General features: G+C 30.9%; 57 protein-coding genes and 1 tRNA gene (2 of these 58 cut by a window edge). 33 read left to right on the forward strand and 25 right to left on the reverse strand.

The genetic code is table 11. The annotated features are described in order from the left end of the window. From ftsH to FMM56_RS00320, 5 genes are all read left to right on the forward strand, one after another. Positions 1 to 844 carry the final stretch of an ATP-dependent zinc metalloprotease FtsH gene (ftsH, locus tag FMM56_RS00300; RefSeq protein WP_150139310.1) on the forward strand. Its footprint begins 1,106 nt before the window's first position, so the window shows 844 of its 1,950 coding nt (coding positions 1,107-1,950); the start codon falls outside the window, past its left edge; it ends in the stop codon at positions 842 to 844. After that, positions 844 to 1,458, forward strand: a complete 615-nt coding sequence (locus tag FMM56_RS00305; protein WP_150139312.1) for a phosphatidylserine decarboxylase — start codon at positions 844 to 846, stop codon at positions 1,456 to 1,458. The genes ftsH and FMM56_RS00305 overlap by 1 nt, the downstream gene beginning before the upstream one ends. 9 nt (positions 1,459 to 1,467) lie before the next feature. Beyond that, on the forward strand, positions 1,468 to 2,184 hold the full coding sequence (pssA, locus tag FMM56_RS00310; RefSeq protein WP_150139314.1) for a CDP-diacylglycerol--serine O-phosphatidyltransferase: 717 nt from the start codon (positions 1,468 to 1,470) through the stop codon (positions 2,182 to 2,184). A 79-nt stretch (positions 2,185 to 2,263) separates the two neighbouring features. Beyond that, complete coding sequence (locus FMM56_RS00315; protein WP_150207389.1) at positions 2,264 to 3,214, forward strand: DNA cytosine methyltransferase; 951 nt, start codon at positions 2,264 to 2,266, stop codon at positions 3,212 to 3,214. Then, positions 3,192 to 4,100: a group I intron-associated PD-(D/E)XK endonuclease gene (locus FMM56_RS00320; protein ID WP_150207391.1), complete on the forward strand. Its 909-nt coding sequence runs from the start codon at positions 3,192 to 3,194 to the stop codon at positions 4,098 to 4,100. The genes FMM56_RS00315 and FMM56_RS00320 overlap by 23 nt, the downstream gene beginning before the upstream one ends. Positions 4,101 to 4,129: 29 nt before the next feature. On the opposite strand, the gene FMM56_RS00325 is transcribed toward FMM56_RS00320, so the two are convergent. From FMM56_RS00325 to FMM56_RS00335, 3 genes are all read right to left on the reverse strand, one after another. Continuing rightward, complete coding sequence (locus tag FMM56_RS00325; protein WP_150207393.1) at positions 4,130 to 5,377, reverse strand: ArsS family sensor histidine kinase; 1,248 nt, start codon at positions 5,375 to 5,377, stop codon at positions 4,130 to 4,132. Next, entirely contained in the window at positions 5,374 to 6,048 is a 675-nt protein-coding gene (locus FMM56_RS00330; protein WP_150139320.1) for a response regulator transcription factor, read from the reverse strand. Before FMM56_RS00330 ends, FMM56_RS00325 begins: the two co-directional genes overlap by 4 nt. Positions 6,049 to 6,114: 66 nt before the next feature. Further along, positions 6,115 to 7,518: a DegQ family serine endoprotease gene (locus FMM56_RS00335; protein WP_150139322.1), complete on the reverse strand. Its 1,404-nt coding sequence runs from the start codon at positions 7,516 to 7,518 to the stop codon at positions 6,115 to 6,117. Between the two features lie 160 nt (positions 7,519 to 7,678). Here FMM56_RS00335 and FMM56_RS00340 point away from each other — a divergent pair, with 160 nt between their 5' ends. The 8 genes from FMM56_RS00340 to FMM56_RS00375 are packed head-to-tail and all read left to right on the forward strand — an operon-like array spanning position 7,679 to position 15,294. Then, positions 7,679 to 8,569 (forward strand): DnaJ C-terminal domain-containing protein, encoded by an 891-nt coding sequence (locus tag FMM56_RS00340; RefSeq protein ID WP_150139324.1) that lies wholly within the window; start codon positions 7,679 to 7,681, stop codon positions 8,567 to 8,569. Positions 8,570 to 8,571: 2 nt separating this feature from the next. Continuing rightward, positions 8,572 to 8,943: a heat shock protein transcriptional repressor HspR gene (locus FMM56_RS00345; RefSeq protein WP_150139326.1), complete on the forward strand. Its 372-nt coding sequence runs from the start codon at positions 8,572 to 8,574 to the stop codon at positions 8,941 to 8,943. After that, on the forward strand, positions 8,943 to 10,565 hold the full coding sequence (locus FMM56_RS00350) for a cation:proton antiporter (RefSeq protein WP_150207395.1): 1,623 nt from the start codon (positions 8,943 to 8,945) through the stop codon (positions 10,563 to 10,565). The genes FMM56_RS00345 and FMM56_RS00350 overlap by 1 nt, the downstream gene beginning before the upstream one ends. Beyond that, the gene (locus FMM56_RS00355; protein ID WP_150139329.1) at positions 10,541 to 10,885 is read left to right on the forward strand and encodes a hypothetical protein; all 345 of its coding nucleotides are present in this window, start codon (positions 10,541 to 10,543) and stop codon (positions 10,883 to 10,885) included. Before FMM56_RS00350 ends, FMM56_RS00355 begins: the two co-directional genes overlap by 25 nt. Next, positions 10,885 to 11,505, forward strand: a complete 621-nt coding sequence (locus FMM56_RS00360; RefSeq protein WP_150207397.1) for an HAD family hydrolase — start codon at positions 10,885 to 10,887, stop codon at positions 11,503 to 11,505. The genes FMM56_RS00355 and FMM56_RS00360 overlap by 1 nt, the downstream gene beginning before the upstream one ends. 50 nt (positions 11,506 to 11,555) lie before the next feature. After that, the gene (gene glyS / locus FMM56_RS00365) at positions 11,556 to 13,547 is read left to right on the forward strand and encodes a glycine--tRNA ligase subunit beta (RefSeq protein ID WP_150139333.1); all 1,992 of its coding nucleotides are present in this window, start codon (positions 11,556 to 11,558) and stop codon (positions 13,545 to 13,547) included. Beyond that, positions 13,544 to 14,365 carry a M23 family metallopeptidase gene (locus FMM56_RS00370; protein WP_150207399.1) on the forward strand — a complete coding sequence of 274 codons (822 nt, stop codon included), beginning with the start codon at positions 13,544 to 13,546 and terminating at the stop codon, positions 14,363 to 14,365. The genes glyS and FMM56_RS00370 overlap by 4 nt, the downstream gene beginning before the upstream one ends. After that, positions 14,362 to 15,294: an SAM-dependent methyltransferase gene (locus FMM56_RS00375; RefSeq protein ID WP_150207401.1), complete on the forward strand. Its 933-nt coding sequence runs from the start codon at positions 14,362 to 14,364 to the stop codon at positions 15,292 to 15,294. The genes FMM56_RS00370 and FMM56_RS00375 overlap by 4 nt, the downstream gene beginning before the upstream one ends. Here FMM56_RS00375 and FMM56_RS00380 read toward each other — a convergent pair. Genes FMM56_RS00380 through leuA form a run of 5 tightly spaced genes read right to left on the reverse strand, consistent with a single transcriptional unit; the run spans position 15,291 to position 20,271 of the window. Continuing rightward, the gene (locus FMM56_RS00380; protein WP_150207403.1) at positions 15,291 to 15,575 is read right to left on the reverse strand and encodes a hypothetical protein; all 285 of its coding nucleotides are present in this window, start codon (positions 15,573 to 15,575) and stop codon (positions 15,291 to 15,293) included. The genes FMM56_RS00375 and FMM56_RS00380 overlap by 4 nt on opposite strands. Before the next feature lie 57 nt (positions 15,576 to 15,632). Beyond that, positions 15,633 to 16,235, reverse strand: a complete 603-nt coding sequence (gene leuD, locus FMM56_RS00385) for a 3-isopropylmalate dehydratase small subunit (protein WP_150139339.1) — start codon at positions 16,233 to 16,235, stop codon at positions 15,633 to 15,635. A gap of 8 nt (positions 16,236 to 16,243) precedes the next feature. After that, a complete protein-coding gene (leuC, locus tag FMM56_RS00390; RefSeq protein ID WP_150139341.1) occupies positions 16,244 to 17,644 on the reverse strand; it encodes a 3-isopropylmalate dehydratase large subunit in 1,401 nt (466 codons plus the stop codon). Positions 17,645 to 17,647: 3 nt separating this feature from the next. Next, positions 17,648 to 18,718 carry a 3-isopropylmalate dehydrogenase gene (gene leuB, locus FMM56_RS00395; protein ID WP_150207405.1) on the reverse strand — a complete coding sequence of 357 codons (1,071 nt, stop codon included), beginning with the start codon at positions 18,716 to 18,718 and terminating at the stop codon, positions 17,648 to 17,650. Continuing rightward, positions 18,715 to 20,271 carry a 2-isopropylmalate synthase gene (gene leuA, locus FMM56_RS00400; protein ID WP_150207407.1) on the reverse strand — a complete coding sequence of 519 codons (1,557 nt, stop codon included), beginning with the start codon at positions 20,269 to 20,271 and terminating at the stop codon, positions 18,715 to 18,717. Before leuA ends, leuB begins: the two co-directional genes overlap by 4 nt. Before the next feature lie 119 nt (positions 20,272 to 20,390). Here leuA and FMM56_RS00405 point away from each other — a divergent pair, with 119 nt between their 5' ends. From FMM56_RS00405 to motB, 5 genes are read left to right on the forward strand one after another with little or no spacing between them, the layout of a single operon-like run. Continuing rightward, positions 20,391 to 21,347 carry a hypothetical protein gene (locus FMM56_RS00405; RefSeq protein ID WP_150207409.1) on the forward strand — a complete coding sequence of 319 codons (957 nt, stop codon included), beginning with the start codon at positions 20,391 to 20,393 and terminating at the stop codon, positions 21,345 to 21,347. Further along, positions 21,344 to 21,799: a YqaA family protein gene (locus tag FMM56_RS00410; protein ID WP_150139349.1), complete on the forward strand. Its 456-nt coding sequence runs from the start codon at positions 21,344 to 21,346 to the stop codon at positions 21,797 to 21,799. Before FMM56_RS00405 ends, FMM56_RS00410 begins: the two co-directional genes overlap by 4 nt. 46 nt (positions 21,800 to 21,845) lie before the next feature. Further along, positions 21,846 to 24,485 (forward strand): DNA polymerase I, encoded by a 2,640-nt coding sequence (polA, locus tag FMM56_RS00415; RefSeq protein ID WP_150207411.1) that lies wholly within the window; start codon positions 21,846 to 21,848, stop codon positions 24,483 to 24,485. Positions 24,486 to 24,498: 13 nt separating this feature from the next. Beyond that, positions 24,499 to 25,275, forward strand: a complete 777-nt coding sequence (gene motA / locus FMM56_RS00420) for a flagellar motor stator protein MotA (protein WP_150207413.1) — start codon at positions 24,499 to 24,501, stop codon at positions 25,273 to 25,275. 2 nt (positions 25,276 to 25,277) lie between these two features. Then, positions 25,278 to 26,012, forward strand: coding sequence for a flagellar motor protein MotB (gene motB / locus FMM56_RS00425; protein WP_150207415.1), 735 nt, complete (start codon positions 25,278 to 25,280; stop codon positions 26,010 to 26,012). A gap of 3 nt (positions 26,013 to 26,015) precedes the next feature. Here the strand turns inward: motB and murD are convergent, their stop codons facing one another. Beyond that, complete coding sequence (gene murD / locus FMM56_RS00430; RefSeq protein ID WP_150207417.1) at positions 26,016 to 27,224, reverse strand: UDP-N-acetylmuramoyl-L-alanine--D-glutamate ligase; 1,209 nt, start codon at positions 27,222 to 27,224, stop codon at positions 26,016 to 26,018. An 8-nt stretch (positions 27,225 to 27,232) separates the two neighbouring features. Continuing rightward, complete coding sequence (gene mraY, locus FMM56_RS00435; RefSeq protein ID WP_411675273.1) at positions 27,233 to 28,294, reverse strand: phospho-N-acetylmuramoyl-pentapeptide-transferase; 1,062 nt, start codon at positions 28,292 to 28,294, stop codon at positions 27,233 to 27,235. Positions 28,295 to 28,369: 75 nt separating this feature from the next. Here mraY and gpmI point away from each other — a divergent pair, with 75 nt between their 5' ends. The 3 genes from gpmI to FMM56_RS00450 are packed head-to-tail and all read left to right on the forward strand — an operon-like array spanning position 28,370 to position 31,095. Next, on the forward strand, positions 28,370 to 29,848 hold the full coding sequence (gene gpmI / locus FMM56_RS00440) for a 2,3-bisphosphoglycerate-independent phosphoglycerate mutase (protein ID WP_150139361.1): 1,479 nt from the start codon (positions 28,370 to 28,372) through the stop codon (positions 29,846 to 29,848). Positions 29,849 to 29,856: 8 nt separating this feature from the next. Further along, entirely contained in the window at positions 29,857 to 30,792 is a 936-nt protein-coding gene (locus FMM56_RS00445) for an AEC family transporter (protein WP_150207419.1), read from the forward strand. 12 nt (positions 30,793 to 30,804) lie between these two features. Further along, positions 30,805 to 31,095: a metal-sensing transcriptional repressor gene (locus FMM56_RS00450; RefSeq protein WP_150139365.1), complete on the forward strand. Its 291-nt coding sequence runs from the start codon at positions 30,805 to 30,807 to the stop codon at positions 31,093 to 31,095. A gap of 111 nt (positions 31,096 to 31,206) precedes the next feature. Here the strand turns inward: FMM56_RS00450 and FMM56_RS00455 are convergent, their stop codons facing one another. From FMM56_RS00455 to FMM56_RS00505, 11 genes are all read right to left on the reverse strand, one after another. Next, complete coding sequence (locus FMM56_RS00455) at positions 31,207 to 32,073, reverse strand: arginase family protein (RefSeq protein ID WP_150207421.1); 867 nt, start codon at positions 32,071 to 32,073, stop codon at positions 31,207 to 31,209. A gap of 77 nt (positions 32,074 to 32,150) precedes the next feature. Then, positions 32,151 to 34,727: an ATP-dependent Clp protease ATP-binding subunit gene (locus tag FMM56_RS00460; RefSeq protein WP_150207423.1), complete on the reverse strand. Its 2,577-nt coding sequence runs from the start codon at positions 34,725 to 34,727 to the stop codon at positions 32,151 to 32,153. Positions 34,728 to 34,841: 114 nt separating this feature from the next. Next, a complete protein-coding gene (locus tag FMM56_RS00465; RefSeq protein WP_150139370.1) occupies positions 34,842 to 35,399 on the reverse strand; it encodes a 2-oxoacid:acceptor oxidoreductase family protein in 558 nt (185 codons plus the stop codon). Further along, positions 35,396 to 36,241, reverse strand: coding sequence for a 2-oxoglutarate ferredoxin oxidoreductase subunit beta (locus FMM56_RS00470; protein WP_150139372.1), 846 nt, complete (start codon positions 36,239 to 36,241; stop codon positions 35,396 to 35,398). Before FMM56_RS00470 ends, FMM56_RS00465 begins: the two co-directional genes overlap by 4 nt. Beyond that, entirely contained in the window at positions 36,241 to 37,365 is a 1,125-nt protein-coding gene (locus tag FMM56_RS00475; RefSeq protein ID WP_150207425.1) for a 2-oxoglutarate synthase subunit alpha, read from the reverse strand. The genes FMM56_RS00470 and FMM56_RS00475 overlap by 1 nt, the downstream gene beginning before the upstream one ends. Positions 37,366 to 37,374: 9 nt before the next feature. Next, a complete protein-coding gene (locus FMM56_RS00480) occupies positions 37,375 to 37,689 on the reverse strand; it encodes a 4Fe-4S dicluster domain-containing protein (protein WP_150139376.1) in 315 nt (104 codons plus the stop codon). Between the two features lie 12 nt (positions 37,690 to 37,701). Then, complete coding sequence (gene sucD, locus FMM56_RS00485; RefSeq protein ID WP_150139378.1) at positions 37,702 to 38,571, reverse strand: succinate--CoA ligase subunit alpha; 870 nt, start codon at positions 38,569 to 38,571, stop codon at positions 37,702 to 37,704. Between the two features lie 9 nt (positions 38,572 to 38,580). After that, a complete protein-coding gene (gene sucC, locus FMM56_RS00490) occupies positions 38,581 to 39,741 on the reverse strand; it encodes an ADP-forming succinate--CoA ligase subunit beta (protein WP_150139380.1) in 1,161 nt (386 codons plus the stop codon). Then, on the reverse strand, positions 39,742 to 40,644 hold the full coding sequence (locus tag FMM56_RS00495) for a lactate/malate family dehydrogenase (protein WP_150139382.1): 903 nt from the start codon (positions 40,642 to 40,644) through the stop codon (positions 39,742 to 39,744). Beyond that, positions 40,644 to 42,845, reverse strand: a complete 2,202-nt coding sequence (locus tag FMM56_RS00500) for an NADP-dependent isocitrate dehydrogenase (RefSeq protein ID WP_150151403.1) — start codon at positions 42,843 to 42,845, stop codon at positions 40,644 to 40,646. Before FMM56_RS00500 ends, FMM56_RS00495 begins: the two co-directional genes overlap by 1 nt. 106 nt (positions 42,846 to 42,951) lie before the next feature. Further along, complete coding sequence (locus FMM56_RS00505) at positions 42,952 to 45,513, reverse strand: AsmA-like C-terminal domain-containing protein (RefSeq protein WP_150151406.1); 2,562 nt, start codon at positions 45,511 to 45,513, stop codon at positions 42,952 to 42,954. Between FMM56_RS00505 and mltG the strand changes: the two genes are divergently transcribed. The 5 genes from mltG to FMM56_RS00530 are packed head-to-tail and all read left to right on the forward strand — an operon-like array spanning position 45,428 to position 49,549. Next, positions 45,428 to 46,426 (forward strand): endolytic transglycosylase MltG, encoded by a 999-nt coding sequence (gene mltG, locus FMM56_RS00510; RefSeq protein ID WP_150139387.1) that lies wholly within the window; start codon positions 45,428 to 45,430, stop codon positions 46,424 to 46,426. The genes FMM56_RS00505 and mltG overlap by 86 nt on opposite strands. Positions 46,427 to 46,480: 54 nt before the next feature. Further along, positions 46,481 to 46,909, forward strand: a complete 429-nt coding sequence (flgB, locus tag FMM56_RS00515) for a flagellar basal body rod protein FlgB (protein WP_150139389.1) — start codon at positions 46,481 to 46,483, stop codon at positions 46,907 to 46,909. A gap of 19 nt (positions 46,910 to 46,928) precedes the next feature. Next, positions 46,929 to 47,426: a flagellar basal body rod protein FlgC gene (flgC, locus tag FMM56_RS00520; RefSeq protein ID WP_150139391.1), complete on the forward strand. Its 498-nt coding sequence runs from the start codon at positions 46,929 to 46,931 to the stop codon at positions 47,424 to 47,426. Positions 47,427 to 47,429: 3 nt separating this feature from the next. Beyond that, positions 47,430 to 47,729, forward strand: coding sequence for a flagellar hook-basal body complex protein FliE (gene fliE / locus FMM56_RS00525; protein WP_150139393.1), 300 nt, complete (start codon positions 47,430 to 47,432; stop codon positions 47,727 to 47,729). Positions 47,730 to 47,734: 5 nt separating this feature from the next. Beyond that, positions 47,735 to 49,549: a peptidoglycan D,D-transpeptidase FtsI family protein gene (locus FMM56_RS00530; protein ID WP_150139395.1), complete on the forward strand. Its 1,815-nt coding sequence runs from the start codon at positions 47,735 to 47,737 to the stop codon at positions 49,547 to 49,549. Here FMM56_RS00530 and fabG read toward each other — a convergent pair whose 3' ends face one another. Then, positions 49,550 to 50,293, reverse strand: a complete 744-nt coding sequence (gene fabG / locus FMM56_RS00535) for a 3-oxoacyl-ACP reductase FabG (RefSeq protein WP_150207426.1) — start codon at positions 50,291 to 50,293, stop codon at positions 49,550 to 49,552. 142 nt (positions 50,294 to 50,435) lie between these two features. On the opposite strand from fabG, the gene FMM56_RS00540 reads away from it, so the two are divergent. The 6 genes from FMM56_RS00540 to FMM56_RS00565 are packed head-to-tail and all read left to right on the forward strand — an operon-like array spanning position 50,436 to position 55,206. Further along, positions 50,436 to 51,752 (forward strand): S41 family peptidase, encoded by a 1,317-nt coding sequence (locus FMM56_RS00540; RefSeq protein ID WP_150207428.1) that lies wholly within the window; start codon positions 50,436 to 50,438, stop codon positions 51,750 to 51,752. Next, positions 51,749 to 52,459 (forward strand): phosphoribosylaminoimidazolesuccinocarboxamide synthase, encoded by a 711-nt coding sequence (gene purC, locus FMM56_RS00545; protein WP_150139400.1) that lies wholly within the window; start codon positions 51,749 to 51,751, stop codon positions 52,457 to 52,459. The genes FMM56_RS00540 and purC overlap by 4 nt, the downstream gene beginning before the upstream one ends. 9 nt (positions 52,460 to 52,468) lie before the next feature. Continuing rightward, a complete protein-coding gene (gene purS / locus FMM56_RS00550) occupies positions 52,469 to 52,705 on the forward strand; it encodes a phosphoribosylformylglycinamidine synthase subunit PurS (protein ID WP_150139402.1) in 237 nt (78 codons plus the stop codon). Continuing rightward, complete coding sequence (gene purQ / locus FMM56_RS00555) at positions 52,702 to 53,346, forward strand: phosphoribosylformylglycinamidine synthase I (protein WP_150139404.1); 645 nt, start codon at positions 52,702 to 52,704, stop codon at positions 53,344 to 53,346. The genes purS and purQ overlap by 4 nt, the downstream gene beginning before the upstream one ends. Beyond that, the gene (locus FMM56_RS00560; protein ID WP_223810427.1) at positions 53,343 to 54,530 is read left to right on the forward strand and encodes a hypothetical protein; all 1,188 of its coding nucleotides are present in this window, start codon (positions 53,343 to 53,345) and stop codon (positions 54,528 to 54,530) included. Before purQ ends, FMM56_RS00560 begins: the two co-directional genes overlap by 4 nt. Then, complete coding sequence (locus FMM56_RS00565; RefSeq protein WP_150207430.1) at positions 54,511 to 55,206, forward strand: lysophospholipid acyltransferase family protein; 696 nt, start codon at positions 54,511 to 54,513, stop codon at positions 55,204 to 55,206. The genes FMM56_RS00560 and FMM56_RS00565 overlap by 20 nt, the downstream gene beginning before the upstream one ends. A gap of 3 nt (positions 55,207 to 55,209) precedes the next feature. Here FMM56_RS00565 and FMM56_RS00570 read toward each other — a convergent pair. Next, positions 55,210 to 55,284 (reverse strand) — tRNA-Glu (locus FMM56_RS00570). 150 nt (positions 55,285 to 55,434) lie between these two features. On the opposite strand from FMM56_RS00570, the gene FMM56_RS00575 reads away from it, so the two are divergent. After that, positions 55,435 to 56,001, forward strand: a complete 567-nt coding sequence (locus FMM56_RS00575; protein WP_150139408.1) for a manganese efflux pump MntP family protein — start codon at positions 55,435 to 55,437, stop codon at positions 55,999 to 56,001. Here FMM56_RS00575 and FMM56_RS00580 read toward each other — a convergent pair. Beyond that, positions 55,998 to 57,275, reverse strand: a complete 1,278-nt coding sequence (locus FMM56_RS00580) for an NTP/NDP exchange transporter (RefSeq protein WP_150207432.1) — start codon at positions 57,273 to 57,275, stop codon at positions 55,998 to 56,000. The genes FMM56_RS00575 and FMM56_RS00580 overlap by 4 nt on opposite strands. 75 nt (positions 57,276 to 57,350) lie before the next feature. Continuing rightward, positions 57,351 to 57,671, reverse strand: the 3' portion of a protein-coding gene (locus FMM56_RS09355; protein ID WP_411675401.1) for a CZB domain-containing protein. It continues 123 nt past the right edge of the window; 321 of the gene's 444 nt are visible here — the last part of the coding sequence; its start codon lies off the right edge, out of view; its stop codon occupies positions 57,351 to 57,353.

Consider the following 57,671-nt stretch of genomic DNA (forward strand, 5'->3'; position numbering starts at 1 on the left):
AATTTCATCAAAGGTTAAGGTTGAAGATGTAGCAAGACTTACTGCAGGTTTAGCAGGTGCTGATTTAGCAAATATTATAAACGAGGCAGCCCTTTTAGCAGGTAGAGATTCTAAAAAATATGTAGAGCAAAAAGACCTTGTAGAAGCGGTAGAAAGGGCGATTGCAGGACTTGAAAAAAAATCTCGTCGCATAAATGATAAGGAGAAAAAAATAGTTACCTATCATGAGTGTGGACATGCCTTGATTGCCGAAACTACAAAGGGAGCAAAAAGAGTTAGCAAGGTTTCAGTTATACCTAGAGGACTTGCAGCCTTAGGTTATACCTTAAATACCCCAGAAGAAAATAAATTTTTAATGCAAAAGCATGAATTAATAGCAGAAGTTGACGTACTTTTAGGGGGCAGGGCTGCAGAAGAAGTTTTTATAGGAGAAATTTCAACAGGGGCTAGTAATGACTTAGAAAGGGCGACAGATATCATTAAGGCCATGATTTCTATGTATGGAATGAGTGAGATTGCCGGTTTAATGGTCCTTGAAAAGCAAAGAAATACCTTTTTAACAGGTGGACAAACCATTAAGGATTATTCTGAAAAAATGTCTGAAAGCCTTGATGATTATGTTAAAAAAACTTTGGATGATAGATATAAGGATGTTAAAGATACTTTAAATTCTTATAAGGGTGCTATTGAAACTATGGTTGCTACACTTTATGAAGAAGAAACCATTGAAGGCGTGAAAGTTAGAGAGATTATTAAAGATTATGAAGAAGAAAATAATATGCCTACTCGCTTGCAAGAAGTAGAAAATAAAGATTTAAATTTACAAGAAGGCCAAGAAAGCTAATGAAAGCTTTTATCGCAAAAGAAGGCTATATAAGTTTAGCAGTAGTTTTAATCTTATTACTTTTATGCTGGATATTTTATAGCTTTTCTTTTTTGCTTGCCTTTTTGTTTATAGTGTTTTTAATCTTATTTAGAACACCAAGCATTAATCTAGCTTGTGTTGATAAAAAGGCTATTTTAGTACCCATTGATGGCAGAGTAGTTACCCTTAATACAAGTTTTTGCGATGACTTAGGAGAATGCATAGAACTTAGCATTAAAAATGCCTTGTATGATAGGGGTTCTCTTTACTCACCTTGCAATATGTACATTAAAAATATAAGCATAAAACATGGCTTAAATTTATGCTCTAATTTTAAACTAGCAGATAAATTAAACGAAAGAATTCATATCTTAGCTAAGTCAAATGATTATAAAATAGGCTTTTTGATAAGGGCAAATGCACTTGATAGAAGATTAAAACTTGATAATATAAGTGATACCTTACTTAGTGGACAAAGACTTTCTTTTTTATTAAATGCTAATGTGAGCTTGTTTTTACCATTAAATACGCGTTTGTATATTGGCCTGGGCGATGAGATTAAGGCAGGGTCTTTGCTTGGATATTTTGAATAGGGTTTAAAAATGAAAAAATTACAACTTATTTATATTTTACCAAATTTATTTACAGCAGCCTCTGCTTTTTTAGGCGTTATTTCAATCATATCTTCTTTGCAAGGTAATTACCAAAAGGCCCTGCTTTATATTATCTTATCTTTGATTTGTGATGGACTTGATGGTAGGATAGCAAGACTTACAAATTCTACTTCTAAATTTGGGGTTGAATTTGACTCCTTGGCTGATTTAGTAGCCTTTGGCGTAGCTCCTGCGATTTTTTTCTATGTTAGTATAGGCATTAATTTTGGTAGGTTTGGGGCATTAATTACTGCTTTTTTTGTAATCTTTGGGGCCATTCGCTTAGCAAGATTTAATGTTACAACAGGTACTTATGAACCTTCTATTTTTATAGGGCTACCAATCCCTACAGCTGCCATTGTAAGTGCTATTTATACCTATGCTTATGTGAGTTATGATTTTTTAAGAGATTATGATACCATCTTTTTAATCTTACAAGCCTTGCTTAGTTTTTTAATGGTAAGCAATATTCGCTATCCTAGCTTTAAAAAGATAGATTTTAGTCGTTCAAGTGTTTTAAAAGTCCTTGTTTGCTTAATAATTTCTTTTTCAATACTTTATCTTTATCCACTTGAAAGCGTTGTAATAGTAGTTAGTGTTTATGTACTTTATGGTCTACTTCGTGCTATTTATATGCTTTGTAATGCTAAATTTAAAAAGCAGTAGATTTTCTTAAAAGGCTTTTTAGTAAAATTTTGCAATAATATTTTTTGATTTCTTAAAAGTAGTAAAATAAGGAAATTTAGTGAATATAGGAAGTTTATTTGCAGGAATTGGTGGTATAGAAATTGGCTTTAAAAAGCGTGGTTTTGATACGGCTTGGGCGATAGAGATTGATTCAAAAGCTTGCGAAACTTACGCCTTAAATCATAAAAATAAAATTATCAATAATGATTTAAGCAAAGTTAATTTAAACGAGCTTGAAAATATTGACATCTTAACCGCTGGATTTCCTTGTCAAGCTTTCAGCATTGCTGGCTATCAAAAAGGATTCAAAGATGAGCGCGGAAATGTATTTTTTGAAATAATAAGATATTTGAAGCATTTTAAGCCACAAATTATTTTTTTAGAAAATGTTAAAAATTTAATTAATCACGATAAGAAAAACACTTTTAAAATCATTAAAAGCGAGCTTGAAAATTTAGGTTATCATTTAAAATATAAAGTCTTAAATACTGCTGAATATGGCAATATTCCACAAAATAGAGAACGAATTTATATAATTGGATTTTTAGATTTTGCAAAGTATGAAAAATTTTGTTTTCCACAAAAAGTGCCCTTAAAAAGAAAAATTACAGATTTTATAGATAAACGCGTAAATGATGAGTTTTATTATACTAAAAGTAAGTATTATCCAAAACTAAAAGCTGAGATGAAAAATCCTCATACGCTCTATCAATGGCGAAGGCATTATGTAAGGGAAAATAAATCTAATCTTTGTCCAACACTAACTGCAAATATGGGAACAGGCGGGCATAATGTGCCTTTGATAATTGATAGCGTAGATATTAGAAAATTAACTCCAAGAGAATGTGCGAGGTTTCAAGGTTTTAGTGAGAGTTTTCGCTTTCCGCCTCATTTAGCTAAATCAACGATTTATAAACAAATTGGTAATAGTGTTTCAATTAGCGTTATAGAAGCGATTGCAAGAGAAATTAAAAAAGTTGTAAAAGATGACATTAGAGCAGTTTGTTAGGGAAAATATTGTCAAAATAAACGATAAATTCAAAGATAGCTTAGTGCATAGTGATTTTAATGAAATTCAAGTGAAAGAATATTTAAAAAATTGCTTTATTGAAAAAATAAATTCAAAGGATTTTAAAAATACTCTTTTAGAAAAATTTGCTAATATGGAATATAAAAAAAGTAAAATCGTAGAAATTGCCAATGAAGAAATTCTTTATAAGGCAGATTTAGAAAATTTTTTAGAAATAAGTATTTTTTTAGAACTTTGGCATTTAATTGACTTTGAAAAATTAAAACAAGCAAATCTTGATTTTATTCAAAATGTCTTAGCAAAAGATAAATTTAAATTTATAGAAAATAAGCTTGAAAAAATTTTAGAAAAAGCTTTATATTTAGCTTCTATCGATGGCTTTTCTACAAATTTGTTGCATATAAATTCTGGAGTAATGACTGCTAATGCTGGTGATAGTGCCCAATTTCTTTTTTTGGCAAGGGCGATTTTGGCTGGGTTTAATGCCTCGAATGTAGATGTTAGAAGTAGCAGGTATGACGTGATAGTAGATTTTGAAAACACGCTTTTACGCATTCAAGTAAAGGGAATTTCAACAGGAAATATCATAAGTTTTAAGGATAGAGACAGAGGTGGTCAAGGCATAGATTATACTCACGAAAGAAATCGTGGAAAAAGGATTACACAAAAAGATTGTGATATTTATGTGGCTGTGGATAAACAAGTGGGATTTTGTTATATTATTCCAATGACTTACGCAGATAAATTAAGCGATGAAGAATGTAAGAAAGTTAAACTAAAAGATGTCCAAATGTATAAAGAAAATTGGGATATTATCAAGGAAGTAGCTAAAATTAAAGTCGATAAAAAAGGTATTTTTGCGTAAAGTTGTTTAGTATTATATGTTTTTATCTTTTAAATTTTTTCTTGTATCTTATTTAGGTTATTAAAATAAAATAAATTCATTTCATCCTTATACTCATAAGTAAGCTTCATGCCATGTGTTTCTAGTATGGTGCTTACTATGTAAAGACCAAGGCCAAAGCTATCTTTTTGTTTTGAACCTTGCGTAAAGGCTTGAGTGTAGTATTCAAGGGAGCTGTTTAGTTTATTGCCCTTGTTTTTAAAGCAAATAAAATCACTTTTTATATCAATTTGTAAGAATTTATCTTGAGAATATTTCATGGCATTGTCTATCATATTTTTAATAGCTGTTGTAAAGAGTTTAAAATCAACATTTACAAAAAAACTTTCACTCATAAAAATTTGGACATTGCTTTCATCAATCATAGCAATTTCTTTTGACTCATCTAAGATATCTAAGATATTGTATTTTTTACGATTGATAAAGGCAGCCCCTGAGGTGATTTGTTCAATGGCAGCAAATTCATTTATTAAAATTTCAAGTCTATTAAAAATATTTGCAAGCCTTTCTTTATATTTTGTATCTTCAAGCATTTCAAGGGTGATAAGCCCCTTAGTGATAGGCGTTTTAAGTTCGTGCATCATATTTCTTATAAAAAAATGCCTAGATTGATTTAGTTTTTCTATCTGTCTAGTAGCTTGATAAAAGGCATCGCCAACCTGTGAAATTTCATCAAAGCCCGTGCTTATGTTTTCTATCTCATTTAATTTGCCCTGTGCGAATTTGTCAATTTGTACCTTTAAGGTCCTTAAAGGCTTGATTTTTTTCAAAACAAAGGCATAAAGTAAGATAATTATACAAATAACAACCACTGAGATTATCTTAAAAACCACATATCTATAACCTTGATAATCCTCGTCCTTATAAAGATGTACTACGCCATTATATATGATATTCAAATAAACACTTTGCTTATAAGATATGATTTGAACTATGCCATTATCTACTTTATCGGTATATAAAACCTCTCCTAAACGAAAAACCTCTCTTATTTCTTTTGGTATGTTAATCTTTTTTAAAGAATCATAATTTTTAGTTCTTTCTTTTAATTGATTTTCATCAATCAAGCCTTTTAAGTGCCAAATTCTAACATTTGCAATTAAGCTATATTTGTTATTTAATTCATTTGTATAATTTTGCTGGTCGTATTTTATAAGCCATAAAAAGGCTAAAACAACACTCACCCCTGTTAAGATAAAAACAAAGGTGATTATATAAAAGATTGACGAGCGATTCATTGAGTAAGTTTGTAGCCTATACCACGTATAGAATGGATATATTTTGGTGTTTTTGGGTCATCTCCCATTTTTTGACGAATTCTACTTATTATAACATCTATGCTTTTATTTGAACTATCTTCTCCAATTGATGAACAATTATAAACTAATTCTTCCCTGCTTACAACTCCACCTTCTTTTTTGATTAAATAGCTTAAAATATCAAATTCAGCATTTGTTAATACCAATTCTTGCCCTTTCATAGTGATAATATGTTTATATTGGTCGTATATTAAGTCTTTTATACTTTTTTCAATGGCTGATTTTGTATTATAAATTCTTCTTAAATGACTTTTAATCCTAGCTTGTAATTCTTTTGGATTATAAGGCTTTGGTAGATAATCATCAGCACCAAGCTCAAGGGCATTTACCTTATCGCTTATATCATGCCTTGCACTTGATATAATAATAGGGGTATCGTATTTTTTACGAATTTCTTCACAAACTTCAAGTCCATCAAGTCCAGGCAAGGATAAATCTAATATTATTAATTGATATTCTTTTAAGGCAAGTTTAGAAAGGCCTATGTATGGTTCATGTGCTATATCAACTTTCATATCAAATTTTTCTAAGTACTCTGCTATAATCTCTGCTAATTCTAAATCATCTTCTATCATAAGGATATTTGTCATGTTAAAATTCCTTTAAAAAAATTTTATAAATTTTAAACTAAAATCTAAAATGAAAGGATAATCCTTTCATTTTAATATCAATAAATTTGCACTTCCATTCCTATAAACCCAAACTTTTAACAAGCCTTTTTTATGCTTTAATATTGTGTTTAAATCATTTAAATTTCTAATTTCTAATTGACCAACAGCAATGATTATATCATTTGCTTTAAAGCCTGTTTCTTGACCTAGTGATTTTTCTTTTACCTTTGTAACCAAAACCCCATTTATATCATTTGTGATTTTAAGCTTAGTTCTATCACTTGCATCTAAATTTTTCAAGGTTAAACCCTCGATTAAGCTTTCTTGAGTGCTAGTATTATTTACTTCATCGCTTTTTAACATAAAGCTAAGTTCTTTAAATTCCCCATCTCTTTCAAAATAAATAGTTATTTTTTGATCAGGTTCAAGTGTGCCTATGTAATTTTTTAAATCAGTTGGAGTTTTAATAACCTTATTATTTACCTTTGTTACCAAATCCCCTCTTTTAAGTCCGGCTAAATCAGCTGATGAACCCTTTTGAATTTCAGTTATTAATGCCCCTTCCTGGCTTTTATAAGCCTTTTTACTATCAGCTTGCAATGGGGCTATTGTAACGCCTAAAAAGCCTCTTTCAATCTTGCCTTTTTCTATAAGTTTTTTAGCAATATCCTTTACCATGTTTGAAGGAATGGCAAAACCTATGCCATTATTTCCTCCACTTCTTGAAAGAATGGCCGAGTTTATCCCAACAAGCACCCCTCTACTATCTACTAAGGCACCCCCTGAATTTCCAGGGTTAATAGATGCATCTGTTTGAATGAAATTTTCGTATTGATTTAAGCCTATGTTATCTTTATTAAGTGCTGATATAATCCCACTTGTAACGCTAAAACCAACGCCAAAAGGATTACCTAAGGCAAATACTACATCCCCTTCTAAAAGCTCGTCAGAATTTCCAAAACTAACAGCATTTAAATTTGAAGTTTCTATTTTAATCACGGCTAAATCCGTTTTAGAATCCTTTCCTATAAGCTTTGCTTGATACTCTGTATCACTACCTGGCAGAGTAACCGTGATTTTATCTACATTATCAACTACATGATTGTTTGTAACAATGTAGCCATCTTTTGAGATAATAACGCCTGAACCTAGCGAACTAACCACTTCTTGATTATTTCTTTGTTGAGGCATATTAAAGTCAAAAAAATGTTTAAAATAAGGGTCGTTAAAAAAATCATCAAAGGCACTTCTAGTGTTTCTAGTAACTGTTTTTGAAGTAGATATATTAACCACTGATTTTTTAACATTTTGAATAGAACTAGAATAAGAAAGAATTTCATCATTTTGTGTAGGATTAATGCGTTTTACATTACTTGGGGCTTCATTAATATTAATAGTTGCTGAAAACAAAGCACAGGCAAGGCTGGTGCATAAAAATATTTTTTTCATAATTTTTCCTTTCTTTAAGAAATTATTTTGCAAGTATAAGCTTAAAACTTTTCTCATTTGTAAATGAAAAAAAACTTGAGTTAAAAAATTAATTAAACTTGATTGACTAAGGCTAAAGTTTTATGTTATAATAGTTGCAAAATTCAAAGGATTTAAAAATATGAGTAATAGTTTATATGACACTCTTGGCATAGCTAAGGATGCAAGTAGCGATGAGATAAAAAAAGCTTATAGGAGGTTAGCTAGAAAATATCATCCTGATATTAATAAAGAAAAAGGTGCAGAGGATAAATTTAAAGAGATTAACGCAGCCTATGAAATTTTAAGCGATCCTAAAAAACGAGCCCAATATGATAAATATGGCGATTCTATGTTTGGTGGGCAAAGTTTTCACGATTTTACAAGAAATGCTGGTGGGGTTGATATGTCTGATATTATAAGAGATATATTTAATAGACATTTTGGTGAAAGTGAATTTAATAGAGGTGGCAATTTTTCAGGCTTTAAATCAAATGGCTTTTCTGGTTTTAAGTCGCGTTTTGAAGAAGAAAATTTAGATAAAAATACTAAGCTTAGTATACCTTTTGAGTTGGCTATTTTAGGCGGAGAATATAGCATAAATTTAAATGGCGAAAATGTTAAGATTAAAATTCCTTATGGTATGAAAAATGGAGAAAAGCTTAGAGTTCGTGGCAAGGGCAAAAAGAGTGGTTCAAATGTTGGGGATTTAATCATACAGCTTGAAGTAGAAAAAAGTAACATTTATGAAAGGGACGAGGATGATTTAAGCCGCAATTTTGATATTAGTTTGCATACTGCTTTTTTTGGTGCAAAATTAAATATCAAAACACCTAAAAGAGAAGTTAGCGTTAAGATTCCTGCAAATTCAAAAAATGGACAAAAAATTCGCCTTAAGGGCTTTGGCGTTCAAAATAGAAAAACGGGAATTTATGGAGATTTATATTTAATTTTAAATATTGTTTTACCTAAACTTGATAGTTTGGACGAAAAATTTGTTAAACTATTGGATGAGAATTTACCTAAGGATTAAAGATGGAGCATAATTACGATGAACCGGTTTATTTAATAAGTGTAGTTGCAAAGGTGCTAAGCATTCACCCTCAAACACTTAGACAATACGAAAGAGAGGGGCTTGTAGAACCAAGTAGAACAGATGGCAAAATAAGGCTTTATTCTCAAAGGGATATAGATAGAATCAAGCTTATTTTAAGGCTTACTCGTGATATGGGAGTAAATTTAGCAGGTGTTGATGTGATTTTAAAACTTAAAAGTCAATTACAAGAATTTGAAAATTTGGTAGAAGAATTGCGTTTAGAACTTAGCAAAAAAGAAAATGGAGATAAATCAAAGGCTGTTGTAAAAAGAAAAAATAGCTTTGATTTGATATTTTACGAGAAACTTTAATGGATATTGTTTTAAAAGCCTTTTTAATAGCATCTTTTAGTGCTATTGTTTTAAATGTTATATTTAAAAAATTTGAATTGCCAACTATAATTGGCTACATAATAGCAGGTATTATTATATCACAACTTTATCATTTTAGTGGGAGCGAGGAATTTTCTCATATTGCTGAATTTGGTATAGTTTTTTTAATGTTTAGCATAGGGCTTGAATTTTCTTTTCGTCATTTAATGGCAATGAAAAGAGAGGTTTTTTTAAATGGTAGTTTTCAAATGCTACTTTGTGGAATAACCTGTTTTTTTATAGCTGCTTATATATTAAATTTAAACGACAAAACAGCTTTAATTGTAGGTTTTGCCTTAGCCCTTTCATCAACTGCTGTAGTGCTTAAAATTTTAAATGATAATGGAGATATTAATAATACTTACGGCAGAAAGGCACTTGGAATTTTACTTTTTCAAGATATAGCAGTTATCCCTTTACTTTTATTAGTCGACGTTTTTTCATCAAACAACCAAGACATAGCAAAGCTTATTTTAACGACTTTATTTAGCGTTATAATCTTATTTTCTATGCTTTTTTTAATAGGAAAATATCTACTTGATAGAATGCTTCGCTTTGTAATTAGGGCTTCTAGCCAAGAAATTTTTATACTAACAATATTATTTATAGTAATAGGGGCTAGTTTTTTAGCACATGATTTTGGCTTTTCTTATTCTTTGGGAGCCTTTATAGCAGGGGTTTTAATAGCTGAAACAAGATATAAGCATAAAATTGAAGCAGATTTAATCCCCTTTAGAGACCTTTTGCTTGGCTTTTTTTTTATAACTATAGGCATGCAAATAAATTTTAATATAGTTTTTGAAAATTATATAATGATTTTGTTTTTATTTGTAGCTGTGCAAGTGGCTAAATTTGTAATTAGCTTTGGTTTTTTATGTTTATTTACTAAAAAAAGAAGTGCCTTGAAAACTTCCTTTTCTATTATGCAAATAGGGGAATTTGCCCTAGCTATATTTGCCCTTTTACAAGCAAAAAATATGATTAATGCTAATACAGCTCAAATTTTAATAGTAACAGCTATTTTAACAATGATTTTAACACCCTTTGTTTTAAAACATATAAGCAAGATAACTGATATTGTAGAAGATTTTACAAGCAATGAAAATATAAAGCAAAGATTGCCAGAAAATAAACCTAGCAATCATTTAGTAATTTTTGGTTATGGTCGCTTAGGACAAGAGGTTGTTCAAAGGATTAAAAATACAGGTGTTTCTTATTTGGTTTTAGAAAGTGATTTAAATTTGGTAGAACTTGGGGTAAGTCGTGGCGAAAATGTATATTTTGCAAATGCTACCCAAGAAGAAACATTAAAGATAGCAAATATAGAAGAGTGTGCTGTTGCCATTATTACTATAAATAACGAGGTTAAGCTTGAAATGATTTGTGAGTGTTTAACACATTTTAAAAAGCCTATTGATACGATTATTCAAGTAAATGGCTCATATAAAAAGCTACTTTTTTCAAGCATAGATGAAAATATTCATGTAGTAAGTTCTGAAAAAGTAGTAGCAAGAACCCTAATACAAGAGGCCCTAGAATGCAAGATTCGCAAAAATTTATAAAAAATAACGAAAAGGCTAAGCGAGTAAAATATATAAGAAGCTTAGAAAAATTTGCAAGCGTTGCTGTAAATACTTTAAAAAAAGATGATTTTGATAAGGATAAATTTAAAGAAAGGATGCTAAAAAATATGAAATTTTTTGAAAAAAATGAAGCAGTAATTTTAAATGCTAATTATGCAAAGAGTTTAGAAAATTTTGTTAATGCTTGTTTGGATTTTTCAAAGGAAAAAAGCGAGCTATTAAATCTTGCAAATGCCCTTGACAAGCTTAAAAACAAAAATAAAAAAGAAAAACACAAAAATTATTTAAAGGATTTTTAATGATAAATGTATTTTTTGATATGGATGGGACCTTAATTGATAGTTCAAATGCCATTGCTATGGCTGTTAATGAGATAAGGACTGATAATAAACTACCAGCACTTTCAAAGGCTGAAATTTATGGTATTATAAATACTCCTGGCATTGATTGGGCTAAGGAACTTTATGACGCAAATGACTTTACTCACAAAAGCTTTAAACAAGGCTTTGAAAGGTATTTTGTAAAGCATTATGAACAAAGCGTGGTGCTTTTTGAAGGCGTTATGGATGTGCTTAAATTTTTAAGAGGGAAAAATTGTTATTTAGCAATTGCTACAAATGCTCCTCAAAGTTCTTTAAAACGCATTTTAAATAAGTATAATATCTTACCTTTTTTTGATAAGGTTGTAGGGGTTAGTGAAAATATGGAACCTAAGCCTCATCCCATGATGCTAAATTTATTACACGAAGAAGCAATCTTTGAAAAAAGTATTTTTGTGGGCGATAGTTTAAAGGATAGAGAATGTGCTATGAATGCAAATATACCTTATTATTATGCAAAATGGTATCAAAATGAGTTAAAAGACAATGAATTTAATAACGCTCAAATGTTGATTGAATTTTTACAAACTCATTTATAAGGATTAATTAATTTTAGTTAAAATTTTTAAATTATAAAGAAAGAGTTAGAATGAGTGAATTATTAATTGAAGTTGGAGTAGAAGAATTACCTGCTATTCCATTATTAAAAACCCTAAATCAAATTCAAAATAATTGGGAAAATACTCTCAAAGAATATCGCTTGCAAAGTGAGTTTGAATTTTTTTATACTCCTAGAAGATTAGTTTTTTTTCATAAAAATTTTAAAGAAAAACAAGAAGAAAGTTTTGAAGAATTTATAGGAGCCCCAAAAGAAATAGCATTTAAAGACGGAGTTTTATCAAAGGCTGGACTTAGTTTTTTACAAAAGGCTAATATTAGTGAAAATGAGTTAGGCTTTAAAGAGATTAAAGGAAAAGAGGTTTTGTACTATCAAAAGCAAGTTAAAGGCAAAAACGCAAAAGAATGTTTAGGCTTAATGATAGAAGAGTTTTTAAAGGGTTTAAATTTTGGAAAAAGTATGCGTTGGGGGGCTTACGATTTTGAATTTATACGTGCAATTCGTTCTTTTGTTTGTATCTTAGGAGATGAGTTAGTAGAGTTTGAAAGCTATGGGGTAAAAAGTGCTAAAAAGACCTTTATTCATAGAAGCATAAGCTATGATTTACTTGAATTTGACACTATACAAGATTATTTTAAACTTTTAGAAAAAAATTTTATTATCTTAAATCAAGAAAAAAGAAGAGAAAAGATTATAAGCGAGTTTAATCACTTAGAAAATAATTTTAATATAAAAATAGCAAATGATGAAGAACTTTTGCAAGAAGTAGTTGCTATTACTGAATATCCAAAGGCGTTGCTGGGTACTTTTGATAAGGAATTTTTACAAATTCCAAGCGAGGTTATTATAACTTCTATGAGAGAAAATCAACGTTATTTTGCTGTTTTTAATGAAAATACTTTAAGTAATCATTTTGTAGCGATATGTAATGCTGTGTGTGATGATTATTCTTTGATAATTAAGGGCAATGAAAGGGTATTAAGGGCCAGATTAAGCGATGCTATGTTTTTTTATAAAAATGACTTACAAAGTGGTTTAGAGCCTAAAAAACTTGATAATGTAGCATATCTTGATGGGCTTGGTTCTATGAATGATAAGGTTGAAAGAGAAAAGAAGATAGCTAAAATTTTATGCAAAATTTATAATAATGAAAAAATTGATGAAATCAATAAGGCCTTAACTTACGCAAAGGCTGACTTGCTTACTCAAATGGTTTATGAGTTTACGAATTTACAAGGTGTTATGGGGGCTTATTATGCAAAAAATATGGGTTTTTCTTATGAAATTTGCAAGGCTATTAAAGAACAATATCTGCCAAATTCTGAAAACTCACCCCTGCCAAGTAGTGAGTTTTCAAGCATAGTAGCCTTAGCAAATAAGCTTGATACGCTTTTAAGCTTATTTAGCATAGGTAAAATTCCAAGTGGGACAAAGGACCCTTATGCGTTAAGAAGGGCTGCAAATGGGGTTATTAAGATAGTTTTAAATTTAAATTCAAATTTTGATTTAAATGAGTTTTTAAACCAAGCAAAAAGTGCATATAAGGCCTTTGATATAGATATTTTAAAAGAATTCATACTTGAAAGACTTTATACCTTTTATGAGGTTAATGCTTCTTTTGTGAGTGCTGTTTTAAGTTCTAAAAATAGTGATTTAATTTATATTAATGAATGCGTTAAGGCCTTGATAAATCTTAGTAAAAAAGATGAATTTGAAACGAATTTTAGCACCTTTAAAAGACTTGCAAATATCGTAGTTAAGATTGAAAATGATATTGATGAGGGCTTATTTGAAGAGGTTGAGATTAAGCTTTTTAAGGCCTTTAAAGAAGCCATTAAACAAACAAATATACAAATTAGACTTGAAAATTTATTTTTCCTAAAGCCTTTAATTGATGATTTTTTTGATAAGATAATGATAAATGTCGATGATACAAGGCTTAAAACGAATCGCCAAGCCTTAGTTTATAGTATTTACAAAGAATTTTTAAAAATTGCTGATATAAAGGAGTTAAGTTTATGAAACATATATTTTTAAGTTTAATAATCGCCATTTTCTGCCACGCTTATGATGATTTAAGCTTAATAAAGGGACAAGCCTTATTTTTAGAATTTGACAAAAAAGACTTAGTAAGCTTAAAGGCAGGGGATAAGAATTTACCATTTTTTGCACACCCTAGTAAGGAAGATAAGGTTGCGGCCTTATTTGGAATTTCTTATAAAAATCCTCCAACAAGCACAAAAATAACAGCTACTTACAAGGATAAAACTAGTAGCTTTAATATAAAAACCTTACAAGGTAATTATAAAAGTGAAAAATTGCAAGTTGAACCAAAAAAGATTAATCCTCCAAAAGAAGTACAAGAAAGAATAGCCAAGGAGTTAAAAGAGGCAAATGCTGTATATACAAGCTATACAAATAAGGCACTTTTTGATGGTAAATTTGAAAAACCCTTAAATAGTGTTATTACAAGTGATTTTGGCAAGGCAAGAGTCTATAATAACACGCTTTCAGGCTATCATGGTGGGACTGATTTTAGAGCTCAAACTCCAACTCCTATAAAGGCAGCAAATTCAGGTGTTGTACGCATTGCAAAGGATAGATATTATGCTGGAGGTTCGGTTATAATTGACCATGGCTATGGAATTTACTCACAATATTATCATCTCTCACAAATTGATGTTAAAGTGGGACAAGAAATAAAAAAAGGCGATATTATAGGACTTAGTGGGGCTACTGGTAGGGTTAGTGGGCCTCATTTGCATTTTGGAATTTTTGCAAATTCAAAGCAAGTTGACCCCCTTGATTTTATTGAAAAATTTAATTTGCTTTGGCAATGAAATTTAGCCAATTTTTCAATACTTGGTTACATGAACTTTATTATAAACAGGGCGTAAAAATCGGCAAGGATGGCGATTTTTACACAAGCGTAAGCGTAGGTTCTTTATTTGGGACACTTCTAGCAAAACATTTTTTAAGCTTAATTGATAATAAAATTTTAAAATTTCCTTGTGAAGTTATAGAAATAGGGGCAAATGAGGGCTTTTTAAGCAAGGATTTTTTAACTGCTTTATTAATGTTTAGACCCAGTATTTTTAAGGATATAAGCTTTTTTATAATAGAACCTCACGAAAATTTGCGTTTAATGCAAAGAAAAACCCTTGAAGGAGTTGAGTTTTTGCATAAAAACAGTCTTAAAAAATGTAGCTTTGATAATGCCTTTATTTTTTGCAACGAGTTATTTGACAGCTTTACACTAGAATTAATAGATAATGATAAAATGGGATTTATAGATGATTTTAAAATATATTTTGATGATATAGATAAAGAACTTTTAAAAGAATGCAAAAAAATAAATTTAAAAAAGGGCGAATTTAGCACTGCTTTGCTAGGTTTTTTTGAAGATTTAAATTTAGCCTTTAAAAAATTTATTTTTGCTAGTTTTGATTATGGTAAAAAAAATATTAATGATTTTTCTTTAAGAATTTTTAAAAAACATGAACTTATTAATCCCTTTGAATGCGATTTAAAAGAGTTTTTTGGAAAAAGTGATTTAACCTATAATGTAAATTTCAATCATATTTTTTATCTTTTAAAAAGATATAATTTTAAGCTTTTGGCCTTTGAAAAACAAAATGTAGCCCTTTTAAATTTTGGCTTTGAAGAACTTTTAAAAAGGTATTTTAAAGAAGAGTGGTTAAACCAAGCAAAATACCTTTTTTTTAATTTCGATGAAAAATTTCATTTCTTAGAATTTCAAAAAATTTAATCTATCATAGGAGGTGGCAAAAAGTCGTATTCTTCTCTTTTTAATAAAGGAAATCTTTTAAACATACGAGAACAATACAAATTTAGCTTATTCTCATCATAATCCTTAAATCTAGGGTCAAATTCTTGTATAGCTTGCAACATAACATTTCTAGGAATTCCTCTTTTCATGCAACATGCTAGATAGTTTCTATATTCAGCAATAGGGCTTTTATCGGGTCTGCTTTTCCTACCTATCTTGCCTACATAAATAACTTTATATTTTCTTTGTAATTTTTTCATATATTCTCCTTATAAAATTTAAGAGATATTATAACCTAAATTTTCTTAAAAAACAAATTATACTAAGTAAACTGATGAATTATTTTCATAAGCTTTTATTTTTTCTTTATATTGCAAGGTTAAATCAATGGTATCAAGCCCTTCTAAAAGGCATTTTTGATGAAATTCATCTATTTCAAAATTAAATTCCTTACCAAAGGCAAATACTTTTTTATCTATTAATGAAATTTCTATATTTTTATCATCGCTATTTTCTAGGCTTTCAATTAAAAAATCCACCTCTTTTTCTGTTAAAACAACGGCTAAAAGCCCGTTTCCTAGTGCGTTATTTTTAAAAATATCACCAAATCTTGGGGCAATTATAGCCCTGATTCCAAAGTCCATTAATGCCCAAGGTGCGTGTTCTCTTGATGAGCCATTGCCAAAATTATCCTTTGCAACTATGATAGAAGCACCCTTATAAGCTTCTTGATTTAGTTTAAATTCAGGGTTTAAAACGCTTTCTTTATCATCCAAATAACGCAAATCATGAAACAAATGCTTTCCAAAGCCTATTTTTGAAACAGAAAGCAAAAATTGCTTAGGGATAATCTGGTCAGTATCTATATTTGCGAAATTCAAAGGACAGGCTATTCCTTTATGAGTTATAAATTTTTGCATATTCTCTCCTATAAATAAGTTCTAACATCACAAATTGCACCCTCAATAGCACAAGCTGTAGCGCTTGCTGGTGACATTAAATGAGTTATCGAATCCTTGCCCTGTCTTCCTACGAAATTTCTATTTGAAGTAGAGGCTACTCTTTGTCCAGGAAGTGCCTTATCATCATTCATAGCAAGGCACATTGAACAGCCGGGCAATCTCCATTCAAAACCTGCTTGAATGAAAATTTTATCAAGCCCTTCTTCTTCTGCCTTATTCTTAACCCACATAGAACCAGGCACAGCTAAAGCCTTTACATTTGGACTAATTTTTCTTCCCTTTAAAACACTAGCAGCAGCCCTAAAATCTTCAATCCTACCATTTGTACAAGAACCTATAAAAACAACATCTATCTTTTCACCTAAAAGACTTTGATTTTCTTTAAGCTTAGTATATTTAAGGGCATCTGTTAGGCTTTTTTTATCTACTTCATTTGTAAAATCATTTACACAAGGTACTTTTTCATCTATGCCTATAACTTGTCCTGGATTTGTACCATAAGTAATTTGAGGGCTAATCTTTGAAGAATCAATTTCTACAATCTTATCAAATTTGGCGTCCTCATCGCTTTTTAAATTTTGCCAATTTTTTATACACTTATCAAAGTCAAGGTCTTTCGGGGCAAAAACACGGCCCTTAATGTATTCAAAGGTAATATTATCAGGTGCTATCATGGCAGCTTTAGCCCCAAGTTCTATAGCCATATTTGAAAGGGTCATTCTCCCTTCCATGCTTAAATTTTCAATACTTTCACCACAAAATTCCACACAATATCCAGTTCCTCCAGCAGTACCTAAAACGCCTATTATATAAAGTATTAAATCCTTTGCATAAACGCCCTTTGCTAAATGGTTAAAGCAGTGAATTTTCATAGTTTTAAGTCTTGCTTGTTTAAGCGTTTGTGTAGCCATTACATGTTCAACTTCTGATGTGCCTATCCCAAAGGCAAGTGCTCCAAATGCCCCGTGCGTAGCAGTGTGAGAATCCCCACACACAAGAGTAGTACCTGGCAAGGTAAAGCCAAGTTGAGGTCCTATGATATGAACTATGCCTTGATTTTTATCTCCCATTCCAAAGAGTTTAACGCCAAAATCCTTTGTATTTTGCATTAAAGTAGTGATTTGTTCTTTTGCCATAGGCGAACAGGCGTTTAAATCAGAACTTTGTGTTGATACATCATGGTCTATTGTAGCTATTGTTAAATCAGGCCTTGCCATTTGTCTTTTAGCTAGTTTTAGTCCTGAAAAGGCTTGTGGACTAGTTACTTCGTGTACTAAATGTCTATCTATGTATAGGGTTGGAATTTCATTTGGTGCTTGAAAGACAATATGGCTTTCATATACCTTTTCATAAAGTGTTTTACCCATTTTTTACTCCAAATTTTCTAAGATTGCATTGCCCATTTCATCGGTATTTAAGGCATTATTAGGATTTAAATCCCTTGTGTGTTTTCCTTGTTCTAAGGTTTTTGAAACAGCATTTTCAATATCATTAGCTGCATTAACTTCACCTAGTGAAAATTTTAGCATTAAGGCAGCACTTAGGATTTGTGCTATAGGATTTGCTATGTTTAAGTGTGCTATATCAGGGGCTGATCCACCTGCTGGTTCGAAAAGCCCAAAAGATTTTTCATTTATACTAGCTGATGGTAACATTCCCATAGAACCCGTAATCATAGCCATTTCATCAGATAATATATCACCAAAGATATTATTACAAAGCATAACATCAAATTGAGATGGATTTTTAACAAGTTGCATAGTAGCATTATCAACATACATATGTTCTAAACTTACATCTTTATACTCATTTGCTACTTCGCTAACTACCTTTCTCCATAAAATAGAACTTTGCAAGACATTTGCCTTATCAATAGAACAAACCTTTTTTCTTCTTAATCTAGCACTTTTAAAGGCAGTATGTGTAATTCTTTCAATCTCGGTCCTTGTGTAAATTTCAGTATCAAAGGCACAATCTCCATTATCTTTAACGCCTTGTGGCTTTCCAAAATAAATTCCACCAGTTAATTCTCTAATGCACAAAATATCCATTCCCTTATCTACAATCTCATTTTTTAAAGGAGATAGGCTTTGTAAACCCTTATAAATTTTAGCAGGGCGAAAATTTGCAAAAAGATTAAAATGCTTTCTTAATGGCAAAAGCGATGCCCTTTCTGGACGTTGTTCTATGGGTAAATTATCCCATTTTGGACCTCCAACTGAACCAAATAATATAGCATCTGAGTTTTCACAAAGTTTTAAGGTTTCATCGCTTAAAGCTATTTTATGAACGTCAATTGAAGCACCACCAATTAAAGCTTCATTAAATTTCAATTCAAAGTTATATTTTAAACTTATTTTATTTAAAATTTTCAAAGCCTCTTTCATTACCGATGGACCTATGCCATCCCCTGGTAAAACTGCTATTTTGTAAGAATTCATACTGCATTTTTCCTTTTTACAACTTCTATTTGCATAGCCTTTGCTATTGCGTTAAAGGTATTTATAAAAGCTTGAGTTGATGCTTCTATAACATCAGTTGAAAGTCCCATTCCATGAAATTTTCTACCTTGAAATTCCATTACAACATCAACTTGACCCTGTGCATCAACACCACTTCCCTTAGCCCCGATAACATAATTTAAAAGCTTGCAATCTATCTCAACTAATTTTATCAAGCAATTAAACACGGCCTCAACAGGACCATTGCCTATATCAGCCATTGTTTTAGAACACCCATCAATGTTTAATTGCACGCAAGCTGTAGGAATAACATTTTCCCCACCACTTATAACATTTAAATTTTCAAGCACAAATCTTGGTTTTTCTTGCAATTCTTGGCTTAAAAACATTAGAGCCTCTAAATCATAATCATACACTTGCCCCTTTTTATCGGCAAGTTTTAAAAAACTCTCATAAATATCATCTAAATCATAGGTATTTTCTGCATAGCCTAAGTTTTCAAGGCAAGTTTTTATCATATTTCTACCCGAACGGGCTGTTAAAAGCATACGATTTTCATTTAAGCCTATGCTTTCAGGCGTGATAATCTCATAAGTTTGGCGATTTTTAATAACTCCGTCTTGATGAATGCCTGAACTATGTGAAAAGGCATTTGAACCAACTATTGCCTTATGCGAAGGGACAGGTTCGTTACAAATGGCAGCTACTAATTTTGAAGTTTTAGCTATATTTTCGTGTATTATATTTGTATAAAGTCCATTAAATAATTTAGAACGCGTTTTTATAGCCATAACTACTTCTTCTAAGGCACAATTTCCAGCCCTTTCTCCTAAGCCATTCATAGCACATTCAATTTGCCTAGCCCCTTGCATTATAGCAGAAAGGCTATTACCAGTTGCCATTCCTAAATCATTATGGCAATGTACTGAAATAACTGCTTTATCTATATTTGGAACCCTATTAAAAAGCGTTTTTATAATATCTCCAAATTCATAAGGTAAGGTATAGCCGACAGTATCCGGTATATTAATCGTTTTTGCCCCTGCATTTATAGCCACTTCGACCATGCGACATAAATCATCAATAGGCGTCCTACCTGCATCCTCGCAAGAAAATTCCACGTCCTCAGTATAATTTCTAGCTCTCATCACAGCATTCTGAGCCATATTTACTACCTCATTAAAATCCTTTTTTAACTTATCTTTTACATGCAAGGTAGAAGTTGCTATAAAGGTATGAATTCTAAATCTTTTTGCTACTTTTAATGCCTCGTAACACGCATCAATATCCTTATTTACAGCACGGCTAAGTCCACATACTACGGAATTTTTAACATTTTTTGCTATGCTTTGTACAGACTCAAAATCACCGGGAGAAGATACCGGGAATCCTGCTTCGATTATATCTACTCCTAAATTTTCTAGAGCAAGGGCTATTTGTAATTTTTGATTAATATTTAAAGATTGACTTAGTGCTTGTTCACCATCTCTTAAAGTTGTGTCAAATATGATAACTTGCTTATTATCTTTCATTTTTTGCTCCTTGTTTTAAATTTAGAATGTTGATTATACTATTTTTTGGTTTAAACTTAGTTTTTTTGTAACATTTTAATTTTTAAAAATTTGTTTATAAAAAGGGGTTTAATATTTTTATGCTAAAATGGCATTTTTTGCATTTTGCAAAAAAAAAAAAAAAAACAAAAGAAATAGCAATGAGGGCTTATTTTATAGATGCAGAAAATATAAGTTTAAATCTTTTTTTAGAAAAGCATAATTTTGATGAAGAAGATAAAAATAGCAAATTTCATATCTTTGCTTGTTCAAGGACCTCTTTAAATTTTAAGAGTTTGTATATTTTAAACAAATATAAATTTAAGGTTTATACCTTTGATAACCACAATGAAAATTACGCTGATAAGCAAATTCTAACAACCCTAGGTTTCGTTGTTTCAAAGAAAAAATATAAAGAATTTATCATAGTTAGCGACGATAAGATTTTTAATAATTTAGAATATATGATTAAAAATTATGGAAAAAATATTAGTTATATTAGGAAAAAGGACTTAATAGAAAGGAATTTGCCGACCACTTCAACTTCTACAACTTCACAGACTCAGTCGGTTTCAAATTTGGTTAGTGGTAAGATAAATATTAGCGATGATAAACTTAGCATTGAAAAATTTTGTAAAAAATATAAAGATGAAATTTTAAACATTAGAAATAACTCAAATAATCTTAATAATCTTCATTTAAATTTAACAAAACATTTTGGACAAGATAAAGTAATAAAATTGTATAGATATATTAATCACAATCTAAAAGATGAGTTAAAACTTAGCAAATTAAAAAATAAAAAAGAAGTTAAACAAGCTGTAAAAAAGGATACTAAAAATTTTACAATAAAAGATGAAATGTTACAAAAACAAGATGAAATTCAAAAAATGTTTGAAAATTATAACAAACAAATTTTATTACTTGAATACAATACAAGTACTAGGTGTGATTTTCATAATGCTTTGCGTGAAACTTTTGGCAATGAAGAAGATTTAATTTATCAATACATAAAACACATTTTAAAATACAATGTTGGAAAGTTAAAAAACAAATAGTGAGTGAGCTTTTAAATACCCTTTCTTATCCTACTCTTTTTTTAGTGTGCCTTCTCTCAAGTACGCTTTTGCCCTTAGCTAGTGAGCTTTTTGTACTTAGTTTTTTAAATTTTGATTTTAATCCCTTTTTGGTGCTTTTCACATCCACACTAGCTAATAGCCTAGGTTCAATCACTACTTATTTACTAGCTTTTCTTGGCAAAAAAGAAATTTTAGAAAGGTATTTTAAAAATTCCTTAAAAAAGATTAGCAAGGTAGATAAAAATTTTAATCATTTTGGTGCTTTTTATGCCTTTTTTAGCTTTTTACCATTATTTGGAGATATTTTTGTACTAGGGCTTGGCTTTGCTAAATATTCATTGTTAAAAACTTGTATTTTTATAGGTCTTGGAAAATTTGTTCGTTATTTTTGTCTTTTTTTATTATATTTTTACGAAATCATAAAGTTTTAATCAAATTTTAGGCAAAATTGACATTAAATTTAATTGAAAGAGTGCCATGAAAACACTAACTTTAATTGACAGCTTTGGCTTTTTTTTTCGTTTATTTTATGCTCTTAAAGGACTTAGTACCTCAAAGGGCGAGCCAAGTTCGATGATAACAGGTTTTAGTAATTTTATTTATAGCCTAGAAAAAGAATATAAAAGCGATTTTTTAATCTTTGCACTTGATAGCAAGGGACCTACTTTAAGAAGTGAGTTATTTGATTGTTACAAGGGCAATAGAACCCCACCTCCACCAGAATTAAAGGCCCAGCTTCCAATTTGTATACAAATGATTGAAAGAATGGGTTTTGCAAGTTATTCAAGGGAAAAATACGAAGCTGATGATATAATCGCTTCTATTGTGAAATTTTGCGAGGATAAGGATATATTTGTTCGCATTGTAAGCACTGATAAGGACCTTTATCAACTTATAAAAGATGGCAAGGTAAGCATTTATAGCCCTATTTCAAAAAGAGAGTATAACGAGACAGCTTGTTATGAAAAATTTGGGGTTAAGCCTAGTCAGATTATTGATTTTTTAGCACTTTGTGGAGATAGTGCTGATAATATTCCAGGGGTTAAGGGTATAGGAGAAAAGGGGGCTAAAAAATTACTTGATGATTTTGATAATTTAGAAAATATTTATGAAAATTTGCCCTTAATCAAAAATGAAAAAACCAAACAAAAGCTTTTAGAAAGCAAAGAATCAGCCTTTTTAAGCAAAAAACTTGCAACACTTTATGATAATGTAAATTTAGAAAATATACTTGAAAATGCAAATTTTCCAGATACAGAACCACTCTTAAAGATACTTGACATACTAGAAAAATATGAACTTAATAATCTTATTAAAAAGCTAGATAACAAGGAAAAAACAAAGCAAAATTTAAGTTTTAGCCCTATTTTAATGAATGATGAGATCGAGTTAATAAAAATTTTACAAGATTTAAACGAAGATAGCATAATAGCCTTTGATACTGAAACTACAGGACTTGATGCAAGAAGTGCTAAAATAGTTGGTTTTAGTTTTTGTTTTAACGAAGAAAGGGCCTTTTATGTTCCTATAAATCACAGATACTTAGGCGTTAAAAAGCAAATTAGTTTTGAAGTAGCAAAACAAGCAATAGAACTTATCTTTAAGCATTTTGTAATAGGGCATAATCTTAAATTTGATTTTAAGATAATCAAGGAAAATTTTAATATAAACTATCCATTAAAATACGCTGATACGATGATTTTAGCCTGGCTTGAAAATTCAAGTTTGCGTTGTGGCATGGATGAGTTAGCAAAAAGGCTTTTTGATTATGAGACCTTAAAATTTGAAGATTTAGTAAAAAATGGTGAAACTTTTGCAAATGTAAGCCTTGAAAAAGCTTGTGAGTATGCAAGTGAGGATGCCTTTATAACCTTGAAATTTTATCTTTATTTTATGAAAAAACTTGACAAAAATTTATTAAAAATTGCACGAGATTATGAATTTGACTTTATAAAAGTACTGATTATGATGCAAGATAACGGAATAAAACTTGATATAAATGCACTTTCTTTATTAATGAGTAAATTTGAAACACAGATTAAAATTTTAAGTGAAGAAATTTATAATTTGTCAGGTGAAAGATTTAATATAAATTCTCCTAAGCAAATAGGTGAAATTTTATTTGAAAAATTAAATTTAAGCGATAGCAAGGCTAAAACAAAAACAGGTTATAAAACAGATGAAGCCGTGTTAAGTAGGCTTTTAGATAAGCATGAAATAGTTGGTAAAATTTTAGCTTATAGGGAGTTAGCAAAGCTAGTAGGAACTTATTGTGAGCCCTTGTTAAAACTTGCAAAAGAAAATGAAAAATCAAGAATTTATTCAAGCTTTTTACAAACAGGAACGGTTACTGGTCGCCTTGCATCAAAGGACCCAAATTTACAAAATATCCCAGCTCATGGTCAATATGCAAAGGATTATAAATCATGTTTTATAGCAGAGGATGGCTATAGTTTTATAAGCCTTGATTATTCTCAAATAGAATTAAGAATGTTGGCACATTTTAGTCAAGATGAAAAGCTTTTAAGAGCCTTTGAAAACGATGAGGATATCCATGCAAGAACGGCGATTATGATTTTTGGTTATAGCGATTTTCACACTAGAAGCGTGGCAAAAAGTATAAATTTTGGCTTAATTTATGGCATGGGCTACAAAAGACTTAGTGAAAGTTTAAAGATTGATGCAGGTCTTGCAAAAGAATATATAGAAAAATATTTTGCAAATTTTACTAGCATTAAGGGCTTTTTTGAAGAGATTAAGAAAAAAACAAAAAGCGAGGGCTATATTAGCACACTACTTGGACGCAGACGTTATTTTGATTTTTCAAATGCAAATTCAATGCAAGTTGCTATGTTTGAAAGAGAAAGTATAAACTCAATCTTGCAAGGCAGTGCAGCAGATATTATAAAACTTGCAATGCTTGAATTTTATAAGTATTTAGACAATGATACAAGGCTTATTTTGCAAATTCACGATGAATTAATTTTTGAAGTAAAAGATGAATTATGTGAAAATTTTGTAAAAAAAGCTAGAAATATTATGGAAAATATAGTAAAATTAAAGCTAAAATTAAAAACTTCCTCAAGTGTTGCTAAAAATTGGGGCATATTAAAGTAAGGAGTGTGGTCATATGGATATTTCAACTCTGCTAGGTGTTATTTTTTCTTTTACAAGTCTTTCTGTAGGAGACATATTAGAAGGTGGAAATCCTTTGCATCTTATACACATTTCATCGCTTATAATCGTGATTCCAACAGCTTGTTGTTGTGCGATAACTGCTACTCATAAAAAGATTGTAAAGGCGGCTTTTAAAGAATTAAAAATAGTTTTTAAGGGTTCAAATGTAAATATCCCAGAAAGAATAGCCCAGCTTATAGAATATGCCATTATTGCAAGAAGGGACGGCTTACTAGCCCTTGAATCAAGGACAAATGAAATAGATAATGAATTTATGAAAAATGCTATGATGATGCTAGTTGATGGTAAGAGTTATGAAGAAATAAGAGATAACATGGAAATACAAACAGAAGAACTTGAAGAACATTATAAAGAATGTGCTGAATTTTGGACTAGATTTGGTGAAACTTGCCCTACTATTGGGCTTGTTGGGGCTGTTATGGGTTTGACACTTGCCTTGCAACTTTTGGATAATCCTCAAGCTATGGCTGCTGGTATTGCAGGTGCGTTTACAGCTACGGTTACTGGCATATTTGGTGCTTATGCCTTGTTTGCTCCTTGGGGTTCAAAATTAAAGGCTAATGGCATGGATTATGTAAAAGAACAAATAGTTATAACAGAAGCTGTTAAAGGTATAGCAGAAGGTGCTAATCCTAGGGATTTAGAAGCAAAGCTTTTTAATTTTCTAGGACATGATGATAAGAGAATTTCACAATTTGATAAGGGTTAAAAATGGCTAAAAAAAGTAAATGTCCACCTTGTCCAGCTGGTGAAAAATGGGCCGTGCCTTATGCGGATTTTTTATCCTTGCTTTTGGCCCTATTTATTGCCTTGTGGGCTATTTCTGAAAATAATCCAACAAAAACAGAGGCCCTAAAAACTGAATTTGTTAAAATTTTTGATTATACTACCACTCAAACGATCCAACAAGAAAGTCAAAACACTGAAAAATATCCAGGGGCTACAAGGCAAAAAAGCGATGAGTTAGAAGCCTTAAAGCAAATGACACTTTCTCAACAAGAAACAATCAATAAATTAAAAGCTATGCTCGAACAATCAGAAAATCAAGTTGCTTTAAATTTACCTTCTCGCGTAGAATTTGCAAGAAATAGTGCTGAGATAGTTTCTGCTGATATACAAGATTTTTTAAGGAGAATGTCACAACTTGCCTTAAAACTTCCACCTCAGGTTAAGATTGAAATTCGTGGTTATACTGATAATAGCGATACTGCATTAAGAAGCTATGAACTAGGCTATGAAAGGGCTAAGGCGGTTTTAAAATACTTTTTAGATGGTGGGGTTAGTGTGAAGAATTTAAGCGTTAAAAGCTATGGTTTAAATAATCCACTTGATAATGACCCAAAGGCAGCTAAAAACAATCGTGCCGAAATTTATTTTCATTTTAGCCCTGATGATGATGGCTTACAAAAATCAGTTTTGGATTTGATAAATGATAGTAAAAGGTAGCTTTTAAATTTTATCAACGCATTCTTTAAACACTTCACCTCTATGAGCGTAAGAGGTAAACTGGTCTAAACTAGCACAAGCTGGGCTTAAAAGTGCTACTTCATTATCTTTTAAAAGCTTTGAAATTTCGTCAACTGCTTTTGGTAAAAGTTCGCATTTAATAGCATTTATTTTATAAGTACTTGCTAAGTTTATTAATTTATTGCTACTTATGCCTATTATATAAAGGTTAATATCAAGTTTTTGCATTATCTCAAATAAGGGATTTAAATCAACCCCCTTATCATCGCCCCCTATGATAAGATGAATTTTTTTATCACTATAACGTTTTAAGGCAGCCATTACAGCATCGATATTTGTAGCCTTTGTATCATTAATCCAAAGCCTATTTTTACTATCATAAATTTCTTCTAGCTTATTTTTTTCCATTACAAAGCTATTTAATTTTTCATAACTTAAAGAATCAAGTAAGATTTTTTCAATACTTAAAGACATTATGGCATCAAGTAAAAAAGGGCTTTTAAATTGAATTTTTTCTATATTTATACCCATTTTTAAGGCTAAATCTTTTTCATCTTCATAAGCTATGATATGTGCCTTTGTTGGAGTTTTTTCATAAATTTTTGGTAAGATTGCCACATCGCATTCATTCATTCTAGCTAAAACACTTAATTTATCATTTACATAATTTTCAAAACTTCCATGCCAAGAAAGATGATCGGCGCTAATAGGCAAAAGTGCGTAAATTTCAGGCTTAGCAATTTTTGTGTAATGCAAGCTAAAAGAAGAGGTTTCAAGTATCCAAAGTTTTGCGTTAGTATCTAACAAGGCTAATGGAATTCCTACATTTGCCCCTATTAGTGCCCCTATTTTTTCAAGTAAAAAACCTGCCATTTGAGTAGTGGTAGTTTTACCATTTGTACCACTTATCCAAACGCTTTTTGGCATAGCATCATAGAAAAAATCATACTCGCTTATTAAATTCTTAGCCTTTTTTATTAAGATATGGTCTTTTGGAAAACCAGGGCTTGGAAGTTCTAATTTACTAAATTCAGGCTTAAATTCATCTATGGTTAAAAATCTATTATTAAGTTTATCGTGTGAAATTTCTTTAAAACTATCATCATAAATATCAAAGCCACCAAATTTTAAGCCTAAATTTTCAACAATGGCCTTTGTAGTTTTTCCATAACCAAATAAAGATATTCTCATATTTTTTCCTAGCGAAGTTTTATAGAAGCAAGGGCTAATAAATTTGAAAGCAAGGCTATCATCCAAAAGCGAACGATTATTTTATTTTCAACCCAGCCTACCTTTTCAAAATGATGGTGAATGGGTGCCATTTTAAATACCCTTTTATTGAAAATTTTAAAGCTACCAACCTGTAAAATTACAGAAATTGTTTCAAGCACAAAAACAAAGCCTATTAATAAAAGTAAAAATTCATTTTTGCTAATAATGCCTAAAAAGCCAATAAATGCCCCCAGTGCTAAACTACCACTGTCTCCCATAAAAACTTGTGCAGGGTAGCAGTTATACCATAAAAAGCCCATTAAAGACCCAACCAAAGAAGCACAAATAATAACCACCTCGCCTAGTCCTTGAATTTTAGGCAAAAGCAAATACTCACTATAAATTAAATTTCCACTCAAATAAAGAAAAATTCCAAGCGTAACAATGGATATTATGCTAGGAACGGTCGCAAGACCATCTAGTCCATCCGTTAAATTTACGGCATTTGAACTAGCAATTAAAACAAGTATCCAAAAAACTATAGTAAAAATATGCATATTAAATAAGGCATGTTTATAAAAAGGTATGTAAAAATCGCCATTTAAATCGGTAAAAAAATACAACAGTAAGCCACAACAAAGACTTGCAAGGCATTGTAAAAAAAGCTTAGTTTTTGGGCTTAATCCTAAGTGGTTATCCTTTTTTAAGATTTTATTTAAATCATCAATCAAGCCTATTAAGCAAAATAAAATAAGGCATAAAAGACTGATAAGGGTTAAGACATTGAATTTAATGCAAAGTAAGGAGCTAAAGACTGCACAGCCAACAAAAATAAGTCCTCCCATTGTAGGCGTATTTGATTTTGTTTTGTGATTATCAGGGGCTAGTTCATAAATGGGTTGTTTAGCGTTTTTTGATCTAGCCCAATTGATAAATTTTGGCATGATAAATAAAGATAAACATAAAGCTATAAAAAATGCAAAACCAGCCCGAACGCTAATATAAGTAAAGAAAGCATAATCACTAAAATAAGAAATATAAAACAAAATTTTTGCCTTTTTTGGTTTTTAAAAGTTTAATTTTAGTAAAATCTTGCAAAAAAAAATCTTATAAAGAGTAAAAAAATGAGTCAAAAATGTATTTTAGTCATTACCGATGGCGTAGGTTTTAATCCTAGTGAAAAATTTAATGCTTTTTTTAGTGCAAAAAAGCCAAATTATGAAAGATTATTTAAAGAGGTGCCAAATTCTTTGTTAAAAACTAGTGGTTTGGCTGTGGGATTGCCAGAAGGTCAAATGGGAAATAGCGAAGTAGGGCATATGTGCATAGGTAGTGGCCGCATTATCTATCAAAATTTAGTTAAGATAAATAAGGCTATTGAGGATGGGTCTTTATCAAAGAATAAAAATTTAAATACCCTGCTTGAAAAATGTAAAAATATCCATGTGATAGGGCTTTATAGCGATGGAGGGGTCCATTCTTTAAATACGCATTTTAATACCTTGCTTAAACTTTGCAAGCAAAGGGGTAAAAATGTGTTTGCCCATGCAATTACTGATGGACGAGATGTTGGACCTAAAACAGGGCTTAAATTTATAAAAGAATTAGAAGAATCTTGTCAAAAAAATGATATTTGTTTTGCTACGCTTTGTGGTAGATTTTATGCTATGGATAGGGATAAACGTTGGGATAGGGTGGAAAAATATTATAAGTGCTTAATGGGTGAAGTTGATGAAGTATCAAATTTTAGTGCTTATATGCAAGAAAGCTATGAAAAGGGTATTACTGATGAGTTTATAGAAGGTGTTAAGAGTGCAAATTTTAAGGGCATTAATGAAGAAGATGGGCTTATCTTTGTAAATTTTAGAAACGATAGAATGAAAGAGTTAATTTACGTTTTAAATTCAAAGGATTTTAACGAGTTTAAAAGGGATAAAATTTTTAATAATCTACTTACAATGAGCGTTTATGATGATAAATTTAATTTGCCTGTTTTATTTGAAAAAGAAGTGCTAAATGATACCTTAGCTCAGGTTATTGCCAGGGCAAATTTAACACAACTTCATACAGCAGAAACTGAAAAATACGCCCATGTTACCTTCTTTTTTAATGGTGGGATAGAAGAAAGTGTTGAAAATGAAAGCAGGGTATTAATCCCTAGTCCAAAGGTTAAAACCTATGATGAAAGGCCTGAAATGAGTGCTTTTGAGGTGCTTGATGAGGTTAAAAAAGGGATTAATCAAGGTAAGGATTTTATAGTAGTAAATTTTGCAAATGGCGATATGGTAGGGCATACGGGTAGTTTTGAGGCCTCTGTTAAGGCTGTGGAGGCTGTTGATTTTTGTCTTGGAGAACTTGTTAAAGAGGCTCGTAAAAAGGATTATGCCTTTATTATTACAAGCGACCATGGAAACTGCGAGGCAATGCAAGATGAAAAGGGAAACATACTTACAAATCACACTACTTTCGATGTCTTTGTCTTTGTTGAGGCACAAGGAGTAAGTAAGATTAAGGAAAATATGGGACTTAGTAATATTGCTGCTTCTGTACTTAAAATTTTAGGTTTGCAAAAGCCAAGTGCTATGAACGAGGCTATGTTTTAAGGGTATAAATGGCTAGTTTTTTGGGACTTTTTTCAAGCATAGTCCCCCTTTATTTTTGTATATTTTTAGGCAGTTTTTCAAGTAAATTTTTAAAATGTGATAAAAAAACTATAGCAAATATCCTTTTTTACATACTTTCACCCCTTGTTATCTTTAATGCTACTATAAGTATCAATTTTAGTTTTGAAATTTTATTAATCCCTGTTTTGCCATACTTAGCAAGCGTTTTTATAGTCTTTACAAGCTTGATTATCTTGCAAAGAATTTATAAGGACAACAGGGCGAATTTATTAGCTTTTTCAACTGCTGTTGGAAATTCTGCATATCTTGGCATTCCCTTAGCCCTTATTTTTTTAGATGAAAATTTAGTAGAAATTTTTATTTTTGCAATCTTTGCTGTGATTTTATATCAAAATAGTGCTGGTTATTTTATAGTAGCAAGAAGTACCTATTCTTTTAAAGAAAGCCTTTTAAAGATTTTAAAATTGCCTTCAATCCATGCTTTTTTAATAGCCATTATTTTAAACATAAGTTCTTTTAAAATGCCTGATTCTATAAGTTCTATTTTTTTGTATGCAAAGGGAACACTTTCAATTTTAGGAATGATGATTATAGGCATGGGGCTTGAAAAAATAAGGCTTAGTAGCTTTGAGTTTAAATTTATAGGCATTGCCATTTTTATTAAATTTTTAATACACCCTTTTATAATGTGTTTTTTAATATATTTGGATAGTACCTTTTTTCACATTTATGAATTAAAATATTATATTATCTTTTTTATACTCTCCATAGTGCCAATTGCTAGTGATTCTATAATAGTTGCATCTGTATTAAATTTAAACACAGAAAAAATTTCTTTACTAGTATTTATAACAAGTTTAATTTCTTTATTTACTATTCCATTAATGATGATATTTTATGAGAATTTTAAAGGATTTTTATAAGAAAGGCAAAAAATGAAAGATTTAGTACACTCTCATCACCATTCAAACAAACATATAAAGGCAATTTCCAATCGCCTAAGTCGCACTATAGGGCATTTAGAATCTGTTAAAAGAATGGTTGAAATGGATAAGGATTGTAGTGAAATTTTAATTCAACTAGCTGCTATTAAAGGCGAGGTAAATAATACTGCAAAGGCTATTTTAAAAGAACATTTAGCACATTGTATGATACATTTTGTCTTAGAAAAAGACGAACAAGGCATTGAGGATTTAAATAAGGCTATTGATATGTTTATGAAGTGAAAAATTTAAGAATGTTTTTAATTTAAAAATCTTATTTGAAAGCCTATTATAACATTATTTTCAAGATTTTAAAAAGATAAAAGAACGCAAAAAGTTTCAAGCTTTTAAAATTTAAAAGCTAGGTAAATTCGCAAGTAAATTTTGAAGTTTTATTAAATCCCTTGGCAAACACTCAGCCACGCTTAATCCTACTAATCTTTTTTTTCTTGATGCTATTTTTAAAAGGCTAATGATTTGAGTAATTTTCATTTTACCAGTATTGCCAACTGCTATATAAAGTTCATCTTTATCAAGTACGTCTAAATCAAAATGTATTAAAAGCTTAGTGGCACTAATGCTATCTAGCCACGATATAACGGCTTTTTCATTGTATTCACTTGCATTAATGCTTTTAAGATTAAAATCATTTTGCCTTTGTTTATAATGCTTTTCTTCTTTTGAATTTAAGCCAACAAGCAGTAAATTTTCAGGTTTTATAAAGTCTTTTTTATTTTTAATCACACTTAAAAGTTCCTCGTCCCCATATCCTAAAAGCATACTAACAGCCATTGCATGATAACCTTGATAAAAATCATCATAAGGAAGGCCAATATCAGGGTGAGAATCAAGATAAATCACACACACATCATCACTACCATATTTTTTAGCTAAGTACAAAAAAGGTACTATACTAATAGAACATTCCCCACCAAGGCTAAGAATTTTATCAGCCTTGCTTTTTTTGACAAGCTTTGCTGCCTTTTTTGTTTGGTGTAAAATGATTTTTTTATCTATAATGCCATCCTTAATCTCTCTTTTAAATTTCGTTGAAATAGGTAAATATATGTTTTGTACATTTTTTCGTTTTTTCATTAAAAGGTCTAAAATTCTAGCACCTAAAATATAGCCTTGTGAGCTTTGTTTTTCATTAAGGTCTTCAAAGTAAGCACTAATTTCGCCTCCTTGCCATTGAGGGTAAATAAGACGAATGGATTTCATTTTTTATCCTTTAAAATCACTAGTGTTTTTATTTTAACATAGTTTGATAAATTATTCTGGCTTTTAAAGCCAGAAATTTATATTTTGTTAATGATTATTTTATCATCTTTTGCATCTATTAAAAGCTCGTCCTCTTCTTTTATCTCATCGCTTAAAAGCATATCGCTAAGTTTATCTTCAACTAAATCATAAAGTGCCCTTTTTAAAGGCCTAGCCCCAAAATCAGGGTCAAAGCCCTCGTTTGCTATAAGTAAAGTCGCATCCTCGCTTAAACTAGCTTTTATACCCTTACTAGTTAGAATTTTTTGCAAATCCACAAATAATAATTTTACTATCTCATAGGCCTCATCTTTTCCAAGTGGATTAAAGGTGATAATATCATCTAATCTATTTAAAAATTCAGGTCTAAAAAAGTTTTTAAGTGCTACGTTTATAGCATCTTCTTGTTCTTTACCTTTAAGCTTAAAAATGGCATCTGAGGCTATATTTGAGGTTAAGATTATAATAGTGTTTTTAAAATCAACTGTTACGCCCTTGCTATCAGTAGCTCTGCCATCATCCAAAATTCCTAAAAGTATGTTAAAAACATCTTGGTGTGCCTTTTCAACTTCATCAAATAAAAGCACAGAATAAGGCTTTCTACGCACAGCCTCTGTTAATTCTCCTCCTTCTTCATGCCCTATATATCCAGGAGGTGCCCCTAAAAGCCTTGAAACACTATGTTTTTCCATAAATTCACTCATATCAAAGCGAATCATTGCCTTTTCATCATCAAATAAAAATTTAGCCAAAGCCTTAGCAGATTGAGTTTTTCCAACCCCTGTTGGACCTAAGAATAAAAAGCTACCTATTGGCTTATTACCAGCATTTAATCCAGCTTTATTGCGTTTAATGGCCCTTGCTAAAGCATTTAAGGCCTTATCTTGCCCGATTACACTTTCTTTTAAATGTTCTTCAACTTGCAAAAATTTTTGCTTTTCACTAGTAAGCATTTTTTTAACGCTAATTCCAGTCCATTTACTTAAAATTCCAGCGACCATATCCTCATCCACCTCGTTTTTAAGTAGTACTCCTTCCTTGCTCATATTTTGCCATTTAAGTTCTAATTCTTGTACTTCCTTGCTAATGCTTGGAATTTTGCCATATTCAATCTCAGCAGCCTTTTGAAATTCACTATCTCTTTTAGCCATACTTGCTTCATAGCGCAATAAATCAATCTCTTTTTTCTTGACACTAATGGCCTCAAAAACTTGCTTTTCGTTTTCAAATTGTGCTTGTAAGTGATTTTGCCTTTCCTTTAAATTTGCTAGTTCTTTTACAATCTCACTAAGCCTTTTTTGATTGCTTTCTTTATTTTCCATTTTTAAGGCTTCATTTTCAACTTGCAAGGTTTCAATCTCTTTTCTAACCTTTCTTAGCGAACTAGGCTCTGATTCAATTTGCATTTTTAACTCAGCAGCCGCCTCATCTATTAAATCAATGGCCTTATCGGGCAAAAAGCGATCAGAAATATACCTTTTTGAAAGCTTTGCAGCAGCTACTAGGGCACTATCTGTTATGCTAACATTATGATGAATTTCAAGTCTTTCTTTAATGCCTCTAAGCATTGCTAAGGCCTCGTTAACGCTTGGTTCGTTTACATTTACAGGCTGAAACCTACGTTGTAAAGCAGCATCTTTTTCAAAATATTTTCTATATTCTTTAAGCGTGGTAGCCCCAATTGTATGAAGTTCTCCCCTTGCAAGTGCTGGTTTTAAGATATTTGCAGCATCCATACTACCCTCACTTGCACCAGCCCCTACAATAGTGTGAATTTCATCAATGAAAAGTATCACATTTTCAGACTTTATTACCTCGTTTATTACAGCTTTTAATCTATCTTCAAATTCACCCCTATATTTTGCCCCAGCTATTAAAGCACTCATATCAAGGGCTATTACCTTTTGATTTTGCAAAGAAGTAGGCACATCTTTTTTTACTATTCTTTGGGCTAAGGCCTCTACAATAGCTGTTTTACCAACGCCAGGTTCTCCAAGCAAGATAGGATTGTTTTTTGTTTTTCTAATTAAAATTTGCATTAATCTTTGAATTTCTTCTTCTCTTCCTATAATAGGGTCAAGCTCACCATTATTTGCCTTTTTTGTTAAATCTATACCAAATTTATTAAGGCTATCTAGGGTTTCATCAGCACTTTTACTATCTATATTACGACCTGCCCTTAGTGTTTGAAATTCCTTTTGTAATTCTTTTAAATCCATGAATTTTGTTAGAATTTCTTTAATAACCTTTGAATCCTTACTTTCACTTACAATCCAAGTATCAACGCTTAAAAAGCTATCACCATTTGCACTCATTAATCCCTTAGCCCTTTCAAGTGAATTCATAAATTCATTTGAAAATCTGATATTATCGCGATTTACATTTGAACTAGTAGGCAATTTTGCAACCTGGCTTTTAATCTCAAGTATTAAAGCCTCCTTTGAAACATTCATTTTATTTAAAATTTGATTAAAAATACTAGTACTATCAACGCTTAATGCCCATAAAAGATGCAAGGGCTCTACTTCGTTATTTTTAGTGTGTATAGCCAAAGATATAGCACTATCTACACTTGCTTGCATTGAGTCTGTTAAAAATTCTTGTATATTTGACATTTTTTCTCCTTAAACTTTATATTGGTAGTATTATATAACTTTAGTCTATTATTGTCAAGTTTAAGAGAAATTTTTTAAAATTATTTTATAATAAGTTAGAAAGGCATTGCCTTTCTAACTATGTGGAGCAGCTTCCTTTGCGTATTTAATACCTAAATCAAAGGCCTTAGCATTTGCATCCCTTGTTTTAGCAGGTACCATATGTAGCATGGTTTCTTTTAAAACGTCTAAGTCTATGCACTTACTCATATAAGCAGCTATGGCTAAGGCTACTACTGATTGAGTAGCTACATTTCCTACTTCATCCTTTGCTATGGTAATAATAGGAATTTCAAAGATTTTCCATTTTTTATAATCATCTTGTTCTGGGTGTACTAAATTTGGTTCTACAACTATAATGCCACCATCTTTAACCCCACTTTTAAAGCCCTTATAACCTTTATCAGCAGTTGAAAGCATAAAATCAACCTCGCCTTCTATAGCATAAGGGAATAAAATTTCATTCTCATCAATAATAATGTCAACCTTTGTAGGACCTCCACGAACTTGCGAGGTATAAGTTGAGGCCTTAAAAGCACTTCTACCTTCTTTAATAGCTGCTTCGGCTAAAATTTCACCAGCGGTAATAACGCCTTGACCGCCCTCACCGCCAAATCTTAATTGATATTTCATTTTAAAGCTCCTAAATCAACCATTCTTTTTTCTTTTGCTGCCCTACGAACTTCTTCATAAGCATGGCAGTATTCAGGCTGGCTTTCATCTTGGTATAAAATGCCTGTTGGGAATTTATCTTTTCTTTGTTCAAAGTCCATTTTATCAAATTCAGCTTTATCAACAATGCGAGATTTTATCCACTCAAGCACAGAAACAGCCTCGCCCATTTTATTTTTTCTACCTAAATTTATATGGCAGTTTGAAAAAACATCAACAAAGCTATAACCCTTATGTTCTAAGGCCTTAAAGATTAAATTTTCAAGCTTTTTTGCCTCGATTATATTGCCCCTTGCTACAAAGGAAGCTCCAGCAGCTTGAGTAAGTTTGCAAGCATCAAAATTTGGGTCAATGTTACCAAATTGTGCTGTAACTGTGTAAAAGCCCTTTGGAGTAGTAGGAGAGGTTTGAGAATTTGTAAGTCCGTAAATAAAATTGTTAATTACAATATGAGTTAAATCTATATTTCTACGACAGCCATGAATGGTATGGTTTCCTCCAATTGCTAGTGTATCGCCATCCCCACTAACTACTATTACATGTTTGCTAGGATTTGCTAATTTTATACCTGTAGCATAGGCAATCGCCCTACCATGTGTAGTATGAACTGTGTTGCAATTTACATAAGAACTCATTCTTCCACTACAACCTATACCAGAAACTAAGCACACATCATCCATATTCCAGCCGATTTTTTGAATAGCCCTAATAATAGCCTTTAAAACAACGCCATCACCACAACCCCAACACCATTGCGTAGGCAATTTATCTACGCGTAAATATTCATCATAATCAAAAGCCATTACAAATTCTCCTTTATTTTTGCGATAATTTCACTTGGTGTAATAGGTCGCCCATTTGCCCTATGTAAGCTTATAAAATCTCTTCTACTACTTACCCTTTCAATCTCTTCAAGGTATTGACCCATATTAAGCTCACTTACCATTACTTTTTTAAATTTATTAACTATTTGCGCGATTTTTTCTTCGGCTACTGGATAAAGGGTAATAGGTCTAAAAAGCCCTACCTTAATGCCTTCTTCTCTTAGTCTATTAATGGCTTCTTTTGCCGAACGACTAACGCTACCATAAGCAATTATAAGAAATTCAGCATCATCAAGCTTATATTCTTCCCATTTGCAAATTTCATTTTTGCGATTTTTAATTTTGCCTATAAGCCTTTCCATATTTTTCTTAACCAATTCGCCATCTTCTGTTGGAAAGCCTATTTCTCCATGGTGAAGTCCTGTTACATGGTAACGATAACCTGTGAAAAATGGATTTAAAGTAGCTGGTTGATTAGCCTCTGCCTTATAAGCCTTATATTCTTTTTTATCGCCAGTAAATTTAGCCCTATTAATAATCTCAATATCCTTTGCATCAGGTATCACAGCCTTACCATTCATATGTCCTACTGTTTCATCCATTAATAAAAATACAGGGGTCATAAATTTTTCTGCTAAATTAAAGGCCCTTACGGTTTCTAAATAGGCTTCTTCAAGCGAGGCAGGGGCTATTGCTATACTAGCAAAATCGCCATGAGTTGGGGCCTTTGCTTGGAATAAATCTCCTTGTGCAACGCGAGTTGGAAGACCAGTTGAAGGACCACCACGCATAACATTTACAATAACAAGTGGAATTTCAGCTATAAAAGCAAGACCTATTTGTTCAGCCTTTAATGAAATTCCAGGACCACTACTTGCTGTCATTGCCTTAGTACCACTCATAGAAGCACCTATTGTTACACTAATGCCTGAAATTTCATCCTCCATTTGTATAAAGGTACCATCATTTGCAGGTAGCATATGGCTTAATTCGTGTGCTATTTCTGAACTTGGAGTTATAGGATAACCCCCAAAAAATCTACATCCACAATCAATTGCAGCCTGTGCAATTAAAACATTTCCTGTTGCTATAACTTCTCTCATTTTTTTGTCCTAAGAATTTAATTTTTTATATTTATTATTTTTTACAGCCAAAGCTCTATCTTTTGATTCAGGCGTTAATTTAGCAAATTTAAATTCATCTCTTTTTGCTACCATGATAGCAAAATCAGGACAATGTACTTCGCATTCTGCACAACCTATACAGGAATCAGGATGTACTACTTCAATCATTTGTCCTAGTACGGCTTGTACATCATCGCGCATAGCTAAAACCCCAGCAGGGCAGTAGCTAACGCAGATATTACAAGCTTTGCACCTTTTTTCATCAACCCAAACGGGTGTGTCTTTTGGAGCATTTATACTCATAATATTTTCCTTTTAACCTAAAATCTTTTTAACTTCTTCACCTATTAAGGCTGGTGAATCAGCGACTTTAATCCCATAACTTCTAAGTGCTTCTTTTTTCGCAGCCGCACTTTCATCAGCACTTCCAACAATAGCACCAGCATGTCCCATTCTCTTACCTTTTGGAGCAGTAGCACCGGCTATAAAGGCAACAACAGGTTTAGTAATATTTTCTTTTATAAATTTAGCAGCCTCAATTTCAAGACTTCCACCTATCTCACCTATCATTATAATAGCCTTTGTTTCATCATCTTTTTGAAATTCGCTTAAAAGTTCTTTATAAGCTAGACCTATAATAGGGTCCCCACCTATACCAACAGCTGTTGAAATTCCATATCCAGCTTTTACAGCTTGATTAGCAGCCTCATAAGTTAGAGTACCTGATTTTGAAATTAAACCAACGCAACCTTTTTTAAAGATAAAACCAGGCATAATTCCAAGCTTACACTCATCAGAAGTAATAATACCAGGGCAATTTGGACCTATGATTTTCATGCCTTTTTTATTTGCATAATTTTTAGCAAACATCATATCCTTTACAGGTGTGTGTTCAGTGATAACAACTGCAAGTTTAATACCTGCATCAGCTGCTTCTATAACACTATCTCCAACAGCAAAAGCTGGTACAAAAATAAGGCTAACATCAGCCCTAGTTGCCTTTACTGCCTCTGCAACTGTATCAAAAACAGGCTTTCCAAGGTGAGTTTGTCCACCTTTGTGAGGAGTAACTCCACCTACTATATTTGTACCATATGCTATGCATTGTTCAGCATGAAAAGTTGCCTCTTTGCCTGTAAAACCTTGAACTATAACCTTTGTGTTTTTATTAACTAAAATACTCATTATTTTTCCTTATATTAAACTTTTTACAAGCTCTGCACCACTTTTTAAATCAGTAGCTGCTTTTACATTTGTAAGATTTGAATTTTCTAAGATTGCCTTTGCCTCTGCTGCATTTGTACCATCAAGGCGAACAACAACAGGAACATTTACTTCAACATTTTTAGTAGCTTCTAAAATTCCATTTGCAATTCTATCGCAACGAACGATTCCACCAAATATATTTATGAAAATAACCTTTACATTTTTATCTCTTAAAATAATCTCAAAGGCCTTAGCCACGGTTTCAGCACTAGCCCCACCACCAACATCTAAGAAATTTGCTGGTTTTGCCCCACTATAATTAATAATATCCATAGTAGCCATTGCTAAACCTGCACCATTAACCATGCAAGCAACATCTCCATCAAGTTTAACATAACTTAATCCAAATTCAGAGGCCTCTCTTTCAGCTGGATTTTCTTCGCTAATATCTCTAAGGGTTGCTATGTCTTGATTTCTATAAAGTCCACTATCATCAAAGCTACATTTTGCATCAAGTGCGTAAAAATCGCCTTCAGCAGTTTTGATTAAAGGATTAATCTCAAGCATATTCATATCTTTATCCATATATAGTTTATAAAGCTTATCTATCATAGAAATTAATTTTTTGCTTTCATCCTTGTTGAGTCCTAAAACCTTTGAAACTTCTAAGCCATGAAACATTTTAAAACCAATTTGAGGGTCTATGCTAACCTTAGCGATTTTATCAGGGCTTTCCTTTGCTACCTTTTCAATGTCCATACCACCTTCGCTTGATGCAATGATAGTGATTTTTTCAGCCATTCTATTAAAAAGTATAGCCAAATAATATTCTTTTACTATATTTGCACCACTTTCAATATATAGTTTTTGGACTAGTTTTCCTTCTGGTCCTGTTTGGTGAGTAACCAAATTCATACCTAGAATTTGACTTGCATAACTTTTTACTTCATCTAAATTTTTAGCAATTTTAACACCACCTCCAAGGCCACGACCTCCAGCGTGAATTTGAGCCTTTACGGCCCACACACTGCCTCCAAGTTCTTTAGCGTTTGCGACTGCTTCATCAACACTAAATGCTACCTTACCCTTTAAAGTAGGTATCTTATAACTTGCAAAAATTTCTTTTGCCTGATATTCGTGTATATTCATTTATTCTCCTTTGTAATGATATTTGATTAACGATTTTTCAAGTTTGTCTGTTTCGTCCTGACTTAAATCAAGCTTCATTATCTCAATAACACCTTCTAAGCCAAGCCTAGCCATTACGCCAAATGCTTTATTTTTGACGCCTAATTCCCCATTTAAAATTACACTTATAGGTAAAAACTCACCACTCCTAGTAGCTTCTAGCATTCTAACACAAGCTGCTGCTGGTGCTAGGTAGGCTGAGGATTTTAAATGTCTAATAATCTTTGCCCCACCCGTTTTCACTTCATTTTCAATATATTCAAAGCCTTCTTCGTTTAAAAACTCAGACAAGGGTTTATTATTAATCCTTGCGTATGATTTTAACAATACCATATCATCATTATGAAAGCCGATTAATCTAGTGTCAATATTTGACATTTTAACCCTTAATTTTTTAGATAATTCGTATTTAAAACGGGCATTATCTAAAATTCCAGCCATGGCAATGATTTTTTTGGTAGAAAAAATTTTATGTTCATAAAGCGTGTTAAGTAAAAAATCAACAGGATTTGTAAGTATGATAAATAGTGGGTCCTCAACATATTTTTTTATATTTTTTGCACAACTTAGCATAATTTCAGTATTTATTTGCAAAAGTTCTTGTCTACTTTGCCCTTCTTGCCTTGCTAAACCTGCACAAAATATAACTATATCGCTATTTTTTGTATAAGAATAATCTTGAGTACAGATTAAATTTATATCTAAATTAAAAGAAGCTATGCTTTGTTCAAGCTCTAATTCCCTTGCTATTAAAATTTCATCGCTTTTATCAATTAAGACAAGTTCATCTGCAAATTCTCTTAAAATTAAGGCGTAAGTAATGCTTACACCAACATGTCCAGCACCGATAATTGTAATTTTCATTATGCTTCTATCTTTGCAATAATGGCATTAAATGTAGCACTTGGTCTCATAATTTTATTTGTTTTATCATCATCAAATTTATAATAGCCTCCTAAATCCACCTTAATGCCTTGTGTATCGTTAAATTCGGCACGAATTTTTTCTTCATTTGAACTTAATTCTAAGGCTATATCTTTAAAGAAACTTTGCAATTCAAGGTCATTTGCTTGTCTTGCTAAATGATTTGCTAGGTAAAGGGCTAAATAAAAATGACTTGTACGATTATCATCTTCTTTTACCTTTCTAGAAGGGGCTTTATTGTTTTCAAGCCATTCTCCAATGGCTTCGTCTAAACAAGCTGCTAAAACCTTTGCTTTATTGTTGCTACATTTTTGAGCGTAAAATTCTAAACTTGCTTGTAAGGCTAGAAATTCACCCAAGCTATCCCAACGCAAGTGATTTTCTTCTACTAATTGTTCTACTTGTTTAGGGGCTGATCCACCAGCTCCTGTTTCAAACATAGCACCATTATTTAACATAGGCACCACCGAAAGCATTTTTGCACTAGTTCCAAGTTCTAATATAGGGAATAAATCGGTTAGGTAATCTCTTAAAACATTGCCTGTTATTGAGATAGCATCCTTTCCAGCACGGATTAATTCAAGGCTTTTTAAACAAGCTTCAAAGGGTTCTAAAATGTCAATTTGTACGTTTTTTTCATTTAATCTTTTTTTGACTAAATCTATCATTATTTTATTACTAGCCCTTTTTTCATCTAGCCAAAAAATCGCTTTAGCACCACTAAGTTGCATTCTTTCAATGCCTAAATCTATCCAGTTAATAACAGCATCAAATTTAGCTTGATTCGCCCTATAAATATCACCTTTTCTTACCTTATGTTCAAGCAAGGTTTTATTATTTGCTACTATTTTAAATATCCCATCTTCTTTTGCAATGAAAGTTTTATCGTGTGAGCCATATTCTTGTGCTTTTTTAGCCATTAAACCTACATTTGAAACGCTACCTAATTTACTAGGATTTAAAGTACCATTCTTGTGTAAGTCCTTAATCACGGCTTCATAAATTGTAGCATAGGTTTTATCAGGGATAACTGCGTTTGTATCTTTTTCTTTGCCATCCTTATCCCAAAGTCTAGCACCATTTTTTAACATAGCAGGCATGGACGCATCAACTATAACATCGCTTGGTACATGTAAATTTGTAATACCTTTATCTGAATTTACCATTGAAATTTTGGCACTTTTATCTAAAATTTCTTTGTATTTTTTTAAGATTTCATCTTTTTTAGGCGAATTTTCTATTTTGCTTAAAAGTTCAGAAAGTCCATTATTTGCATTAACGCCAAGTTTTTCTAACTCATCTTTAAACTCAGCAAATAATTCTTTAAAGAAAACCTTAACTGCATAACCAAAAAGAACAGGGTCGCTTACTTTCATCATAGTTGCTTTTAAGTGTAGAGAAAAAAGTATATCTTCTTTTTTGCAAAGTTCAATTTGTTCGCTATAAAATTCTTGTAATTTTTCCACATCCATAAAGGTAGCATCTAAAATTTCATTTTTTTCTAATTTTAGATTGTCTTTTAAAATTTCACTTTTGCCACTATTTGAAATAAATTCAATACTTGCAACACAATCTTCTTTTATTAAAACAGCCTTTTCATTATCAAAAAAATCGCCATCTTTCATATAAGAAACTATGGTTTTTGAATTTGGATTAAATTCAGTAACCCTGTAAGGATTATTCCTTGCATAGTCTTTAACTGCCTTTGTTGAACGGCGATCTGAGTTACCTTGACGAAGTACTGGATTAACGGCTGAGCCTAAAATTTTTTGATATTTTGCCTTGATTTGAATTTCTTCATCATTTTTTGGCTCGTCTGGGTAATTTGGTAACATATAACCTTTAGATTGAAGTTCCTTAATCGCTGTTTTGAGCTGAGGAATTGAAGCAGAGATATTTGGGGTTTTGATTAGATTTGCATCTGCTTGTTTTACGAGTTTGCCTAGGTTTTCTAGGGCATCTTCACATCTTTGTTCTTCTTTTAAATACTCGCCAAAATTAGCAATAATCCTACCAGATAGTGAAATATCCGAGGTTTTAACCACTATATTAGCTTTTTTTAAAAAGGCTCTAACTATTGGTAAAAACGAGTAGGTAGCAAGCGCTGGCGACTCATCTGTAAGAGTGTAAGTAATGTGCATTTTTTGTCCTTTAAAATATTATTTTTTTATTTCATTGCAAAGTATAGTAAAATTTAAAAAAAAAGCAAGAGGAAATTTAAACTTTTTTTTATTTTTTATTATAAAACTAATCATCGAAGTCAAATAAATTCACAGGTAGCATTATGATATTTCTTATTAAATTAAAAGGAGTTTTTAGGGTATCTAATAAAATTTGCGTGTGAAATTGAGGATTATCAATACTTCCGTCAACCTTTAAAATGGTTGAAATTTCTTTGTTTTTTCCTAAAAGAACGTAGTTTAAAATAGGCACACTGGCAATTGCTGTAGTGGCTGATTTTAAGGTTTTTAATTCTAGGTTAAAGTCCACTGAATTATCGCTTAAATTTGCATTGCCAAGCCCGTAAATATCAACGCTATCTCCATTTAAATTTATAGTTGTAAAATTTATTAAATCCTTTTTTTTCTCAAATGCTACCACTCCTTCTTCAAATTTTAAGCCACTATTATTAAAAGTAGGGCTTTTAAATAATAGTAGGCTAGGGATTGTGTCTATGAAGGATATTAGATTATTCGTTCCTTTTAAGTCTTTTACATAAGTATTGCTAAGTTCAAATCTTCCATTTAAAAATTTTAAATTATCCCCCCTTACATAAAGGCTTAAATTTCCTTCTTTAAAGGCTTGTTTGCCTAAAAAGGTGTTAATAAAATTATCATCCATATTTTTAGCTACAAGACTTAATTTATCCTTTGACATGTGAAGGCGAAAATTTGCCTTATTCTTACTTGCTGTTGCTTGCATAGTACTATTTTTAAGGGAAAATTCAAGCTTATCAAAATTTAAGGTCTTATTAAAATCCTTTAAAATCACGCCGACATTTGCCCCCCCAAGTTCTATATTTTCTTTATAATCTTCTATGTTAAATTCCTTGCCTTCTTTATCATTTTTATAAACATAAATTAAATTTTTAAGGTGAATTTCTTTTAAATTTGAAGTAATTGTAGCACTTGCAAGATTACTTTTTGAACTAATCTTAGTAACGCCTTTTTGCCTTGTAACATAAAAAGTATCGTTTTCATACACGCTTTTATCAGCCTTTAAAAATGAACCATTAAATTTCATATCTGTTAGCTGGGCATCAAAATCATCAAAATTTGTACTATTATAAGTTATGCTTTTTCCACCTATTATACCCATGCCTTGAAGTAGGCTTGAATTTTGTACGCAAAGGTTTAAATCATTTAAGGTTAGGGTTAGACCCTTATTAAAATTCATTTCTAATTGCCACTTTGGAATGCTTAATAAAATATCCTTTGTATAATCTAAATTTAAAATCGTATCTTGATTTGAAATATCTAAAAGTCCTTCAAAATGAAGTCTATTTATATGCGTATCAAAGCTTCCTTTTTTTGTTTGTAAATTTATATTTGCATTAAAATTTGAGTCTAAAAATTCATTTTTAGCACTTGCATTTTCTATACGCAAGTCATCTTGTTTTAATTTAACATTTGCTTGTTTTATAACAAAATCTGCAAGAGAAATTCCAACATTATTTAGGGTAAAGCTACCATTATAAAGTACTTCTCCACTTTCATCAAAGTCAATTTTAAGTTCTAACTCGCTTTTCATAGTCCCACTTGTTTGATAAAAAGGAAGTTCAAATACATATTGTTTTAAGGCATTGTTTAATTTTTCATCAAAACGCAAGGAATTTGACTTAATCTTTATGTAAATTCCCATTTTTTTATCATCAAAAATATCGTATAAATACACCTTGCTACCACTTAAATCACCATTATTATAGCTTGCCTTTGGAAAGTAAAAATCAATCTTTTGTTTACTTAAATTTAAGTCCAGGTTAGGAATTTTAATAGCATTCATTACCTTATCTAGTTTAACTTCTACATTTGTAGCAGTAGCACTTGCACTAATATCATTAAAATAAAAATTATTCTTTCTTAAATCTGCAAAACCTTGTAAAAAATGAAAATGATAAAATTCCGCCCTTGCCTTGTCGATCACCCATTCTACCAAACTTTTAGGCAATATAATTTTTTCTTGGATATGTGCAAAAAGCTTAGTAATATCTTGTATATTAATATCTTCAAATTTATAAGAAAGTTGAGAATGTCTATAATTTAGCAAGGTATTAAAACTTATAACAGGTGAGTTTATTTTTGCATTTAATGAGTAAAATTTATTCTTTATGCCTATGCTTAAATTTCCTTCTATATCAGCATTATAATCTGTTAAGTGTATATTTTTAATATTTGCAAATAAAGCACCGGGCTGGCTATGTAAGCTAAGATTTGCTAGTAAAAAATTATTATGTAAGAAAAATTCATTATCTTTGTATAAAATTCTTACATGGTTATCATTAATCAATATTTTTTCTATATCTACTTCTTGAAAAAAGGTATAAAAATAATTTAAATTCGTAGCTATATCTACTAGTTCGTGTACGCTTTTTTCTATAGTTTTTAAATTTGTGCTTGAGTTTGAATCTTGCTTAAAAGAAATATTTTTTGCCCTTAAAATTAGTTTTTTATCTAATTTAATATATAATTGTTCTAAATTTACAAAATTAAGATGGATACTAGATATGGAAAAGCCGTTTTTTAATACAAAAAATAATGCTAAAAATAATACCACTAGCACAAGCAGTGTGTATAAAATCTTTTTTTTCATAGTTGAGCTCTTTATTATATTTATAATAGGGCTATTTTTTTATCTTACTAAACCTTTTACTAGTAGCGAGGTCGTTTTTGTACCTCAAGGTTCAATAGCTGACATTATAACACAATTTAAACAAAAAAATTATGTATTAAGCGATATTGATAAATTTATTTTGCGTTTTATAGGGAGGCCACAATCTGGCTGGATTAACATAGGTAAAGAAAAATTAAATAGATTTGAATTTTTATATAAGCTCACAAAGGCTAAGGCTGCTACGCAAAATATTACTTTAATCCCCGGTGAAACTACTATAATCTTTTTAGAACAAGTTGCTAAGAAATTTAATTTAGATAAAGATATATTAATTTTTGAATTTAACAAACAATCCCCATTTAAAGAAGGTATGTTAATACCTGATACTTATAAAATTCCACGCAATATTTCAGAAGCAAATTTTATAAAATTATTAATTACTCATTCTGAAAGACAGCACAAAGAATGGAGTACTAAGTTATATGGAGAATATAATCCTAAAAAATGGTATAAAACTATAATAATGGCATCAGTTATTCAAAAAGAAGCAGCAAGTGAAGAAGAAATGCCACTTGTTGCAAGTGTTATTAATAATCGCTTAAAAATCGGTATGAAACTTCAAATGGATGGTACTTTAAATTATGGTGTTTATTCTCATGTTAGGGTGAGTCCTGAGCGTATAAGAAATGATACAAGTTCGTATAATACCTATAAAAATTTAGGCTTACCTCAGGACGCAGTTTGTAATGTTTCAATCGCTGCTATAAAGGCTACTAAAAATCCACCAGATACGCCTTATTTGTATTTTGTACGCGATAAAAAAACAGGAAAGCATATATTTAGTACGAATTTAAACGAGCACAATAAGGCCATTGATGGACAAAGAAATTAAAAGTTGGCATTCTTTTTGCTTGTTCTTGGTTAAGAAAAAAATAAAGGATAAAAGATGATTAATCCATTTAAATCAAAAGAACTAGTAGTTGGGGCACTAGCAGGTAGGAATTTAAGAAATCAAGTTATAAATTCAAACCTTGCAAATGTGGATACTCCATTTTATAAGGCAAGGGATATAGAATTTGAAACAGCTTTGGTTAATAGGGCAAATGAAATTTTTAAAAAGGGTGATAACAAAGAGTTAAAATTAGCAAACACAGATGAAAATCACCAACAACCTTGGAAATTTCCAGACCCAAATAAGTCTATTATTTATTTAAGGGATGGACATTTAGCAAGGAATGATGCAAATACCGTGGATTTAGATGTGGAAACTACTGAGATGAGTAAAAATACTACTATGATTACAGCACTTGATGGTGTTTTAAGAAGACAGGGTAATATTTTTACTTCAATAATTGACGCAAGTTCAAAAATATAAAATAAGTTAAAGGTAAGTTATGGCATACTTAAGTGATTTTGATATTAGTGGTTATGGATTAAGTGCTCAACGTTTTAGAATGAATGTTATAAGTTCGAATATAGCAAACGCTAACACTACTAGAACGGCTGAGGGAGGACCTTATAGACGCAGGTCGGTTGTTTTTAAAGCTACTGAATTTGATGAGCTTTTAAACAAACAAATCAAAGAGGATAATAATTTTTTAAAATATGAAAATCCTTTAAATGATTCTTTTGCACCAGAAGATGCAAATCCTGCGATTATGAGTGTGATTGTAGATAAGGTTGTTAGGGATGATACTGATTTTCGTATGAAGTATGAACCAGGACACCCTGATGCAAATGAAGAAGGGTATGTGGCCTATCCAAATATAAACCCTGTTATAGAAATGGCCGATTTAATAGAAGCAACAAGGGCTTATCAAGCTAATGTAAGTGCCTTTACAAGTGCAAAGGCTATAGCCCAAAGTGCGATTGAATTGTTACAAGGAAGTTAGTAAATGAATACTATTAACGATTTAAATCAACTTAGCAAGGTAGCAAATTCAGGCATTCAAAGCCAAAACCAAAAGGGAATAGGTGATGAATTTGCGAATTTGTTAAAAGAATCTATTGAAGATTTAAATAAAACCCAAGAAACAGCTGAGGCTGCTATGACTGATATTGCTACTGGCGAGGTGAAGGATTTACACCAAGCAGCTATTGCTATTAGTAAGGCTGAAACCAGTATGAAATTTATGCTTGAAGTGAGAAATAAGGCAATTAGTGCTTATAAAGAAATTAAAAATACACAAGTTTAAGCTTTATGCAAGAATATAGGAAAAATAGAGTTTCAAAGGTTGCATTTGCCTATTGTATGGCGTTTTTACTTATGCTTATATTTTTAAGCTCTACCTTTTTCCTTACTTCAAAAAGACATATCCCAAACACAGAAAAAGACCAATATTCACTAGCCCTAAGAGGAAACATTATAACAAAGGATAATTTTACCCTTGTAAGTTCTAAGCAAAGTTACAGGGCTGAGATTGATTTAAGAAGTATAAATACCGATAAAATTGACCTATTTTTAAAGCTTTTTCAAATTTATAGTGGCATTAGTGATAAACAGATTAGCGATATAAAAAAAAGAATGCAAAATCACAAAAAACGTTCTTATAATTTTGTTTTATTACAAGAACTTGACACAAAACAAGCAAATCATTTAAAAGACTTAGCTAAAAAACTTTATACCCAAGGCTTTTTTAAGGCATTTACTAACAATAATGGACGCGTTGAAATAAGAGGGCTTAGTATTATAGAACATGAAGAAGATAGAATTTATCCTATAACAAATACCCTAACTCCTGCTATAGGTTATACAAAAACGATTTTAGATAAAAATGTAGGAATACTTAAAAATGTAGGGGTTAAGGGGCTTGAAAAATATTACGAGGCTTGTTTAAATCCCTTGCAAGATGAGAAAATTCAAGGGCTAAAGGATATAGGTGGAAATATCATTTTAAATTCAAATTCTTTATTACAAAGAAAAATAAATGGTTGTGATTTATATCTTAACATTTTTTTAAAATTACAAAAAAATATAGAACAAGCAATTGACATAAGAAATGATGATTTAAAGGCAAATGAGATTATTGTAGGCGTTATGGAAAGTAAGAGTGGTAAGCTTTTAGCATTGGTTAGTTCGAGAAGATACGACCCTCAAAATAGAGGCAAGGATTTATCCGTATTAAATGCAAGTGCTATAGAATATGGATATGAGGCAGGTTCGGTTATAAAGCCTTTTATTTTTACTACGGCCTTGCAACTTGGTAAATTAAAGAAAAATGAGATAATTAATACTTATGGTGGCAAATATAAGCTTGGAAAATTTATTATAACTGATGACCATAAAGAAGATAAAATGAGTTTAGAAGAGATTATTATGTATTCTTCAAATATAGGAATGATACAAATTGCAAAAAGACTTAGCAATCTTGAAATTATTTCAGGGCTTAAAATCTTTAAATTTAGTGAAAAAAGTGGCATAGATTTACCATACGAACAAAAAGGAGAGTTGCCAAATCATAAAAAAATGCGTGATATTGAAAAATCCGTTTTAAGCTATGGTTATGGGCTTAAAACTACCTTTATGCAACTTTTAGCTGCTTATAATGTCTTTAATAATGATGGGGTTTATGTTACCCCTAGATTAGCTGAAAAATTTTATCAAAATGGTCGTTTTGTTGAGTTAAATGATGAGGTAAAAACAGAAAAAATTCTTTCAAGCGATGCTGCAAAAACCATGCAAAAAATTCTAATTGGTGTGGTAGAAAAAGGAACGGGTAGAAAGGCTTTAACTCAAGGTATAACCTTAGGTGGAAAAACGGGTACTGCAAGGATTGCTGAACGTCAAGGTTATGCAAGCAATCGTTATAATTCATCTTTTTTTGGCTTTGCAAATGATGAAAAAAATAATTATACCATAGGTGTTTTAGTAAGAAATGCTACAAAGCCTTATAGTTATTATGCTGCCCAAAGTGCCTTGCCTATATTTAAAGACGTGGTTGATATTTTAATAAATGAGAATTTTTTAAGCATAAAAAAAGAAGAACCAACCACGCAAACACTAACTCTAAGATAATTACATATATAAGCCACCATTTATTTTAAGCACTTCACCTGTCACATAAGATGCATAATCACTTAATAAAAAAGCTACACAATTTGCAACCTCTTCAGGCTGTGCAAAACGTTTTAGGGGTATATTATTTTGATAACTTTGCTTTATTTCTTCGCTTAAAATTTCAGTCATATCACTTTGAATAAAACCTGGTGTAACGCAGTTAAATCTTAAATTTCTACTTGCACCTTCCTTTGCAAAGGACTTTGTCATGGCTATCATACCACCCTTGCTTGCTGAGTAGTTAACCTGTCCTGCATTACCCATTTCACCAACTATTGAGGCTATATTTACAACGGCTCCAAAACGTTTTTTACTCATTGCTTTTAAGGCTTCTTTACAACCTAAAAAGGCAGAAAATAAATTTGTATTTACTACCTTGCTAAAATCATCTAAACTCATTCTAAGGGCTAATTTATCATTGGTTATTCCGGCGTTATTGACAAGATAGCTTAATTCTCCATCACTTTGAATAATTGTCTTAATGCCATTTTCAAATTCTTCTTCGATACTAGCATCAAAATTAATCACAGCTGCTATTCCACCAGCCTTTTCAATCTCTTTTTTTAAAGCATCAGCAAGTTCAGGCTTACTTCTATAATTAATCCATACCTTTAAACCAAAACTAGCTAAAACATTTGCAATACTAGCCCCTATACCCTTACTAGCCCCTGTAATCAAAACATTTTTTCCACTAAATTTCATAAGCTTTCCTTTTTAAAAAATGGCTTAATTTTAACATAAAAATATTTAAAAATTAAAAACTTCATTTTTTTCTTTATCATTTACAAATTTTTAAGTAATTTTTACTAGAATTTAAACTTAATTTTCAAAATGGGAGATAAATTTGAATAAAAAAAGAATTTTAGCAAGTTTTGCTGGTTTTGTTATCTGTTTAGTACTTTGCGTATTTTTTGCAAGTTCTTTGGAGGCTAAAACTAGCACTAAAGAAGATGATATAACTAAACGTTTAAATGCCTTAGATAAATTAACAAAAGCCTTAGATATAGTTGAACAATATTATGTGGATGATCAAAATATAAGCGATTTAGTGGATAAATCAATTTCAGGTCTGCTTGGAAATTTAGATGCTCATTCTTCTTTTTTAAATGAAAAAGAATTTAATGATATGAAAATTCAAACAAGTGGGAAATTTGGAGGACTTGGCGTTACTGTAGGCTTAAAGGATGGGGCATTGAGCGTTATAGCCCCTATTGAGGGAACCCCTGCTGATAAGGCTGGTATAAAAACAGGGGATATTATCCTTAAAATAGATGATGAGGCTACCTTGGATATGTCCTTAGATGATGCTGTTGATAAAATGCGAGGAAAGCCAAATACCCCTATTAAATTAACCATTTATAGACAAAGTTTGCAAAAACCTTTTGAAGTGCGTTTAATAAGGGATATTATAAAGGTTGAAAGCGTTTATGCTAAGATGATTGAAGATGAAAATATACTTTTTTTAAGGGTTACAAATTTTGATGAAAATGTAGTTGAAAAGGCCAGTAAGGAACTTAGAAAATACCCAAATGTAAAGGGTGTTATACTTGATTTAAGGCAAAATCCAGGAGGACTTTTAAATCAAGCTATAGGTTTGAGTAATTTATTTTTAGATAATGGCGTTATAGTAGTTCAAAAAGGACGGGTACAATCTGAAAATCAAGAATATAAAGCCGAGCCTAAAAATAAAATTTCTAGTGCTCCTTTAGTTGTTTTGGTAAATGGTGGAAGTGCTAGTGCTAGTGAGATTGTAAGTGGGGCTTTACAGGATTTAAAAAGGGCGGTTATAGTAGGTGAAAATACCTTTGGTAAGGGAAGCGTACAGCAAATCATACCAATAAGCAAAACAGAGGCTTTAAGACTAACCATTGCAAGATATTATTTGCCAAGTGGTAGGACCATTCAAGCAGTTGGCGTTAAGCCTGATGTTGAGGTATTTCCTGGCAAGGTTAGTATGCTTGAAAATAATTTTTCTATAAAAGAAAGTGACCTTAAAAAACACCTTGAAAGTGAACTTGAAAAGCTTTCTAAAACAAAGGTTGATAAAAAAGATAAGGATGAAAAATACTTTATAACTCAAAGACAAATTAATGATGATGTGCAGTTAAAATCGGCAATTGATACAATCAAAATTTTAAATATTAAAGGAAAATTCAAATGATAAAGGGTGAATTACTTTACGAGGGTAAGGGAAAAAGACTTTATAAAAGCGATGATGAGAATTTATTAATAAGTGAATTTAAGGATGATTTAACTGCCTTTAATGCCGAAAAAAAGGGTAATGAAAGTGGTAAGGGTGCTTTAAATTGTAAGATTAGTACTCAGTTATTTCACTTGCTTGAACAAAAGGGAATTCTTACTCATTTAGTAGATGTGATTAGCGAAAACGAACAAGTTGTTAAAAAATGCAAAATTTTACCTATTGAAATTATAGTTAGAAATGTAGCCACTGGGTCTTTAACAAAAAGACTTGGCATAAAAGATGGAACCGTTTTACCTTTTGCTTTGGTTGAGTTTTGTTTAAAAGATGATGCCTTGGGCGACCCATTTATAAATGATGAACACTGCTTACTTTTAAATTTGGTAAAGGATAAAGAACAAATAGCACAAATAAAAACTATAGCAAGAAAGATAAATGAAATTTTGCTAAACTTTTTTGATACCAAAAATTTAAGATTAATTGATTTTAAAATAGAACTTGGCTTGACAAAGGATAATGAATTAGTATTAGCTGATGAGATAAGCCCTGATAGTTGTCGTTTTTGGGATAAGGATACAAATGAAAAGCTTGATAAGGATAGATTTAGACAAGATTTAGGCAATGTTAAAATGGCTTATGAAGAGGTTTTAAAAAGAATTTTAAGTTAAGGTAAAATAATGAAAATAACCATAAATGTTTTCTTAAAAGATGGTGTCTTAGACCCACAAGGAAAGGCTACGCAAAAGGCCTTACACGCACTTGGTTTTCACAATGTAAAAGATACTAAGATTGCTAAGCAAATTAGCATTGACCTTGATGAAAGCGATGAAACAAAGGCTAGGCAAGAGGTTGAAAAGATGTGCGAAGAATTGCTTGTAAATAGTGTTATAGAAGATTATGAGCTTGTGATATGAAGGTAGCCATTATTAGATTTTTAGGTACAAATTGTGAATTTGATACAGCTTATGCCTTTGAAAAAATCGGTGCAAAAACAAAGATTATCTGGCAAGAAAATGAAGATTTTGAAGCTGATTTAGTTGTTTTGCCAGGAGGTTTTTCTTATGGGGATTATTTAAGATGTGCTGCCATTGCTAAATTTGCACCTGCTATGAAGGGCGTTTTAAGACATGTAAAAAAGGGAGGCTTTGTACTTGGAATTTGCAATGGTTTTCAAATGCTTTTAGAACTTGGACTTTTAAAGGGTGCCATGAAACATAATAAAAATTTAAATTTTATCTCAAAAGAACAAAGATTAAAAGTAATTTCAAATGACAATGCCTTTTTGCAAAATTTTAAAAAAGATGAGATTATAACTTTGCCTATAGCACATGGCGAGGGTAATTATTTTGCAGATGAAAATGATTTAAAAACTTTGCAAGATAAGGATTTAATTTTATTAAAATATGTTGATAATCCAAATGGTTCAATATGTGATATAGCTGGAATTTGTGATGAGAATAAAAAAATTTTTGGACTTATGCCTCATCCTGAAAGGGCTTGTGATAAAATTTTAGGCAATGAAGTTGGCTTAAAAATGTTAAAAGGCTTGATTTGAGATTATTATTTATATGTTGTATTAGCATTTTTTTCTTATTTGCTCAGCAAGAGGTTTCAGTTTTTGATACCCCAAAAAGCAGTACTAAAAAGCTTGGAAAAGAAGAAAGAAAAATTTATCAAAGTATAAGTGCAAGTGATGAAAATACAGATTTTGAAAAAAATGTAGAAGTACCTTACATTAGTCAAAGTGCCTTAGTTCTTAATAGTCAAAATTATCCACAAAATGTTTATGTTGGTGAGCTTTTTTCTATAGAACTTGAGGTTAAGACAAATGAAGATACGAATTTTGATTTTAAGATTGTGCTTGATAAAAATGATGAGCTTAGTTTTTTAAATCCAAATTTAAAATGGGTGCAAAATAATGATATTTACAAGGCTCAATTATTTTTTGAGGCTAAAACTTCAAATGCTATCTTAAATAGTATCATTGTCCAACTTACTAGAAATAACAAGGTCTTTCAAGAATCAAAGCTTGAAATCAACTCTATAAGATTTGATAGTACGCCTACAAATAAAGATTTTTCGCATTTAGTGGCCTCTTCTTTGGATATAAAAAAGGTTAAAACGAGTCAATTTGACACAGAAAATAATATTATGATGATAGAATTAAACGCTCAAAATACTAATCTTAAAAGCTTTTACATTGAAGGCATTAAAAAGCAAGGTGTTGAGAATTTAAGGGGTGATTTTAATAATTCTACTGCTTATTATTATGCGATTTTGCCAAATAATAAATTAAATTTTGATTTTTCTTATTTTAATAAAGAAACAGCAAAGCTTGAAAATTTCAGTTTTAAATTAAAATTAAGCGATGATGAGTTAAGTACACAAAGTGATTTAAACCCTATAAGCAAGGATTTTAACGAGTATAAAAGATATGGACTTTGGATAATAGGGCTTTTAATAATCTTAGTGTTTATCTTTAATCACAGCTACATAGCCTTAATAATTGCCTTTATTTGCTTTATTTCTGGCTTTTTAATAGATACCAGCATAGAAAATGGCGTACTTAAAGCAGGGGCTAGGGTTAAAATTTTGCCTACTGAAAACTCTACTTATTTTTACACAGCCCAAAACGATGAAGACATTGAAATTTTAGGTCATAGACAAGATTATATTAAAATTTTGCTAAATGATGGCAAGATAGGCTGGGCAAATAAAAATGATTTACAAAAGAATTAAAGCCTTAATTTATTGGTGTAATTTTATATTTAGTGTAGCATTAGTTTTAATCTTTTTTTGTTTTCTTAAAAATCAAAATATTATTTATAAAATTAGGCACAACTGGGCAAAAATGCAAAGATATATTATAAATTATAGTATTGATTTAGAAGGCGAGTTTGATAAAGAGGCAAAAATGATAATTATGAATCATCAAAGCGTACTTGATATTATCGCACTCGAAGATTTATACCCTGCAAATTTAGCCTGGATTGCAAAAAAAGAATTAGCCCAAATTCCAGTTTTTAAAATAGCTATGCTAAGACCTAAATTTTTATGTATTGATAGAAAAAACCCAAGGGATTTAGTACGCATTTTAAAAGAGGCAAAACAAAGACTTAGCGAGGGTAGAGTGCTATCTATCTTTCCAGAAGGAACTCGTTCAAAGTCTGAAAAATTGCTTAAATTTCAAAGTGGGGCAGCTGTACTAGCTCAAAAATTAAATATAAAAGTACAACCTATTCTTATAGTTGATTCAGCTAAAATTTTAGATACTAAGAATTTTACGGCTAGTAGCGGGGTACTTAAAATGATAGCCTTGCCTATAGTTGATACAAACAATGAAAAATGGCTTGAAAACACTAGAAAGCTTATGCAAGAAAGACTTGATAAAGAAAGATTAAAAAATACGACTTAGAGATGGTGACCCATACGAGACTCGAACTCGTGTTACCGCCGTGAAAGGGCGATGTCCTAACCGCTAGACGAATGGGCCAAAACTAAGAAATATAAGTTAAAATTATATCTTTTTGACCTTAATATAAGCTGAAAAATGGGCTTTTTTCATATTTTCAAAATAATAATTATTCGTTTACTTTATAATATTATTTTATTTGTTTTATTAAAAATACAAAGAGTAAAATAAATGGATATTTTAAGCCTTATTTTTTTAAGTTTCGCACTTGCAATGGATGCCTTTGCTGTTTCCTTATGTAAGGGTTTTAGCGTTAAAAATTTACAAATTAAGCATTATTTGATAGTCGGGGCTTATTTTGGAGGCTTTCAAGCCTTAATGCCAGGGCTAGGTTATTTACTAGGTATTAGCTTTGCTTCTTTTGTAGCTAGAATTGATCATTACATAGCCTTTATTTTACTTAGCTTAATAGGGCTTAAAATGATAAAAGAAGGGTTTGATAAAAACGCCTGTGATAAAAACTCAAATGCCTTTGATAATAAAACCATGTTTTTTTTAGCCATAGCTACAAGTATTGACGCACTAGCTGTTGGGGTAAGTTTTGCTTTTTTAGATACAAATCCTTTAATAGCCCTTATTTTAATAGGCTTAATCACCTTTATACTTTGTGCAATAGCTTTAAAAATAGGTCATGTTTTTGGAATTTTTCTTAAAAATAAGGCTGAAATTTTAGGAGGCGTTGTTTTAATTATAATTGCTTGTAAAATCTTAATAGAAGACTTATATAAGGAATTTTAAGCTTTTTTATCATAACCTTTAGCTAAAAATACACCAAGTAAGCCCCATACAAAAGATATTAAAGCCCCTGTTAATAAAACGCAAGTTAGGCTAATCTTTGCTAAAAAGCCTTCAATTTGAGCTGATAAGGCATCTCCGCCTCTGTAAACTACGGTATCTAAGAAATTTTTTACCTTATATTTTTCACTTGCATTTAAAGGTACAAAAAGCATTTCCCGTCCTGGTTTTACAAGGGCGTATTCTCCTATCCTTCTTATACTCATAACTATTACAAAAGGTAAAAAAGCAGGGTGGGTAAAGACTAAGCAAATAAAGCCAAGACTTATTATAAAGCCAAGCAAGGATAAAAGCCATTTTAAACCGAGACTAGCGATTTTTGCAGTAAAAAAGCATTGCATTATAAAACTAGCACTTTGTACTATTAAATCAATATTTGCAAAGGCTGCAATTCTTGCTTCTCTTGTTGGAAAAAGTTCTTTTATAATCCTTGCTTGTTCCATATATAAAAAGGTAGACACGCTTGTTAAAAGTAGTATAAAGGCGACAAAGGCAAGTAGATATTTTGATTTGATAATTAAAAAAATCGCTTCAAATGGGTTTTTTGAACCTATGCTTTTTTCAAAACGAAGATTAAAAATTTCTTTTTGATTATCTTCTAATAAAGAAAATGATTCTTTTATTAATAAATTTTTAGTGATTATGGCTAAAAGAAGTAAAAATATACATACAAAAATAAAATTATGCAAGGATAAAAAAGTACTTAAAAGACTAACGCTTAAACTGCCTATTATACTTCCTAAGCTAGCTCCTGCTGAAATAATGCCAAAAAGCCTTTTAGACCTATCTTTGCTAAATAAATCAGCCAAAAGCGACCAAGCACTAGAAATTATAAATAGATTAAAAACACTAACCCATATATAAAAAATGTATGCAAAATAAGTAAAGCCCTTGCTATTTTCATCAAGTAGGCTTAAGGCTATGAAAAAAAGTATTAAATTTATAGTAAAAAAATAATAAATTATATCAATATAATGTCTTCTTTTAACAGCTCCACTTAGATACATAGCTAAAAATGAACTAAATATCATTAATATAAAGGTGCCTAAAAATAGCCATTTTAACGCTTCTTGTGAGTTATGAATTCCAAGGGCATCTCTTATTGGTCTAAGCATGGCATAACTTGCAAAAAGTATAAATATAAAAAAAGTAGCATAGAATAATAACTTAAATTCTTCCATATTAAAAGAAAAAATTTTATAAAAATAATCTTTCATTATTATCCTTTTTTTGCAATTTTATAATATTAAATTTAATATTTTTGAATTTTAAGATTAAAATCCTAGTAAAAACTAGGATTGATTAGCTTTATGTTCGTCAAGCATTTCCTTAAATATTTCAAATAAAACACCAGAAGCATTTTCAGCAACTGTACATTTATCAAGGATTTTATGTCTAATTTCTCTATCATTTAAGTCTTCATTGTGCGAAGTTTCTATAGCTGAGTTGATATTTTTATGTACTGCTTCGTGTGGGCTGTCTATCTTTAAGAATGCTGCATTATATCCAAATTTAGTCTTGCCATCACCTGCTACCCATTTGCCTAAGCGACAAGACGTAAAGTCTGCAAGTTTTTTGCCTGTTCTTAAGAAAATTTCTTTATAGCCATTTAA

Origin of the sequence: Campylobacter sp. LR264d, from assembly GCF_008633895.1 — a bacterium.
Classification (GTDB): domain Bacteria; phylum Campylobacterota; class Campylobacteria; order Campylobacterales; family Campylobacteraceae; genus Campylobacter_D.

What these genes read in the sequence shown, in the direction of transcription:
- FMM56_RS00305 (WP_150139312.1), top strand. Translation starts at nt 844, where the DNA reads ATGAAAGCTTTTATCGCAAAAGAAGGCTATATAAGTTTAGCAGTAGTT.
- pssA (WP_150139314.1), top strand. Translation starts at nt 1,468, where the DNA reads ATGAAAAAATTACAACTTATTTATATTTTACCAAATTTATTTACAGCA.
- FMM56_RS00320 (WP_150207391.1), top strand. Translation starts at nt 3,192, where the DNA reads ATGACATTAGAGCAGTTTGTTAGGGAAAATATTGTCAAAATAAACGAT.
- FMM56_RS00325 (WP_150207393.1), bottom strand. Translation starts at nt 5,377, where the DNA reads ATGAATCGCTCGTCAATCTTTTATATAATCACCTTTGTTTTTATCTTA.
- FMM56_RS00330 (WP_150139320.1), bottom strand. Translation starts at nt 6,048, where the DNA reads ATGACAAATATCCTTATGATAGAAGATGATTTAGAATTAGCAGAGATT.
- FMM56_RS00335 (WP_150139322.1), bottom strand. Translation starts at nt 7,518, where the DNA reads ATGAAAAAAATATTTTTATGCACCAGCCTTGCCTGTGCTTTGTTTTCA.
- FMM56_RS00340 (WP_150139324.1), top strand. Translation starts at nt 7,679, where the DNA reads ATGAGTAATAGTTTATATGACACTCTTGGCATAGCTAAGGATGCAAGT.
- FMM56_RS00345 (WP_150139326.1), top strand. Translation starts at nt 8,572, where the DNA reads ATGGAGCATAATTACGATGAACCGGTTTATTTAATAAGTGTAGTTGCA.
- FMM56_RS00350 (WP_150207395.1), top strand. Translation starts at nt 8,943, where the DNA reads ATGGATATTGTTTTAAAAGCCTTTTTAATAGCATCTTTTAGTGCTATT.
- FMM56_RS00355 (WP_150139329.1), top strand. Translation starts at nt 10,541, where the DNA reads ATGCAAGATTCGCAAAAATTTATAAAAAATAACGAAAAGGCTAAGCGA.
- FMM56_RS00360 (WP_150207397.1), top strand. Translation starts at nt 10,885, where the DNA reads ATGATAAATGTATTTTTTGATATGGATGGGACCTTAATTGATAGTTCA.
- glyS (WP_150139333.1), top strand. Translation starts at nt 11,556, where the DNA reads ATGAGTGAATTATTAATTGAAGTTGGAGTAGAAGAATTACCTGCTATT.
- FMM56_RS00370 (WP_150207399.1), top strand. Translation starts at nt 13,544, where the DNA reads ATGAAACATATATTTTTAAGTTTAATAATCGCCATTTTCTGCCACGCT.
- FMM56_RS00375 (WP_150207401.1), top strand. Translation starts at nt 14,362, where the DNA reads ATGAAATTTAGCCAATTTTTCAATACTTGGTTACATGAACTTTATTAT.
- FMM56_RS00380 (WP_150207403.1), bottom strand. Translation starts at nt 15,575, where the DNA reads ATGAAAAAATTACAAAGAAAATATAAAGTTATTTATGTAGGCAAGATA.
- leuD (WP_150139339.1), bottom strand. Translation starts at nt 16,235, where the DNA reads ATGCAAAAATTTATAACTCATAAAGGAATAGCCTGTCCTTTGAATTTC.
- leuC (WP_150139341.1), bottom strand. Translation starts at nt 17,644, where the DNA reads ATGGGTAAAACACTTTATGAAAAGGTATATGAAAGCCATATTGTCTTT.
- leuB (WP_150207405.1), bottom strand. Translation starts at nt 18,718, where the DNA reads ATGAATTCTTACAAAATAGCAGTTTTACCAGGGGATGGCATAGGTCCA.
- leuA (WP_150207407.1), bottom strand. Translation starts at nt 20,271, where the DNA reads ATGAAAGATAATAAGCAAGTTATCATATTTGACACAACTTTAAGAGAT.
- FMM56_RS00405 (WP_150207409.1), top strand. Translation starts at nt 20,391, where the DNA reads ATGCTAAAATGGCATTTTTTGCATTTTGCAAAAAAAAAAAAAAAAACA.
- polA (WP_150207411.1), top strand. Translation starts at nt 21,846, where the DNA reads ATGAAAACACTAACTTTAATTGACAGCTTTGGCTTTTTTTTTCGTTTA.
- motA (WP_150207413.1), top strand. Translation starts at nt 24,499, where the DNA reads ATGGATATTTCAACTCTGCTAGGTGTTATTTTTTCTTTTACAAGTCTT.
- motB (WP_150207415.1), top strand. Translation starts at nt 25,278, where the DNA reads ATGGCTAAAAAAAGTAAATGTCCACCTTGTCCAGCTGGTGAAAAATGG.
- murD (WP_150207417.1), bottom strand. Translation starts at nt 27,224, where the DNA reads ATGAGAATATCTTTATTTGGTTATGGAAAAACTACAAAGGCCATTGTT.
- gpmI (WP_150139361.1), top strand. Translation starts at nt 28,370, where the DNA reads ATGAGTCAAAAATGTATTTTAGTCATTACCGATGGCGTAGGTTTTAAT.
- FMM56_RS00445 (WP_150207419.1), top strand. Translation starts at nt 29,857, where the DNA reads ATGGCTAGTTTTTTGGGACTTTTTTCAAGCATAGTCCCCCTTTATTTT.
- FMM56_RS00450 (WP_150139365.1), top strand. Translation starts at nt 30,805, where the DNA reads ATGAAAGATTTAGTACACTCTCATCACCATTCAAACAAACATATAAAG.
- FMM56_RS00455 (WP_150207421.1), bottom strand. Translation starts at nt 32,073, where the DNA reads ATGAAATCCATTCGTCTTATTTACCCTCAATGGCAAGGAGGCGAAATT.
- FMM56_RS00460 (WP_150207423.1), bottom strand. Translation starts at nt 34,727, where the DNA reads ATGTCAAATATACAAGAATTTTTAACAGACTCAATGCAAGCAAGTGTA.
- FMM56_RS00465 (WP_150139370.1), bottom strand. Translation starts at nt 35,399, where the DNA reads ATGAAATATCAATTAAGATTTGGCGGTGAGGGCGGTCAAGGCGTTATT.
- FMM56_RS00470 (WP_150139372.1), bottom strand. Translation starts at nt 36,241, where the DNA reads ATGGCTTTTGATTATGATGAATATTTACGCGTAGATAAATTGCCTACG.
- FMM56_RS00475 (WP_150207425.1), bottom strand. Translation starts at nt 37,365, where the DNA reads ATGAGAGAAGTTATAGCAACAGGAAATGTTTTAATTGCACAGGCTGCA.
- FMM56_RS00480 (WP_150139376.1), bottom strand. Translation starts at nt 37,689, where the DNA reads ATGAGTATAAATGCTCCAAAAGACACACCCGTTTGGGTTGATGAAAAA.
- sucD (WP_150139378.1), bottom strand. Translation starts at nt 38,571, where the DNA reads ATGAGTATTTTAGTTAATAAAAACACAAAGGTTATAGTTCAAGGTTTT.
- sucC (WP_150139380.1), bottom strand. Translation starts at nt 39,741, where the DNA reads ATGAATATACACGAATATCAGGCAAAAGAAATTTTTGCAAGTTATAAG.
- FMM56_RS00495 (WP_150139382.1), bottom strand. Translation starts at nt 40,644, where the DNA reads ATGAAAATTACAATTATCGGTGCTGGACATGTTGGTGTAAGCATTACT.
- FMM56_RS00500 (WP_150151403.1), bottom strand. Translation starts at nt 42,845, where the DNA reads ATGCACATTACTTACACTCTTACAGATGAGTCGCCAGCGCTTGCTACC.
- mltG (WP_150139387.1), top strand. Translation starts at nt 45,428, where the DNA reads ATGGAAAAGCCGTTTTTTAATACAAAAAATAATGCTAAAAATAATACC.
- FMM56_RS00505 (WP_150151406.1), bottom strand. Translation starts at nt 45,513, where the DNA reads ATGAAAAAAAAGATTTTATACACACTGCTTGTGCTAGTGGTATTATTT.
- flgB (WP_150139389.1), top strand. Translation starts at nt 46,481, where the DNA reads ATGATTAATCCATTTAAATCAAAAGAACTAGTAGTTGGGGCACTAGCA.
- flgC (WP_150139391.1), top strand. Translation starts at nt 46,929, where the DNA reads ATGGCATACTTAAGTGATTTTGATATTAGTGGTTATGGATTAAGTGCT.
- fliE (WP_150139393.1), top strand. Translation starts at nt 47,430, where the DNA reads ATGAATACTATTAACGATTTAAATCAACTTAGCAAGGTAGCAAATTCA.
- FMM56_RS00530 (WP_150139395.1), top strand. Translation starts at nt 47,735, where the DNA reads ATGCAAGAATATAGGAAAAATAGAGTTTCAAAGGTTGCATTTGCCTAT.
- fabG (WP_150207426.1), bottom strand. Translation starts at nt 50,293, where the DNA reads ATGAAATTTAGTGGAAAAAATGTTTTGATTACAGGGGCTAGTAAGGGT.
- purC (WP_150139400.1), top strand. Translation starts at nt 51,749, where the DNA reads ATGATAAAGGGTGAATTACTTTACGAGGGTAAGGGAAAAAGACTTTAT.
- purS (WP_150139402.1), top strand. Translation starts at nt 52,469, where the DNA reads ATGAAAATAACCATAAATGTTTTCTTAAAAGATGGTGTCTTAGACCCA.
- purQ (WP_150139404.1), top strand. Translation starts at nt 52,702, where the DNA reads ATGAAGGTAGCCATTATTAGATTTTTAGGTACAAATTGTGAATTTGAT.
- FMM56_RS00565 (WP_150207430.1), top strand. Translation starts at nt 54,511, where the DNA reads ATGATTTACAAAAGAATTAAAGCCTTAATTTATTGGTGTAATTTTATA.
- FMM56_RS00575 (WP_150139408.1), top strand. Translation starts at nt 55,435, where the DNA reads ATGGATATTTTAAGCCTTATTTTTTTAAGTTTCGCACTTGCAATGGAT.
- FMM56_RS00580 (WP_150207432.1), bottom strand. Translation starts at nt 57,275, where the DNA reads ATGAAAGATTATTTTTATAAAATTTTTTCTTTTAATATGGAAGAATTT.